This window comes from Gilliamella sp. wkB18 (genome assembly GCF_001690875.1).
Lineage (GTDB): Bacteria > Pseudomonadota > Gammaproteobacteria > Enterobacterales > Orbaceae > Gilliamella > Gilliamella apicola_A.
This window is the reverse complement of the sequence record NZ_LZHM01000067.1, coordinates 1-57,671: the sequence shown is the minus strand read 5'-3', so window position 1 is coordinate 57,671 and position 57,671 is coordinate 1. Positions and strand designations below refer to the sequence as shown.

Genomic DNA, 57,671 nt, shown 5'->3' with positions numbered 1-57,671 from the left:
CTATAAATGGTAATACTCCATAGCCTTCTTTAGTGCTTTGACCATAGAATCTTGCACCTAAACGCATTTGTACTCCATCACCATTAACATTACTTACTTCGCCTTGTGTGCCTAACTTAAAGTTGTGGCTGTCTGACCAGGTATAGCCTAACTGAGCATGTGGTTCAAGTAACCAATTCTTAACTAAACCTTCATGAAGAACCAAACCATAACCAGCTTCCGCTAATACTATAGTTGCCTTGCATTATTAAATACATAATTTTCCCAATATAAATTCAAAATTTATGTATTTAAATCAAAGAAATTTTATAATTAAAATAGTTTAACAAAACTATTTATTCAATATTTTGCACTTGCTCACGTATCTGCTCAATAAGGACTTTTAACTCAATAGCACTAGCTGTGACGTCAGCATTAATTGATTTTGATGCAATCGTGTTTGATTCACGATTAAACTCTTGCATCATAAAATCTAACCTACGACCTACTGCTTCGTTTTTCTTTAATATCGAGTAGGTTTCTTTAACATGCGTCATTAAGCGATCTAACTCTTCTGCAACATCAATACGTTGAGCCATCAAAACAATTTCCTGTTCAAGACGAGAATTGTCCAATTCAATATTGGCTTCATCTAATTTGGCCTTTAACCGTTCCTTTTGCCATTCAAGTATTTGTGGCATCGCTTGACGAATTTTATCCACTTGCTGAGCAATGCCTTCTAGACGCAGGACAATATGGTCACAAAGAGCCTTACCTTCACGTTCACGGACGGTAATAAATTCATCTATTGCTGATTCTAATAGAACTAGAATTTCTTGTGATATTGTGTCTAAATTTTGTTCTTTGGCTGATAAAACTCCTGGCCAACGCAATACATCTATAGGATTTATTTCACCTGATTTATACTCTGTCTGTACCCAATTAGCTGCATTAAGAATTTGTTTTGCTAAATCTTTATTTAAAGATAGTTCTTGATGTTGCAATTCTGAACCTAATTCAAATCTTAAAGTACATTCGATTTTACCACGTGTTAAGCGCTTACGAAGGCGTTCACGGACAAGCGGCTCAAGTGAACGAAACTGTTCCGGCAAACGGGTATAAGTTTCTAAATAGCGTTGGTTGACCGAACGCATCTCCCAAGAAGCATTACCCCAAGGTTGGTTTAGTTCTTTTCTGGCATAAGCGGTCATACTGGAAATCATATTTACTTCCTAAATTTTAAAAAACTTACTGGGCATTGTATCATATATTCTGTATAATGCGCTCTTAGCTTAGGCTAAACATCAACTATTTCTTGTTGATGTCCCCTTAAATAATTAGTTCAAAACGATATTTTTTAATTGTAACATCTGGAGAATTGCATGCGCCCGTCTGGTCGATCTGCGGAACAAATCCGCCCTATCAAAATAACCCGTCATTATACTAAGCATGCAGAAGGTTCTGTATTAGTTGAGTTTGGTGAAACTAAAGTACTTTGTAATGCCACTATTGATGAAGGTGTGCCGCGTTTTTTAAAAGGTCAAAACCAAGGTTGGGTAACCGCTGAATATGGTATGTTGCCTCGTGCAACCCATTCACGAACTCAACGCGAAGCGGCTAAAGGTAAGCAAACCGGTCGCACTATGGAGATTCAACGCCTTATTGCTCGTTCTCTACGTGCAATGGTCGACCTTAAATTATTAGGTGAATATACCATCACGTTAGATTGCGATGTTATTCAAGCAGATGGGGGCACTCGAACTGCGTCAATTACTGGTGCTTGTGTGGCACTAAATGATGCAATCAATAAAATGGTTACAGATGGTAAAATTAAGCAAAATCCAATTAAATCATTAGTTGCAGCTGTTTCTGTCGGTATTGTCGATGGCCAAGCAGTATGTGACTTAGAATACATAGAAGATTCAAACGCTGAAACCGATATGAATGTTGTTATGACTGGCGATGGTCGTATTATTGAAGTGCAAGGAACTGCTGAAGGCGAACCTTTTAGTCATGACGAATTATTAAAACTATTAGAGCTAGCAAAAAATGGCATCAAAACTATTATTGATGCACAAAAACAGGCCTTAAAAGATTAATTGGAGAGGATCGATGAAATCATACAAAAGTGAATTTATTGAATTTGCTTTAAATCGGCAAGCATTAAAATTTGGTGAATTCACATTAAAATCAGGACGTAAAAGCCCTTATTTTTTCAACGCCGGATTGTTTAATACTGGTAAAGATCTGGCTTTATTAGGTCGTTTTTATGCAGCCGCACTAATGGATGCTAATTTAGAATATGATGTCATTTTTGGTCCAGCATATAAAGGTATCCCTATTGTTTCATCAACCGTTGTTGCACTATCTGAACATCATAATGTTGACATTCCTTACTGTTTTAACCGTAAAGAAGCAAAAGATCATGGCGAAGGTGGTAATTTAGTAGGTAGTTCTATCTATCAACAGCGTGTTATGTTGGTCGATGATGTTATTACTGCCGGAACGGCTATTCGTGAATCAATGAACATATTGGCAGATAACCAATCTAAACTCGCTGGCGTACTGATTTGTCTAGACCGTCAAGAAAAAGGTCGAGGTGAACTCTCAGCAATTCAAGAAATTAAACAAGCTTATCATTGCGATGTAATTTCAATTATTACGCTTGATGATTTAATCCAGTACCTCTACAAAGATCCGGCTCGAAAAGATCAAGTAACGCAAGTTGAGGCTTATCGCTCTGAATATGGGATAAAGTAATAGCAATTACTTTTTTATCTTATAAACATTAAAGCATCGAAAGATGCTTTTTATTTTCATATTTTATCTATAAATTTTTTATTTTCAGTAAGATAAATTCCGCAATAAAGTAAAATAACTGCTTTTATTCTTTTAAGATTTAATCATCATATCAAGCCGTTTAAATTTTATTTATATTATTAATCATGATAATTAATTTATATGAAACAAGTAAATTGCTAGAATAATAACTAATAATCAAATGTTTTCAAATTAAATTAAATAGAAATATAAGTAGGTATAAATATGGAAGAATCTTTTAAACCCCGTAGTTTATCGATTAGTGAATTATTTGGTGATACAAAAAACCTTTATAAAATACCAAAGTATCAAAGACCTTATAAATGGGAAAGTGAACAAGTTGAACAGTTATGGGACGATATTTTAGAATCATATGAAAATGATGTACCAAATTACTTTCTTGGCTCTGTTATTACAGCAAATTCTTATGATGAACCTAATTCACCTTATATTGATGTTGTTGATGGACAACAAAGATTAACAACGTTAATGATACTATTTTGCGTTATACGTGATTATTTTCCGAATCTTAATCTACATGATAACTTAAATCCTCTATCTGTAAATATTGATATTATCCGTTCTGCAATAATTTTTAATAGCCGAGCTTCACGTTTAAGATTACACACTCATAGCTCTCATCAATCTGATTTTGAAGCGTATATTTTAAACGAGGGAGCAACAAAAATATTGCCTCCTCCATATAAATATCAAATTAAAAATGATCAAGAACCCAAATTCAAATTTATTAATACCGCACTAATTTTTAAAGAGAAATTAAATTCTTTACCTGAAAGTAAACTTGGAGAGTTAATTAATTACTTATTTTACCAAGTTAAAATTATACGTATCGATTGTACTAGCCGTGATTTCGCTATTAAATTATTTCAAGTGCTCAACAATAGAGGTTTAGATCTAACTTCTGCCGACTTAATAAAAAGTTTTTTATTAGAAAAACTTTATAAAAAATATAAAGATGATTTAACCACTTCAAAATTAAAAGAAGATAATTTTATGTCTGATTGGCGTGAAATGGAGCAGCTCATTAAACAATGTGACGATATAAGTTTAAATGATTTATTTATTATTTACGCACATTATTTATTAGGCTCAAATCAAAAAAAATCATTTACTGAAGAGCTACAAAACTTATTCGAAAATCAAGATCCTAATCAAGTCATAGCCTCATTAAAACAATTTGTTATTAATTATTACGAAAAAATATATTGTTCAAAAGATAAAAATATTTATTCGTTCCAATATTTGAGATGGAGTAATTATTGGAAAGCGATATTAATGACAGCCATTACAACAAATTATAAAGATTTCGATAAATTAGTTTTTGAACTAAGACGTTTTTATTATTTATATTGGATTGCGGGAAAAACATTATCCCAAGTAAAGCAGACTTCTTTTAATGTCATTAAAGCACTGAAAGAAAAAAAACATATCAATTATTTAAAAGCAATCTTTTCAAATAAATTAAATTCCGAAAAGATTTATGAACTAGCAATATCTCAGCTAACTTCTAATGTGGTTGATAAAGAAGCATGGATTAAACCTCTTTTGATTTTAATTGAATATGATCTAACCGATCAATCTAATCCTATCTTATTAAAACTTAATAATGACTTGCACCTTGAACATATATTACCTAAAAAATATAAGACTATTGCTGAATGGAATCATATAACCGAAGAAGTAAAAAACAGATGGTTACATAGTATTGCTAATCTAACACTATTAAGTGGTAAAAAAAATATTGATGCGAGTAATAATCCTTTCAATGTCAAAATGATTGTATATCAGGGTAGTCATACTAATAATACGACTGCTTTTCGCCTTTCCCAAAAAGTATTAGACGATTTTAATCAAAAAACATTTAATCAACAATGGCATGAAGATGCATTAAAAGATCGTTATAATTGGATACTTGCACGATTAGAAAAATTATTAGCTATAGATTTTACATTAGTAAAGCAGATTGACACCCCTAAATTGGCAAAATAATGATCAATCAGCTAATATGATGTGTAGAAATTATTTTCGTTAGTTACAGTAAATAATTAAGCTAGTGTAATAAATTTTCATAAAATAAAATTAACGCCATATCAACAACAAGCGATATGGCGATAATATCATAAAGAAAAAATCATTATTAATTTGACTAAAAACGTATTATGGTCAGTCATCCAACCATCTATAATACAGAAAGACCTCATGAAGTATTAACTAACATGACTCCTAAGCATATCCTTATATGTCTTTCTAAACTGCCTACACGGCAGTGAACTAGAAGCTAATATACTATCAATATAGTATGTAAAAAGGCAAATAGGTATTTAGGTTTTAAAAACCCTTTTTTTTGAGATAAATTTAATTTATTGATTTTATTGAATTTTAAAATATAGCTAAAAAAAGGGTTTTTGTTTTTAGATTTTGTTGCTTTGTTATTTTTTAAGATTTTCCAACTTTAAAGTTCAAAATACCCATTGGCTGAGTTTTTAATAAACGCCCCAGATGGAAAAATAACAACAAATCAGCTATGCTATAGCACCTATAACAGGTAGCTATAAAATGGCTAATATGAAAGTAAAAATCAGTGACTTTCTAATTAGGCTGCACCGATTTTTTATTTAGGAATTTTGAAAAATATGACATCTAATAACGCTAAATCAATTACCGAAACGCAACAACGCGATCAACTACAACGACAAATTTGGAAAATTGCCGACGAAGTCCGTGGTGCTGTCGATGGTTGGGATTTTAAGCAATATGTTTTAGGTTCTTTGTTTTATCGCTTTATTAGCGAAAATTTTGCCAATTATATTGAAGGTGGCGATGAGAGTATTGATTACAGCACATTATCAGACGATGTCATTACAGATGAAATAAAAAAAGACGCAATAAAAACCAAAGGTTATTTTATTTATCCTAGCCAACTATTTTGTAAAATGGTAGCAAAAGCTAATACCAATCCAAGTTTAAATACCGACTTGGCAAATATTTTTAATGCGATTGAAAGCTCAGCCATTGGTTACCCTTCAGAAAGCGATATTAAAGGATTATTTGCCGATTTTGATACCACCAGTAACCGATTAGGTAATACGGTTGCAGATAAAAACAGACGGTTAGCCGCAGTACTTAATGGTGTTGCCGAGCTTGATTTTGGCGATTTCGCAGACAATAAAATCGATCTGTTCGGCGATGCTTATGAGTATTTGATTTCTAATTATGCCTCGAACGCCGGTAAATCAGGTGGTGAATTTTTTACGCCACCGAATGTGTCGAAATTAATCTCACAATTAGCCTTACATAATCAAAAAAAGGTTAATAAAATCTATGACCCGGCGGCTGGTTCGGGTTCTTTATTGTTACAAGCGAAAAAACAGTTTGATGAACATATTATTGAGGATGGATTCTTCGGTCAAGAGATTAATCATACCACCTATAACCTTGCTCGAATGAATATGTTTTTACACAATATCAACTATGATAAATTTGAAATTGCTTTAGGGGACACGCTACTTAATCCAAAATTTGGCGACGAAAAGCTATTTGATGCAATCGTTTCTAATCCACCCTATTCAATTAAATGGATTGGCAGTGATGATCCAACCTTAATCAATGATGACCGATATGCGCCTGCTGGCGTACTAGCACCAAAATCGAAAGCCGATTTTGCCTTTATTATGCATGCACTAAGTTATTTGTCCGAGCGAGGGCGAGCGGCAATTGTTACCTTTCCGGGGATATTTTATCGTAGTGGTGCGGAGCAAAAAATTCGTAAATATTTGGTCGATAATGATTTTGTTGAAACCGTAATCTCGCTCGCACCAAACTTATTTTATGGCACATCGATTGCGGTTAATATTTTAGTGCTTGCCAAAAATAAAACCGTCAAAACAACACAATTTATTGATGCCGGCAAACTCTTTAAAAAAGAGACCAATAATAATGTCCTCACTGATAAGCATATTCAAGAAATTATGCAAGTATTTGCCAGCAAGCAAGATATCGAATATTTTGCTAAATCAGTCGATAAGCAAACCATTGCGGAAAATGATTATAATCTATCGGTCAGTTCGTATGTTGAAGCCAAAGATACCCGTGAAGTGATTGATATCGCCAAGCTTAATGCCGAAATAAAAGATACCGTAGCTAAAATTGATAGTTTACGTTCCCAAATTGATGCAATTGTGGCGGAGATTGAGGGATGAATAAGAGTAATAACATAACTGAGTTGCTAAAAGGTGTTGAGGTTTATTGGAAAGCTTTGAGCTCTGTTGCCCAATATGTTAGAGGGCTAACTTATAACAAAAAAAATGAAAGCAACAATAGCATAGGATATAAAGTACTACGTGCAAATAATATTACACTATCAAACAATACGCTAAATTTCAATGATGTTAAAATTATCAATTTGGATACCAAAGTTAAAGATACACAAAAACTTTATAAAAATGATATTTTAATAAGTGCTGCAAGTGGAAGCCGTGAACACGTTGGAAAAGTTGCTTTCATAACTAATGATATAGATTACTATTTCGGTGGTTTTATGGGCGTGATTAGAAGCTCAAACAAAATCAGCCCTCGTTATTTATTTCACATTTTAACAAGTGAAATTTTTCAAAATTATCTAAATGAAATGTTGAATAGCTCAACTATAAATAATTTAAGTTCAAAAATTATAGAAGGATTCCAAATTCCCATCCCCCCTCTACACATTCAAACCGAAATTGTCCGTATTTTAGACACATTCACAGCCCTCACAGCAGAGCTCACAGCAGAGCTCACAGCAGAGCTTACTACACGGCAAAAACAATACAACTATTATCGGAATAAATTGTTGACCTTTAAAGAAGATGAGGTTGAGTGGAAATTAATAAGTGAATTTGCTTCTTTAAAAAGAGGGATTCGTGTTACTAGAAACCAATTGTCACAAAAAAATGGTTATCATGTTTACCAAAATAGTTTAACTCCTTTAGGTTATTACGAAAAAGCTAATACTCAAGAAAATACAACATTTATAATAAGCGCTGGTGCAGCAGGAGAAATTGGTTATAGTTCGGAAAAATTTTGGGCTGCCGATGACTGTTTTTATTTTGAATGCTCCAGAAATTTATTAAATAGATATTTATTTTATGTATTAAAAAACAAACAGGAATATATTTCATCTCAAGTAAGAAGATCAAGTATTCCTAGACTACCACGAGCGATTATTGAAAAATTAAAAATCCCCATTCCCCCACTCAAGGAACAAGCCCGTATTGTTGAAATCCTAGATAAATTCGATGCGCTCACCAACTCAATCACGGAGGGTTTACCGCGTGAGATTGCCTTACGCCAAAAACAGTACGAGTACTATCGGAATTTATTATTGAACTTTCCTAAGATGGAAGATAAATAACACAAGATAATCAGAATATGAATAATACACTGATAAATATTGCTGAGCAGATTGATAGAAACGCCCAAAGCACCCCAAAAGGGAAAAAGGGAAACAAAGCTCAATTGATTTATGCCTTTAACGGCACCGGTAAAACACGTTTATCGCAAGCGTTTAAAGAATTCATTGTATCGCAGAATAAAGCGGATGAAGAAGACAGTAGTGCCTTAACACGGCATAAGATTCTTTACTATAACGCATTTACTGAAGATTTATTTGTCTGGGATAACGATAAATATCAGCAAGGCGAGCATCAGCTAAGCATACAAACCAATTCATTTACTGACTGGATTTTGAAAGACCAAGGACAAGACCAAAATATTGTTCGTTACTTTCAATCCTATACTCACCAAAGATTACTGCCGCATTTCAATGAGGATTTTTCTGCTATTACTTTTTCGCTGGCAGGAGATAATGAGCAGCGTATGGATAATATTAAAATATCCAAAGGAGAAGAAAGTAATTTAATTTGGAGTATTTTTTTCACCTTGATTAGTTTGGTGATTGCAGAGCGCAATATTGCGGAAGAAAGCGAGCGTTCCACTAATGAATTTGACCATTTACGCTATATTTTTATTGATGATCCCGTCAGTTCGTTGGACGAAAATCATCTTATCCAATTGGCGGTAGATATTGCCCAATTAATCACATCCAGTAAATCTAAAATTAAATTTATTATTACGACCCATAATCCACTGTTTTATAATGTGCTTTATAATGAATTGAAGTTGTCAAACGGTTATATTCTAAGACGATTAGCTGATGGCTATTTTGAACTAGAAGAAAAAAAAGGCGATTCAAACCACAGTTTTTCCTATCATCTGTATTTAAAACAGTTGCTGCAACAAGCGATTAAGGAAAATAAAATTGAAAAATATCATTTTACCCTATTACGTAACTTATATGAAAAAACCGCTGGTTTTTTAGGCTATCAGCAATGGTCAGAATTATTGCCTGACAATAAACAGGCTTATTTAACACGAATTATTAATTTTACAAGTCATTCAAAATTATCCAATGAAATGCCCCCTGAACCTTCCGAGCCTGAAAAGCAGATTGTTGCCTTTTTACTGAATCATTTACTCAAAAATTATAATTTTAAATAGCTGGAATAGACTATGACGACTTATACAAAACCAATTGCCGAAACCAATAGCTATATTATTTTAGATAACTACAACAAACTTGAAGAATCAGCAGCTGTTTATCAGACTGAAACGGATTTAGAAAATGAATTTATTCATGATTTAGCTCGACAAGGTTATGAATACTTACCAAATTTAAATACACATGAAAAGTTATTAGCCAATATTCGTGAGCAGTTGCAAACACTAAACAAAATGCAATTTACGGATGATGAATGGCAACGTTTTGTATTAGAGTATTTGGATAAACCCAATGAATCGATGATCGATAAAAGTCGCAAAATCCACCACGATCATATTTACGATTTTGTTTTTGATGATGGTCATATCCAAAATATCAAACTGTTAGATAAAAAAGATGTCGCTAATAATAAATTACAAGTTATCCATCAATTTCAGCAAACAGGTAATTATGCAAATCGTTATGATGTGACTATTTTAGTGAATGGCTTGCCGCTTGTTCAAGTTGAACTAAAAAAGCGTGGTATTGCTATTCGTGAAGCCTTTAATCAAGTGCATCGCTATAGTAAAGAGAGCTTTAATCAAGACAATTCACTATTTAAATATCTACAACTGTTTGTTATATCAAATGGTACCGATACGCGTTATTTTGCTAACACGACTAAACGTGACAAAAATAGCTTTGATTTTACAATGAATTGGGCGAATGTTAAAAACGAGCCGATAAAAGATCTAAAAGACTTTACCGCAACCTTTTTTGCCAGCCGCACGCTATTAAATGTGTTACTGACTTATTCGGTGCTTGATGTAAATGACACATTGTTAATTATGCGCCCTTACCAAATCGCCGCCACCGAGCGTATATTATGGCAAATCATTAGCGCTTATCATGCCAAAAAGTGGAGTAGCTTACAAAGTGGTGGCTTTATTTGGCACACAACAGGTTCCGGCAAAACACTAACCAGCTTTAAAACAGCACGGTTAGCGACAGAATTAGAATTTATTGATAAAGTTTTTTTTGTGGTGGATCGTAAAGATCTGGATTATCAAACCATGAAAGAGTATCAAAAGTTTTCAAAAGATAGTGTGAATGGTTCAAATAGTACCGCTGGGCTTAAGCGCAATATTGAGAAAACCGATAATAAAATTATTGTTACTACCATTCAAAAACTCAATAACTTGATCAAAAGCGACGATAGCTTAGCGATCTATGATAAACATGTGGTATTTATTTTTGATGAAGCGCACCGCTCCCAGTTTGGCGAAGCTCAAAAAAACTTAAAGCGTAAATTTAAAAAGTACTACCAATTTGGTTTCACCGGTACGCCGATTATGCATACTAACGCAATCGGAACGCAAACCACAGAGGATGTTTTTGGTCGTGAACTGCACGCTTATGTATTAACCGATGCAATTCGTGACGAAAAGGTGCTAAAATTTAAAGTTGACTATAATGATGTGCGCCCTAATTTTAAATCGATAGAGCAAGAACAAAATCTCGAAAAACTTAGCGCTGCTGAAAACAAAAAAGCATTGCTCCACCCAAACCGTATTGAGCAAATCACACAATATATTCTGAATAATTTTAAACAAAAAACCCATCGATTAATGGGTAAAAGTAAAGGATTCAATGCCATGTTTGCTGTGAGTAGTGTCGATGCAGCTAAGCTCTATTATGAATCATTCAAAAAATTACAAAAAGGTGCAAATCAGCCATTAAAAATAGCTACGATATTTTCTTATTCTGCTAATGAAGAACAAGATGCACAAGGTAATTTTGCTGATGAAAGTTTTGAAATAGATGCCTTAAATCAAAGTGCTAAAGAGTTTTTAGCTTCTGCGATATCAGATTATAATCAGATGTTTAAAACTAACTTTGATGTCAGTAGCGATCAATTTCAAAACTATTATCGCAATTTGTCTTTAAAAGTAAAAAATCAAGAAGTCGATCTATTAATTGTCGTTGGTATGTTCCTTACTGGCTTTGATGCCCCAACACTTAATACCCTATTTGTTGACAAAAACCTGAGGTATCATGGGTTAATTCAAGCCTTTTCACGCACCAATCGTATCTATAATGCTACCAAAACCTTTGGTAATATTGTGGCGTTTCGTGATTTAGAACAAGCAACCATTGATGCAATAAAAACATTTGGTAAAAGTAATACTCGTGAAGTAGTGTTAGAAAAAAGCTTTAAAGAATACATGGAAGGGTTTACTGATAAAAATTCAGGTAATTTCCACAATGGCTATCTAGCCATCGTTGCCGAGTTACAAGAAAAGTTCCCACGCCCTGATGAAATTGTCAAAGAAAAAGATAAAAAAGAGTTTGTTAAATTATTTGGTGAGTACTTACGTGCTGACAATATATTACAAAATTATGATGAATTTGTTGCATTAAAGGATTTCCAACAATTAGATATGAAAGATGCGCAGGCGGTTTTAGCGTTTAAAAACAAGCATTATGTGACCGATGAAGATCTGCAAAAAATGCAAGCAGTTAAACTACCGACTGACCGCGCAATTCAAAATTACCGTTCAACTTATAATGATATTCGTGATTGGCTACGCAGAGAAAAACAAGCCAATCAACAAGATCAACAAAGCATTGACTGGGATGATGTGGTTTTCGAAATTGATCTACTAAAATCACAAGAGATCAATCTGGATTATATTCTTGAGTTAATTTATGAACAAAATAAACAAGAAAAAACCAAACAAGACATTGTCGAAAATGCTAAGCAATTAATTCGATCAAGCTTAGAAAATCGTGCTAAAGAAGAGCTAGTTGTTGAGTTTATAAAACAAACTGATCTTGATGCTATTCCAGATAAAGCCTCGATTATTGATGCGTTTTTCTTGTATGCACAGCAAGAATTACAGGTAGAGCTTAATTCCTTAATTGAAGAGGAAAATTTAAATGAAGCGGCTACAAAACGCTATATCGCCTCGTCACTAAAACGAGCATATGCAACCGAAAATGGCACAGAGCTAAACGAAATTTTACCGAAGATGAGCCCACTCAATCCACAATATTTAATCAAAAAACGCCGCGTTTTTGAAAAAATAGCAACAATGGTTGAAAAATTTAAAGGTGTTGGTGGCAGCGATAACATCTAATTATTAACGATAAAGGGCATGGAATTATGCATTTACTTTACCCTGCCCTATAAATAATCAAGCAATATGGTTTGCTATAATCTGCCATGTCTTAATTTAATATATGTTTTAATTTAATAGATGAAGTTCTTATCCATTCTATTTTTTGTAAAAAAATGATCAATATCACATTAGCCCGCATTCAAACTCACTATAAAAATAAAAGCACAATATAATAAGGTGCATTAGTGTTTTCTGTTTTAAATAGAGGAAAGTGATTATGCAATACACTAAACTGGGTAATAGTGATTTAACTGTCTCGAGAATTTGTTTAGGTTGTATGGGATTTGGCGATCCTACAACAGGCATTCACAACTGAACACTAAATGAATCAGAAAGCAGTAAAATTATTGGATATGCTCTTGAGCAAGGTATTAATTTTTTCGACACTGCAATTGCTTACCAAAATGGCTCAAGCGAAAAATATGTTGGCAAAGCATTACGCTATATGAGTAAACGTGATGAGGTAGTCATAGCAACAAAATTTTTATCTCGCACAGCTGAGCAAATAGCTAATGGCATAACTGGGCAACAAGCTATCAACCAATCACTCAACCAAAGCCTAAAAAATTTGGGGGTGGATTACGTCGATCTTTATATTTATCACTATTGGGATTACAACATACCTATATTAGAAGTCCTTGAAACTCTTCATCAAAATATTCAGGCAGGCAAAATCCGTGCAATTGGCATTTCGAACTGTTATGCATGGCAACTGGCAAAAGCAAACACCATAGCAAAATATGAAGGCTTAACACCGTTTGTTTCAATTCAAAGTCACTATAACTTAATTATGCGTGAAGATGAGCGAGAATTATTTGGATTATGCCAAGAAGATAATATTGCCATAACACCTTATAGTGCACTTGCAAGCGGTCGCCTTGCTCGCCCATATAATACCCATACTTTACGTGCTAATAATGACAGCTATGCTAAAAAGAAATATGATAAAACCGCAGAACAAGACAATTTAATCATCGTTCGAATTGCAGAAATTGCTGAACAACGCCAAGTATCGATGACCGAAGTTTCATTAGCCTGGCTATTGACTAAAGTCACAGCACCCGTTGTTGGTGTAACCAAAAAACAACAAGTTCAAGATGCCGTAAAAGCCCCCCAATTGCAATTAAGCAATGACGAACTTAACTACTTAGAAGAGCTATCCCTGCCACACCAATTTGTTGGTATCATGGCTGACAACAAACCACCGATAAAAAAAGTTAATTAATTTAGATAGAGTGGCGCTATCGAAAATAATAATTAGTGCCTATTTACCGATAATTTTATAACAGTGTAGCGCTGTGTTTTGAGTATGGTAAGTGGCTTATTTTGAGTGATTTTGTATGCAAAATCTTGCATTTTCATAATGGTAAATAATTTTCGAGAAATCAAAAAGCTCACCAGATGAGGTATAAAATATTTCTTCAACGCTTTGATATTTAATTATTTATATTTCTTTTTATTCGCCCAATAATTTATATATTATTTTATATAGTTTCTATTAAGTTAAATAGTATAAAAATAAGATCTAGATCACAAACAATATAATTGTTAATTAACAATTTTGAAATTGTCTATAAGATGAACTTACTAAATTGCTTTTAAGGAGTTTATGGATGTCATCAAAAATTAGAGATTATAACAAGTTAGCTGTTGATATTTTAAATGAGTTAGGTGGTGAGAAAAATATTGTTACCGTCGCTCGTTGTGCAACACGTCTTCGTCTTGTGACCCAAATTACACCAGAGCATGCAAAAGAAAACATAGCTAAATTACCAGGTGTTATTACCGTTGTTGAGAAAGGTGGTCAAATCCAAGTTGTAATAGGTACAAACGTCGATAAAGTCTACAATGCTTTTATTCAGCTGGTTAATACCGATAACAAAATCAAAACAAGTAATGATAACAACATCTTAAATCAAATTATTGCAACAATGTCAGCTGTATTCGCTCCCTTTGTCTATATTTTAGCCGCATCAGGTATTTTGCAAGGCATCTTGATTTTAATTAAATTGGCATCCCCTGAATTAGAAAAAACTGGAACCTTTGGAGTATTCAATTTCATCTCTTGGGCACCTTTTTTCTTTTTACCTATCTTTATTGCTATTACTGCTTCTCAGCATTTTCGTTGTAACTTATATATCGCTGTTGCTTGTTGTGCAGCGCTGTTATCACCAACATGGACTGAGTTTGCAAAACTAATAAGCGAAGGGCAAAAAATTGATCTATTTGGTATTGCGCTATCGCAAACCACTTATGCTTCAACCGTTTTACCACCACTATTTTTAGTTTGGTTACTCTCTTATTTAGAACGATTTTTAGAGCCTAGACTGCACAGCATTATAAAACCCGTTTTATTGCCATTATTTAGTCTTGTCATTATGGTACCTTTAACATTACTTGTTGTTGGTCCATTAACCGCAAATGGTGCGCAATATATCGCTAACGGTTATAATTGGTTTGTCAGTCTAGCACCTTCAATAGCTGGTGGGATTATTGGAGCCGTTTGGCAAGTCTTTGTTATTTTTGGTGTGCATTGGGGGATCACACCTGTTATCGTCGAAAACTTTAAGCAGTATGGTCAAGATTCTTTCCAAGCTTTCCAAACCATTGCCGTTATTGGTCAAGTTGGTGCAGCATTAGGTTTTTATTTAAAAACCAAAACGCAAGAGATGAAAGGTATTTCGTTATCGGCTTTTATCACTGGCTTATTCGGTATAACCGAACCTGCTATTTATGGTGTTAACTTACGCTTTAAAAAACCATTTATTTATGGTTGTATTTCTGCATCTTGTGGTGGTATTGTGGCAGGATTTTTTGCTCCTCACTATGTTGCTTACGCTGGTTTACCAGGTCCATTAACTATCGTTAATGCAATTAGCCCAAATAATCCTGGTTCATTTATTGGCGTGTTGATTGGTGCGCTTATTGCTCTTTTAGGACCTGTATTGTTAATCCAACTATTTGGTACTGGTGAAACAGTGCAAGATGCTGCTGTTGTTGAAAATGATAACCCTAAAATTCTTCTTGATGAGGTTAATATTACTAGCCCGATGACAGGCCATGCTTTACCACTGAGTGAAGTGCCCGATCCTGCTTTTTCACAAAAACTCATGGGTGAAGGGATTGCCATTGAGCCTACTGATAATCACGTTTATGCACCTTTCGATGCCGAGGTAACTGCGGTATTTGAAAATTCCAAACATGCTATTGGGTTAACATTAGATAATGGCGTTGAATTATTAATTCATGTGGGGATTGATACGGTTAATTTGACTAATAACGAGTTTGCATATCATGTTGAATTACACCAAAAAGTGAAAAAAGGTGATCAACTAATCAGCTTCAATCCTGAGGCAATAAAACAAGCAGGCTACCCACTAATCACCCCAATTATTATTGTTAATACCGATCAATACCAATTCATTTCATTAACGGATAAAACAGAAGTGACAGTTGATGATATCATATTTAACATTAAGCAATAACAAGGAATCAAAAATGACTAAAAAACCATTTTTATGGGGCGGTGCTTTAGCCGCTCACCAATTTGAAGGTGGCTGGAACGAAGGCGGCAAAGGACCAAGCGTAGTTGATGTCATGACAGCAGGTGCGCATGGCGTAGCAAGACAAATCACTCAAGATATTGAACCTGATAAGTTTTACCCAAACCATACGGCCATTGATTTTTATCATCATTATAAAGATGATATCAAACTCTTTGCTGAATTAGGTCTTAAATGTTTACGCACGTCAATTGCTTGGACACGCATTTTTCCAAAAGGTGATGAGCTTGAACCAAATGAAGAAGGCCTGCGCTTTTATGATAATGTTTTTGATGAGCTCATTGCTCATGGCATAGAGCCTGTTATCACGCTATCACATTTTGAAATGCCATTACATATAGCTCGCCATTATGGTGGTTTTAGAAACCGTAAAACAGTAGAATTTTTTGAACGTTTTGCGACAGCATGTTTTGAGCGTTATAAAAATAAAGTTAAATACTGGATGACATTTAACGAAATCAATAATCAAATGGATACTAGTAATCCTATCTTCTTTTGGACTAACTCGGGCGTGCAAGTTAAACCTGGCGAAAATCCGCAAGAAGTTCTATACCAAGTCGCTCATTATGAACTTTTAGCAAGTGCCAAAGCAGTCATTGCCGGTAAAAAAATCAATCCTGATTTTCAAATTGGTTGTATGGTATCGCATGTGCCAATTTATCCATATTCTTGTAATCCTGAAGATATGATGGCTTCAGAAATTGCTATGCATCAACGCTTCTTCTTCCCTGATGTTCACGTTCGCGGTTACTATCCAGCTTATGCATTAAAAGAATTTGAGCGTGAAGGCTATAAACTCGATATTACTGAAGAAGATTTAGGTTATTTGAAAAAAGGTACGGTTGATTACATTGGCTTTAGCTATTATATGTCAACCGTTGTGAAAGCGGATGCCAAAAATGATAATCGTGACAACATAGTTAACGGTGCACTACCTAATGCAGTTGAAAATCCTTATATAAAAAGCAGTGATTGGGGTTGGCCAATTGATCCTGAAGGTTTACGTTATACACTTAATCGTCTGTATGATCGATATCAATTACCGCTATTTATTGTCGAAAATGGCTTTGGTGCAATTGATGAACTCGAAAACGGTAATCAAATACACGATAAACCACGTATTGAATACTTAGGTGCCCATATCAAAGCTATGCAAACCGCTATAGATTATGATGGTGTTGATGTAATGGGTTACACTGCTTGGGGGATTATTGATGTTGTATCATTCACTACTGGCGAAATGAAAAAACGTTATGGCGTAATTTATGTTGATCGTGACAATGAAGGAAATGGTAGTATGAAACGTTATAGAAAAGACTCATTTGAATGGTATAAAAAAGTCATTAGCACCAATGGTGAAAGTTTAAAATAAGTAGATTATATAGCTGTAATAATGTTCATTAGAGGGTGCTATCAGATTCAATAGCACCTTCCTTAAATTTAAATATAATAAAATAACTATTGATAAAAGGTAATTAATAAATATTTTTCATGTAGTTATATAAAACTAAAAGTTAAATATCAATTGCTTATCTAGCTGAGGATCGATTAAAGTAACATGAAAGCCAATTAACCGCACGCCCCTTTCATTACGCCTTTCATGCCAAACTTTGTAAGCCTGATCGATTAAATCTTGCTTATCAAGCTTAGCCCAAATATGTTCTTGCGTAGTAAGCTGAAAATCATCAAACTTAAATTTGACACCTTGCCTAGCTATAGACAAATCCGCACGCACTTTACTTAACCGTTTTTCAAGCTCTTCAAATAATGGTTCGAACTGCAATAAACACTCTTCCCAACGATGAATGTCATTCGTTAAGGTCCGCTCTACCCCAACTGATTTACGTTGCCTATCATTACAGACTTCACGTTCATCAATACCTTGACATCTCTCGTACAATACACGACCAAACTTACCAAATTGATTGAGTAATTTAGTTAAATCATACTTAACAACATCTCTACATGTAAATAACCCTAATTCTGCTAATTTTTTTTCAGTAACTTTACCTACACCAGGAATTTTTTTTAGTGGCAATTGTTCAATAAATGTATCAACTTCTTCTGGTGGAATAACATATTGGCCATTAGGTTTATTCATATCGGACGCAATTTTTGCCAAAAATTTAAGTGGTGCTGCGCCTGCCGATGCGGTTAATTCCAATTCATTAAAAATAGTTTGACGAATATCTTGAGCAATAAGCGTTGCTGAACCATAGCAAAGTTTACATTTTGTCACATCCAGATAAGCTTCATCAAGAGACAACGCTTCAATTGCATTGGTATAACGTTTAAATATTTGGTGGATTTGATTCGAAACTTCTTTGTAAACAGCATGCCGCCCCGGTATTACTTTAAGATTAGGACATAGCTTTAGCGCTTGTGACATTGACATCGCACTATGAACTCCATATTGACGAGCTAAATAATTGGCGGTAGCAACCACACCACGCTTACGAGGATCCCCACCTACCGCAATAGGCATATTACGATACTGGGGATTATCTCTCATTTCAACAGCAGCATAGAAACAATCCATATCAACATGAATAATTTTTCGCATAACCTGTTTTCATTGCACTTAAAAAAAACAACTGTATATATATACAATATCATATTTCAAATATGTGTGTAAACTGGGTATTAGCTACTTCTCTAATTTATCAAAATCGATTAAACCTTTTTTATCATATGGATCACCTATCCAGCGTATGGATTCATAGAAATTAGGATTAACTAAACTTTTTTGAGGTATGAATAAGTTATAACTTAATCCGGCTAAATCAGACCATGTATGAATCAAATCTTGAGTACTAAATTTCCGATTAACATAGTCTTGATAATTATTTGGGTGGGTTGCAATCCATTGTGGCGATTCCCAAAGCATAAAAGGAACTGTATACATCGTTCTAGTGGGTGATTTTTCATTACGACCTAAAACGTCATGTGGCGGTGTTTCATAAACATCTTCACCATGATCAGAAAAATACAATATAAAGCCATTTTCTTTACTATTCTTAAATAAATTAAATAATGTAGTTGTAACGTAATCATTGTAACTTACCGCATTATCATAACTATTGTAAACAGGTACTTTACTTTCATCAATATTAAACGGTATGCTTGTTTTACCTTTAAAACGGTTATGCTCACCATTTTTAGGATAACGGAATTCATACTTCATATGAGTACCAAGAAGATGTATAACAATAAATTTCTTTTCAGTTGGATCAGCTAATACTTCTTTAAATGGCTCAAATACAGACTGATCATATTGTCTTGAACTTTGATTACGGTCGTTATTCATATAATACTGTTTGTCGGTTTGTTTAGAAAACATAGTCAACATTGTATTACGTTCAGTTATAGTTTGTTGATTAGTAATCCAAAAGGTTTTGTATCCTGCTTGTTTCATTAGATGAATCAATGAAGGAGTCTTAAGATATAAATCAGGGTGCTGCTCATCAGCAAAGGTTAGGGCTTGTTGTAAAATTTCAATCGTATAAGGTCTTGATGAAACTACATCATTAAATACAACTAAATTAGGATTTTCTTTTTTAAATTGTTCTATTTTTGGGGTAGTATTTCTCCCATAACCATAAAGCCCCATTCTATTGCGAGTTGTTGATTCACCTATGACCAAAACTAACGTCCTTGGAGTATTACCATTTTTATCTTTCAGATTTTCCAATGGCGGTAATGATTCTAAATGCTCTAAAATATGCTCCATATTATTCAACTGCGAGCGATAAGCCCAATAACTGCAAATCAGTTGCCATGGAACTGTTGTTTCCATACGTGTTAATAAATGAGCACCAGCTTTTTCAAAAGATGAATTTTTGACAACTACACTAATGACTAACGGCATTAACGCATAAATAGCAATAAATGAAGATATTAGCCATTTTGTCGTATTTTTAACATAAATCGGCTCTACTTTTTTCCATAGATATATACCGATGGATACATAAATAATTAATACTAAAATTAATTGGACATTTAAATATTGCTGAATAAATTCATGTGACTCATTGAAGTTTGATTCAGCCATAACAAATAAAACACTCTGTGAAAACTCTTGCCTATAAATAGTAAAATAACCAACGGGAATCAGTGATAATCCACCAACAACTAATCCATAAACAGTTGCAATTTTTTTCGTATATTTAGGAAAAATGAAAACAGGAATAAGCCAAATTAAACTATAGATAATTGAATCGCGCAGCCCTATCGCATTAGAATGCCCAGAAAAGAAAATATATAATTGTAATGCACAAGAAAAATAAGTAAAAAATAAAATAACAAAAATAAGAGTCGACCAACTAAATATCAAGTTTTCCTTTTGATTTTTCATAAATTATGATTAGTAATAATTATTTGTAGGTCGCTCTAGTATACTATCTATAGATTAATAAAACCTTAAAAAGAACTGATTAAATGATAAAATATTTTTTCAAAATATCTCTAATCATTAAATGATCACTTTTTATATTAAAGAATAATCTCGATGAATGTTAAATTTTATGAATTAGTAAACATTTAACCCTAATATTTTCGCTGTGAGGCTATTTTCTGGTTGATTTAACTGTTTAGGTGGACCATTAAAAATAGTATTCCCTTTATTTACTACTAAACAACGTGAAAAGTAATTCAAAGTGTCATCAAGATAATGTGACACCATCATTAATGTTAATCCAAACTCATCACAAATTTTATCGACCAATGCTAGCATTTCAAAACGTAAAGCTTGATCAAGAGCAGAAAAAGGTTCATCTAATAATAAAATAGGACGATGTTGAATTAGGCAACGGGCAAGCGCAACACGTTGATATTGTCCACCAGAAAGTTTATCAGGATAACGATCCCCTAAATTATCTAAACCAACATTCGCTAAAATATCATTAACTTGCTTTTTTTCAGATGTGCTTAATTTTAATGATGGCTTTATACCTAAACCAACATTTTGTTTAACCGTTAAGTGGCTAAATAAATTATTATGTTGAAATAGCATCGAAACAGGTCTTTTATTGGGTAAAATTTTGGTAAAATCTTGATGATTTAATATTACTTTACCTGAATTAGGTAATAAGAATCCTGCAATTAAATTTAATAAAGTCGTTTTGCCTGAGCCACTTGGTCCAACCACTACAACTCGCTCTTTTGTAGTAATTTTTACATCAAAATCTATTTTAAAATCATCATAATGATAATTAACTTGATTAAGTTCGATCATAATCCATCACAATTAATAAACTAAACGATAAAGTTAATAATACTGCAGCTGTAACCATACTTTCATGATAATGATAATGGGAGATTTGTTCATATAAATAGTAAGGTAGAGTAGTTACTGACTGCCCTCCAAATAATGCAATAATACCAAAATCACCTAATGACAAAATACCTGAAAAGGCGAAACTCATAATAATGATTTTTTTTAATGCCTTATATTCGACGATATAAAAATGCCTAAAACCATTAATATTAAGAGATTGGCTCAATTGCCAATAACGCAATGTGACCTCATACATAGGTATTGCAAGGTTTTTTAATACAAAAGGCAATGCCATTAAGGCATTACATAACATCATTAATATACAAATAAATACACGGTTATCTGCATATTTAAATAGCAATAAAAACAATCCTGAAGATAATACCATACTAGGAATAGCTAAAATTAATGATCCAACAAGCATTAACTGATTACTCCATTTAATCTGATGATTAATGATCAATCTGCTATTAGTCCATAAAATTAATAAAGCAAGCACTATAGCGATCATAGCAGCACCTAAGGCAATTAAAAGCGAAAATAAGGTAGCTTGTTTAAAAGCCGTATTTAATAGTGATAAGTCAAAAAAACGGCTTCCTTCAATAACTATATTTATTAATGGTAAAAAAATAAATAATCCACCAACTAAAATGATGACAGCACTAAAAAACTTTAAATAATTAGAAACCGATAAATGATAATTTTGCTTATTAAAATCAATAGTTACATTTTGATTATCTTTATTTTTATGAAGTATTTTCTGGGTCAGCCATAAAAAACTGATACAGCATATTAGCTGTATACCGGCAAATAAAACAGCTTGTAGCAGTTCAAACTCTCGAATAGATTGATAAATTGCCACTTCAATAGTGGTATATTTAGGCCCTCCACCCAGCGCAAGCACTATAGCAAAACTAGAGAAACACAGCATAAAAATTAATGCAGCCATAGGAAATAATTGACATCGCAATAAAGGCCATTCAATCAATTTAAAATAGGTAATACTTGAAAAATTCAATTGCGCAGCCAATCGCTTATGTTCAACAGGAACAAGGCTTAATGTTTGATAAAACAAACGACAAGCATACGGAAAATTAAGAAATACATGAGCTAGCAAAATTCCTTTTAACCCATAAATTGACCACCCAGAAAATGATATACCAAAATATTTTAAAATAGAGGCTAATAACCCCTGTTGACCATAAATTGACAAAAGACCAGTTACAACTACTAACGAAGGCAATATAAAAGTGATAGGCATTAAACGCAATAATAGGTGCTTACAAAAGAAATCAACCATTGATAATGCTTTTGCCATTAATAGAGCTAATAGGATTGACAATATAGTAGATAATACCGCTTGAAATACCGTTATCCCAATTACATGCAATAAATAACTATCGAAATAAATATTAAAATCATTCGACTCAATAGCCGCTTGACAAAGTGCAAATAATGCCGCACCTAATACAATTAAAATTATACTTGCCGAACTAATACCAGGCAGCAATGTTTTAAATTTCAACATTCTTTTTAATTGCTTACTAGTTGCTAATAGCTGATTGCCATTCACGTATCCACATTTTTTGATTTTGTTCAACTCGTTTTGAATCAAACTCAAGAACTTTATTCACTGATTGGATTTGTTGAAAAGCTTCAGGTAGCTGTGTATTTATTATCGGATACATAACATTTTTTTCGGCAAATTGGCGCTGAACTTCTGGTGTTAATAAATATTGTAAAAAACGACGTGCAAGTTCCGTTTTCTGAGTATATTTGACGATCCCGGCAACTTCAACTTGACGATAATGTCCTTCATCAAAAATAGCAGCTTCATAATGATCATCATTATCATTTATAATATGTGCAACTGGTGAAGTACTATAGCTTAGCACAAAATCTGCTTCCCCTTTTAAAAACAGGCCATAAGCCTCACTCCAACCTTTCGTTACCGTTACTGTATTTTTAGCAATTTTTTCCCAAACAGTAACTGCCTTATCACCATATATATATTTCACCCAAAATAGTAATCCTAATCCAGGCGTACTAGTCCTTGGATCTTGATAAATGATTTTCCAATTGGCTTTATTATATACTAGGTCATGAAAACTATGTGGAGGATTGTTAATTTTTTCTTTGTTATAAATGAAAGCAAAATAACCAAAATCATAAGGGATAAAATCAATATCCCACCAATCTGTATTAATATTATCAGGTCTTTTAATTTGATGAGGAATAACAATATTAGCAAGCTTTGCTTGTTCTAACAAATTATTATCTAAACCTAAAACTACATCAGCTTTGGTATTATTTCCTTCAAGACGAATACGATTTAAAATTGATACACCGTCACCCAATGTGACAATATTTAGTTGGCATTCGCACTGCGTTTCGAAACCTTTTTTTATAGCTTCACCTGGTCCCCATTCTGACATAAATGAACCGTAGCTATAAATGGTTAAAATCGGCTTTGCAAATACAGGATTAACAAGAAAAAATGCCCCAAATAGCATAAAAAACAAAAGATTCTTACAAAGCATTTTGCCTCCAGAAGCCAAATAAAAGACAAAAGGTTTGAGCAGACATAATAACTCAAATCCCTCCGCTGGTATAATCCAGTTCAGGTTCGGCGGGTTATGTCGATATAAAGGACATTCTCAGCCATTTAGGCACCCCGTTGAGAACATCGATTAGTTTAGTGTTTCCAAGAAGAATTGTAAATAGTTGATGCAAATATAAAAAAGTTAGTATAAAGGAAAACTTATCAACGAAGAATAAATAAAAATATTACTTACAAAAATCATATAACAGCAGAAAATATATAAATGATAATTAATCGCTATAAACCTGAGCCCTATCAAGTTCAGAAGCACATATAATGATAATGTAGGTAAATAGCTTCTATCCATATGCTTATAACCCCCAAGGATTTTATCTTAAATTTAAAACAATTAATGATCAGTGCAGATATCCTTATTACTTTACCAATACTAAACTCTAACAATAAAAATTATTTGTTCAATTCATTGAACAAACCGAAAATCTATATGAATTTCCCCTTTTCTCAAAAGGTAACTATTAACCTTCTAGATCCTAAAACTATACCAGGAAGTGAATTACTCGATCACATAATACAACGTCATTACCGACAATAATTATTAATACTTCCACTACATTTCAAGAAAACAAATTGAAAGAATTTGTAAATTCCACAAAATCACTTTTAGTGAAAAAACATGAAAAATATTGGCAAACCCTAGTTAAACGAAAGAAAAGCGCTTAATCCGATAAGTGACAATTCATTACTTTGTCGGTATTATATTTAGCATTTTATGATGATTAATTAGGTTTAGTGTGAATATTCAACAATTACTAACACAACGTGTTTTGCAAGCTATGATCATGGCAGGTGCAGACAAGAACAGCGACGCATTAATTAAACAATCTACTAAAGTTCAATTTGGCGATTATCAAGCTAATGGCATTATGTCTGTTGCTAAAAAAATGGGAATCCCTCCTCGCGAACTTGCTCAGACGGTTTTACAGCATCTTGATGTTGATGATATCGCCGAAAAAATTGAAATTGCAGGTCCAGGTTTTATTAATATCTTTTTAAAAAATAGTTGGATTGCAGAGCAAAATGAAACTGCACTAAACTGTGACAAACTTAATATCACTTTACCAACAAAACCTCAAACAATTGTAGTTGATTATTCAGCACCTAATGTTGCTAAAGAAATGCACGTGGGACATTTACGATCAACCATTATTGGTGATGCAACGGTAAGAGTATTGAGCTTTTTAGGTCACAATGTCATTCGTGCTAATCATGTTGGTGATTGGGGAACGCAATTTGGTATGTTAATTGCGTATCTTGAAAAGATGCAAAATGAACATGCCAATGATATGGATCTTTCAGATTTAGAGTCATTCTATCGCGCCGCTAAAAAACATTATGACGAAGACGAAGTATTTGCCGAAAAAGCTCGTAATTATGTAGTGAAATTACAAGGTGGCGATGAATATTGTCGTGATATGTGGCGCAAGCTAGTTGATATTACCATGACGCAAAATATTGCCACTTATAAACGTTTAAATGTTACGTTATCGCTTGAAGACACCATGGGTGAGAGCATTTATAACAGCATGCTACCTAATATTGTTGCCGATTTAAAACAGAAAGGGCTTGCGGTTGAAAGTGAAGGGGCGATTGTTGTTTTTCTTGATGAGTATAAAAACAAAGAAGGCGAACCGATGGGTGTTATCATCCAAAAACGTGATGGTGGCTACCTTTATGCAACAACCGATATTGCTTGTGCTAAATACCGTTACGAAACGTTACATGCCGATCGTATTCTTTATTATACTGATTCCCGCCAACATCAACATTTAGAGCAAGTTTGGGCTATTGTTCACAAAGCTAAGTATGTACCAGAATCATTAAAGCTTGAACACCATATGTTTGGTATGATGTTAGGTAAAGATGGTAAGCCGTTTAAAACCCGTTCTGGCGATACTGTTAAATTAAATGATTTACTAGATGAAGCGTGTGAACGCGCAACAACTTTAATTCGTAACAAAAATCCAGATCTTTCTGAAAGTGAGCTTGCAAAAATTGTCGATGCGGTGGCTATTGGTGCAGTTAAATATGCTGATCTTTCTAAAAATCGGACTACTGATTATGTTTTTGATTGGGATAATATGTTGTCATTTGAAGGCAATACTGCTCCTTATTTGCAATATGCTTATACTCGTGTGTTATCAATTTTTAAAAAGTCCAATATCTCCGAAGATAGCTTAACGGCTAATATTAGTTTAGAATCTGATAAAGAGCGTGCTTTAGCAACTCGTTTAATTCAATTTGATGAAACTATTTCAATCGTGGCAAATGAAGGTACACCGCATGTGCTTTGTGCTTATCTTTATGAAATTGCGACGCTATTTTCAAGTTTTTATGAAAACTGCCCTATTTTGGCGGCAGAAAATGAGAGCTTGAAACAAAGTCGCTTAAAATTAGCTTCGTTGACGGCTAAAACACTTAAAATTGGTCTTGATATGTTGGGCATCAAAACAGTTGACAAAATGTAGTTGAATAATTCACCAATGCTACTGCATTGGTGAATTGTAGTACGAACGACTTAATTTGTTCAAAGATTAACATGAATTTGTTGATAAATCGTCATTAAAACAAATTAATACCGTTAATACTTATATTCATAACAATTATAAGCATTTAGTTATAACCGCATTCCCCCGTTATTTGAATCACTCACTTTTTAACGTGCTATTTCCCAAACAATAATCAGTGTTAAAATAAATCGATAATTTCTTATTTAAATATCCTACGTTATTATTCATATCTATTATTTAATTAGGCATTCAAATATCAAGGAAATTTAAAATGTCTCGATTTTTTTACAATTTATTATTCATATTAAACAGTAAGTTAACTATAAAAAACTTTCTTATACCAATGATAATGATCATAAAATACTATTCCTATCATAATTAGTCTAAAAAATAATACTTTAACTATATCATTTATTTATATATTTTATAGATTATAGCTCTTGCTATTAAAAATATTTTGGTTAGAATTTCTTCAATTTTTGATCGCCTAGGTATAAGCACAATGAATGATTACAGCTTTACAAGTTTAATCAATAAAATTATTAATGTTACATTTAATCCTCCTTTTTGGAGGATTTTTTTTACCTATTGCGCTCGATTTTAGCAACTTCATTTAGAATGATTGAATTATAGAGGCAGATTATGATTGAACATAAAAACATGCTATTAACGACAAAAGACCAAAGTTTAAAAGCCTATTTAATGCATAAAATTAAGCAAAACGGCGGTTGGATTAATGCACATATGCATGCGGATCGTGCTTTTACTATTTCGGTTGATAGTTTTGATGTCTATCAAAAACAGACTTTAATTGAAAAATGGGATACGCTCGATAAAGTCAAAGCAACGATGAGCGAAAATGATTACTATCGTCATTTTAGTATGGCAGTTGAACGTATGATTGAGCAAGGCGTAAGTGCTATGGGATCGTTTGTTGATATTGATCCAATCACCGAAGAACGTGCAATCAGAGGAGCACTCCGTGCACGTGAAACCTATAAAAATGACATAACCATAAAACTAATTAATCAAACACTTAAAGGTGTTATCGATAAAGAAGCTCGTTATTGGTTCGATAAAGGCGCCGATTTAGTTGATATTATTGGCGGTTTACCACGTCGAGATGAACGTGATCATGGTGAAGGAATGGGGCTTAAGCACCTTGATGTATTAATGCAAACGGGTAAATCATTAGGCAAAATGGTTCATGTTCATGTTGATCAATTTAATTCTCAAGATGAAATCGAAACCGAGCAACTAACTGATAAAACTCTAGAACATGGTATGCAAGGACATGTAGTAGCTATTCATAGTATTTCAATCACAGCCCACAGTTTAGAATATCGTCAAAGGCTTTATAAAAAAATGAAAGAAGCTAAAATGATGGTTATTGCTTGTCCTTTTGCATGGATAGATAGCCCTCGCCGTGAAGAACAAGGCCCTACTCGTAACTCATTAACCCCTGTTGATGAACTGGCTGCTGCTGGTATTCCTGTTGCTATTGGCACGGATAATGTTAGTGATTATATGTTACCATTTTCAACGGGTAATATGTGGGAAGAACTTAAATTGCTAGTAACAGGATGCCGTTATACCGATCTTGATAATGTCGTTAAGGTTGCTACTAAAAATGGCCGTTTGGTACTTGGTATAGATTAATTGTAAATAAAAGAGTTACCCCTAAATGTTATAGACATTATAAGGTTAAACTAATACACATAACAAAAAACCCCAACTGAGCAGTATCGGCTGCATTTGTTGGGATTTTAAATAAGTATAATCAACTAATTTACTTTGGTTCTTATATCACTATAGTAGAGAACAGCATACTATTAAGAACCAGCACGATAATTAGGTGGCTCTTTAGTAATAAGCACATCATGAACATGGCTTTCTTTCATTCCTGCGCCAGTAATGCGATAAAACTTAGATTTAGTACGTAATTCTTCAATCGTTAAACAACCGGTTAACCCCATACATGAACGTAAACCACCCATTTGTTGATGAATAATCTCTTTTAATAATCCTTTATAAGCAATACGCCCTTCAATTCCTTCTGGCACTAATTTATCCGCAGCATTATCAGATTGGAAATAACGATCAGAAGAGCCTTTTGCCATAGCACCTAATGAGCCCATACCACGATAAGACTTATAAGCACGACCTTGGAATAATTCAATTTCACCTGGTGCTTCTTCGGTTCCTGCAAACATTGAGCCAACCATTACACAGGAAGCCCCTGCAGCAATTGCTTTTGCAATATCACCTGAAAAACGAACTCCACCATCAGCAATAACTGGAATATTATATCTTTGAGCTATTTCAACGGCATCCATAATCGCACTAATTTGTGGCACCCCTACACCTGTCACAATACGCGTTGTACAGATAGAGCCAGGACCAATACCAACTTTAACCGCGTTAACTCCAGCATCAATAAGCGCTTTTGCACCTTCTGCAGTCGCTACATTGCCACCGATAATTTGTAAATCAGGATAAGCTTGTCTTGCCTGGCGAATACGCTGTAATACTCCTTCTGAATGCCCGTGTGATGAATCAATCAACAAAACATCTATCCCGGCCTCAATTAAAGCAGCAATACGTTCTTCATTACCTGCACCCGCACCAACTGCAGCACCAACACGCAACCTTCCTTTTTCATCTTTACAAGCATTTGGTTTTTGTTCGGCTTTATTATAATCTTTAACGGTTATCATTCCTTTTAAATGGAATTTTGAATCGACTACCAATACTTTTTCGACACGGTGTTCGTGCATTTTTTGTAGTACAATGTCTCGTTTTTCACCTTCTTTAACGGTTACTAACCTCTCTTTAGGCGTCATCACCGCAGTAACTGGTAGTGATAAATCTGTAGCGAATCGAACATCTCGAGCAGTAATAATTCCGACTAATTCTTGTGTTTGAGTAACCACAGGAAAACCGGCAAAACCATACTCCTTAGCTAAATCAATAACTTGTTTTATTGTGGCAGTAGGTAATACAGATACAGGATCTTGAACTATCCCACTTTCGTACTTTTTAACACGCCTTACATGATTTGCTTGATGTTCAATCGACATATTTTTATGAATAAAACCAATACCTCCTTCTTGCGCAAGCGCAATAGCAAGATCTGATTCAGTTACCGTATCCATTGCGGCAGACAGCATTGGAATATTTAATTTGATTGTTTGAGTAAGTTGGGTACTAATATCAGCGGTATTGGGCAAAACAGTAGAGTGAGCTGGAACTAATAAAACATCATCAAACGTGAGGGCTTCTTTAACTATACGAGACATGACAATATTCACCATTGAGTTAAATTGTTGATAAAATATTGCCGATGCATTCTACTTGCTTTTCTAGTAAAAGGCTAGAAGCATTTTATTTTAGGTTGATAGTTTTTTATTTTGTTAGAAAAATAGAATTTGGTTTTATAATATTTTACATAAATGATTTACCGATAAACTGTCTACTTTTCAACCTAAATAAATTTATACCTTCGTATTTTTTATAACCCAAATTAGTCAAAAATACATTGTAATCTATGATCACAATGTCAAATACACCTCATTTTGGTTAAGTACTTTTTATTGCGCTATAGATACAACCTGTATTAGATTACTAATTTAAAAAAAGTGTTAACTATAATATTAATGATAGAGAAAATTTTAAAGACATAAACATAAGTGGCATCACTTATTCGCTCATCGCATCATTAGAAGTAAAATCACATTTTTAAAATCAATCCATTTTTTGAGCCATAAGAATATAATTTACATCAATATTGGCACCTAATTTAAACTGGTTTTTTAATAAATGGTATTCCATACCAATCACATCGCCAGTACTAAGCCCGGCTTGCTCTACCCAAGTCATAAGCTCAGAAGGTCTAATAAATCGGTTAAAATCATGTGTACCTTTAGGTACAAGCCGAGCAATATATTCTGCGCCATAAATTAACAGTAGCTTGGCTTTGTGATTGCGATTAATTGTTGATAAAAACAATTTACCATTAGGCTTAAGTAATTTAGCACATGCCCGAATAATCGAAAGAGGGTCTGGTACATGTTCTAATAGTTCCATACAGGTAATTACATCATAGTGCTCTGGGTATTGCTTGGCGTGTTCTTCAACAGTCTGCTTTTTATAATCAATTGATAGACCACCCAACTTAGCATGTGATCTTGCAACGTCTAATGACACATCAGCCAAATCGATAGCTGTAACTTTAGCTCCTAACTTAGCTAAACTTTCCGATAAAATCCCCCCACCACAACCAACATCTAAAACCAATTGATTCTCAATAGAAGCACATTGTTGTTTAACATAATCAACGCGTAATGGGTTAATAATGTGTAATGGCTTACATTTGCCATTAGGATCCCACCATTCAGAAGCTAATTGAGAAAACTTATCTATCTCATTAATATCGACATTTTGTGACATGGACTCTCTTTTTATTTATAAATATTCTTAATAAAGAAACATTTTATGCTATACCTATTATTAATAAAAGGACTAAATAACATATTTGCAGAACTAATAATTCAAGTAATAATATAATGGCAAAGCCAATTTGTTTATCAAATCTTGTTATAATTTTATCTTTAAATTAATTATTTATATTAATAATTTTAATGATTTCTTGTTTCACCCATTATTTCATGGCATGATTTACGACGCTGAAAGATTTTAATAAAGTCATGGTTAGGCGTTTGCCTAAATTAAAATGAAACAATAATTGAAGAAATCAAAGGAAAATTCATGAGTACAGGAACTATGAAAAAAAGTCATTCACAGTGGAGCTCCCGCATGGGATTCATGCTTGCAGCAGCCGGCTCTGCTGTTGGATTAGGTAACATTTGGAAATTTCCCTATATGGCTGGTGAAATGGGTGGCTCTGCATTTGTGCTCACTTATTTACTTTTCATGTTTATGATAGGACTACCCATTTTAGTGTTAGAATGGTTAATCGGTCGTCGTGGACAAAAAAACCCAATTCACACAATGGAAGATGTCGCTGTTTCAGAAGGTCGTTCTAAGTCATGGCGTTGGGTTGGCATTATCGGCGTACTTGGTTCATTTCTAATCTTATCTTTTTATAGTGTAATTGGTGGTTGGGCAACTGATTACATTGTTTTAGCTGCAAAAGGTTCATTTGAAGGAGTTACTGGCGAAAAAACAGACCAAATATTCACTGATTTTCTTAGTAATGTGAATAGTCTATTAACATGGCACACTGTATTTATGTTTGCAACTGCATTTATTGTTGCATTGGGTGTTGGCGCTGGCTTAGAACGCGGGTGTAAAATCATGATGCCTGGACTAGGAATCTTACTACTTGTTTTAGTTGGTTACGCAGCTTATGCAAGTGGTCCATATTTTTGGGTAGCATGTAAATTCTTATTTTCACCAAATTGGTTAGCCTTAAATAGCACAGCTATTTTAGCCGCATTAGGTCATGCATTTTTTAGTTTATCCTTAGGCATGGGAATCATGATGGCATACGGCTCGTATCTCGGACAAGACGTCAACTTATTATCAACGGCTCGAACTGTAGTTATATTAGATGTAGTTGTTGCAGTACTTTCTGGGTTAGCTATTTTCCCATTAGTATTTGCTAATGGCTTACAAGCTGGAGCAGGTCCTGGTCTAATTTTTGTTACGCTACCAATTGCTTTTGGTAACATGACTGGCGGTTTAGTTTTAGGCATATTATTCTTTATCTTCTTAACATTTGCGGCGTTAACTTCTTCTATTTCTTTATTAGAGCCAACAGTTGAACTATTAGAAGAAAGAACACCTATGGGTCGTAAAACTGCAACCGTAGTAAGCAGCATTATCATTTGGGCATTAGGAATTGCTTGTATATTGTCGTTTAATCAATGGGCTGATGTGAAATTATTTGATAAAAATATTTTCGACTTACTTGACTATTTAACCAGCAAAATTATGTTACCTGTTACTGGGTTAGGCACTATCATTTTTGGCGCGTGGATGATGAATCAAAAACATATTCGCAATGAGCTCAACTTAAGTTCTTCATGGTTTGGAATATGGTCCATACTTACACGCTTTGTTATTCCAGTTGCAGTGGTTACTATTCTTATTTACGGATTTTTATAACACTTAAAAAGTTAATTAATGTTCAATTTAAAAGCTCTGAATTTTTCAGGGCTTTTTTAAACAAAAAACGACCAAATAGCTAATTAAATTTTTTAACCTCTATTGAAAACTGTCTTTTTATTCCCATATAGCAATACAACAATAAATCAAACTATTAAATTCATGTTATTCAATTAATATTATGTTCTATTTCATTATCATTTGTTTTTGAAACATGATTTATGAGTTACATTCCTTATCAGTAAAGCATAATTAATTGAGTTTTATATAAATTTAGAGGGACTAGTCAATGAGTAAGCAAGGTACTGAAACTCGCGGATTTCAATCTGAAGTTAAACAAATTCTACATTTAATGATCCATTCTTTATATTCTAATAAAGAGATTTTTTTAAGAGAACTTATTTCAAACGCATCTGATGCGGCCGACAAACTTCGTTTTAAAGCACTTGAAAACCCAGATCTATATGCTGGCGATAGTGAACTAGGTGTACGTATTTCAACCAACAAAGAAGCTGGCACCTTAACCATTACTGACAATGGTATTGGGATGACCCGAGATGAAGTGATTGAAAACTTGGGTACTATTGCTAAATCAGGCACCAAAGCTTTTTTAGAGTCTATTGGTAGTGATCAAGCCAAAGATAGCCAATTAATTGGTCAGTTTGGTGTAGGTTTTTATTCAGCCTTCATAGTTGCTGATAAAGTCACAGTTAGAACTCGTGCTGCCACAGCAAAAGCTGACCAAGCAGTTATGTGGGAATCAGCGGGTGAAGGTGAATACACCATATCTGACGATAATAAAGAAACTCGCGGCACCGAAATCACTTTACACTTAAAAGAAGAAGAAAAAGAATTTTTAGAAGATTGGCGTTTGCGTTCTATTATCAGCAAATATTCTGATCACATTTCACTTCCTGTTGAAGTACAAACCACTGACGAAGAAAGCAAAGAAGTCAAATGGGAAAAAATCAACAAAGCACAAGCACTTTGGACACGCAGTAAATCAGAAGTCACTGACGAAGAATATAAAGAGTTTTATAAACATTTATCACACGACTTTGCCGATCCATTAAGTTGGAGTCATAATCGCGTTGAAGGTAAACAAGAGTACACCAGCTTACTTTATATCCCATCTAAAGCACCATGGGATATGTGGAATCGCGATAATAAACACGGATTAAAACTTTATGTACAACGTGTTTTTATTATGGACGATGCTGAACAGTTTATGCCAAACTATTTACGTTTTGTAAAAGGCTTGATTGATTCAAATGATCTGCCATTAAATGTATCGCGTGAAATTTTACAAGATAATAAAATTACTCAAAACTTACGTAATGCATGTACTAAACGTGTGTTACAGATGCTTGAAAAACTTGCTAAAGATGATAAAGAACAATATCAACAATTCTGGAATGAGTTTGGTTTAGTATTAAAAGAAGGCACTGGTGAAGACTTTGCAAACCGTGAAGCCATTGCTAAATTAATTCGTTTTGCGTCAACTCACACCGATAGCGATGCACAAACAGTATCTCTAGAAGATTACATTAGCCGTATGCAAGAAGGTCAAGAAAAGATCTACTACATTACCGCAGACAGCTATGGGGCTGCTAAAAATAGCCCTCACCTAGAGCTATTCCGTAAAAAAGGAATTGAAGTATTATTATTATCTGATCGCATCGATGAATGGATGATGAGCAATTTAACGGAATTTGATGGCAAACAGTTCCAATCTATCAGTAAATCAGACGAATCGATCGAAAAACTTGCCGATCAAGATAGTGAAGAACAAAAACAAGTTGAAAAAGAACTCGAACCATTTATTGAGCGAGTAAAAACCGCATTAGGCGATAAAGTGAAAGAAGTGAAATTAACTCACCGTTTAACTGATACACCGGCAATTGTTACTACTGCTGCTGACGAAATGAGCACACAAATGGCGAAATTATTTGCTGCAGCAGGTCAAAAAGCACCAGAAATCAAATACACATTTGAAATCAATCCAGATCATAAACTGGTCAAACGTATTGCCGATACGCAAGATGAAAGCGCATTTAACGATTGGATAGAACTATTGTTAGATCAGGCTTTACTTGCTGAAAAAGGATCATTAAGCGATCCAAGCAAATTTATTCAAACCATGAATAAATTACTAGCTCAATAACAAGGTAATAGGCACTAATCATAGCCCCGAAATATTAACGTTATCGGGGCTTTTTTATATTAGTAAAAAAATCACTATATTTTTTCAAATAGCGTGATATTTATCACATTTTTTTATTTTTATTCCTCTTATTTTTTATAGTAGTTTACAATAAGTAAACATATGAAATTGGATTTAAAAAGTATAAAGTCGATTTAATCAATTCAAGCCTTATAGCCATTAAAGAATAAAAACTGAAGTTACTAAACGTTATGGGTTTATCTATATCGATCTAAATCAATATGGAACAGTCACGATTAAATCGTTATAAAAAAAGCTTCTACTGGTATGAATCCTTGATTGCATTCAAAAAAGAAATACAAAAACAATTTAAACCAATACTATTCGTTATAAAACAAGAGGAATAATTATGTCTAATTCTATAAAATTAGTAAGTTTTCTATTTATCATGCTATTTACCATATGCAATGCATTCGCAGAAGATACTTATCTTTATGTCGTTCGTCATGGTCAAACTATGTTCAATATTGCTCATAGAGCTCAAGGTTGGTCCGATACACCACTAACTAAATCTGGCATCAATGATGCCGAGCAACTAGGCCGTGGTTTAAAAGATGTTAAATTTGTGTCAGTTTATTCAAGTGATTTAGGTAGAGCAAGGCAAACAGCTCGCATCGTTTTAGAATCAAAAGGTGATCCAGTTCAAATGAACGAAATGGAAGGCTTGCGCGAAGCTTATTTCGGTCAATTTGAAGGTGATCTTGATTCTAATATGTGGACACCTGCGGCACAATATCTAGGCTATCAATCAGATAAAGAGCTAATGACTGATTTTTCGCAAGGGAAAATTAGCCTTGATAAGATGCTCAATGCTATAGCAGCAGTTGACAAATTAGGGGAAGCGGAAAATTACAAAACCATAAAAACACGTATGCAAAACTCATTAAAAACCATTGCTGAAGCGGCAAAAGCACAAGGTGGTGGAAATGTACTTATTGTATCTCACGGGCTTGCAATAATGGCTATGGTAAAAGATCTACAAGATAAACCAATTACTAGCGGATTAGGTAATGCTAGTGTGACAAAAATTCGCTATACCAACAACGGAAAATTCATTATTGAAAGTTTTGGGGATATGAGTTATATGGAAAAAGGTAAAAAAATTAATTAATCAAAAACTAAAAGTATTATTTGGTTTACAACAGTAAGCCAAATTTTACCTGATATAAAAACATTAGCATTTACATAAAATTCTAGCATTTCTTGTTATAAAAGAGCATAATTTCAAAAAATGTTCAGTCGTAAATTTAAAAGATAATATGTTTTATTCAACTAGTTACTCTTCACCTTTAGGTTTAATCACACTCGCCGGTCAAAATAACAAGCTGATTGCCGTATGGATTGAAGGTCAAAAGTATTTTGGTGATACGGTAAATGAACAACTAGAAGACAAACCAAATTTAGCTATTTTTAATGAAACTAAAAAATGGTTTGATAACTATTTTTCAGGCAAAAATCCTGCTATTAAACAACTCCCATTAGCACCTATCGGTACCCCCTTTCGCTATCAAGTTTGGGATATCTTATGCAAAATTCCTTACGGTGAAGTTACGACCTATGGTGATATAGCTAAAAAAATTGCCAAACAAAATAAGGTTAAGACCATGTCTAGCCAAGCTGTGGGCGGTGCGGTCGGTCGCAATCCTATATCAATAATTATTCCTTGCCACCGTGTAATTGGTGCAAATGGCAACTTAACAGGCTATGCTGGAGGCATTGATAAAAAAATTAAGCTACTACAAATTGAAGGCATTGATACTCAAAAATTTTATCGCCCAACTAAAGGAACAGCACTTTAAAACAAAAATATAATTCAGCAAACTATAAAGAGAAACAGTAAATATCTACTTTAGAATATTTTAGCTTTAATTGAATAATAAATATTAAATGATCGCCAGATCGGATTAATTAATATTTTTAGCATTTATACCGTTAAAATTAAAAAGTTTCTTAATTTTCAAATTGAAACAAATATTTTGATTAAAATTTTTTATTTAGATACAATAAAATTTAAATATCCTATTGAATTTAAATTAAAAATTGGTGATTTTTGGTAGAATAGCATAAATTGAATTGAGCTTGTTTTTTATTTATTAAAAATCAATAAGTTAAAAATCTTTAAAAATTCAAAAAATCTGGTAGAATTTATCGCCTACTATAACTGTAAATAAAACATATAGCTACGATTAGAGTGTTCCCTGTATACACAGGGATAAACCGCGAAAACGCCCCAAGAGGCGTATGACAATCTCGTGTTCCCTGTATACACAGGGATAAACCGTAAAAAAATATCTGACCGACAGCTGTTAAATAGTGTTCCCTGTATACACAGGGATAAACCGAATATAATTATTACAAGTACCAACTTAATATTGTGTTCCCTGTATACACAGGGATAAACCTTTAAACACTCCACTACTTTACTCGATGCTTCTGTGTTCCCTGTATACACAGGGATAAACCAGCTCGAGCAGCAAGCCCAACACGTTCGAGTGCGTGTTCCCTGTATACACAGGGATAAACCTCCATCTTTCATGATGTAGTGTGTCATTTGCTGGTGTTCCCTGTATACACAGGGATAAACCGGTATCCGTCATTTACCGGGTGATATCATTGGTGTGTTCCCTGTATACACAGGGATAAACCGCGTGATGTTGAATTGAAGGATGATTCTAATGAGTGTTCCCTGTATACACAGGGATAAACCGCTGGGAATGATTCCGGCAATAAAACGGAATATGTGTTCCCTGTATACACAGGGATAAACCGGCTTTGCACAGCTTTCCAATACCATTGTCAGCAAATGGTTAAGGTGCTAGCTTCTTTGTTGATTGGTTATGAGTTATATTAATTAAATATCACACAATGCGCTGACAACTAAAGTTAACCTGTCAAATACGAACATTTGATAATGTTCATGCCTTGTTTAGGAAAATCACAAATGATTCGAAAAACTGGACGAGCATAGAAGAGGCAATTTCCATGCGACCACTTTGTTTCTAGCATCTGCATCGAGATTGTAAAGAAGGTTCGCCAAACTCTCTGCTCAGACATTACCAAAAAATTAATTGTATTTCGCAAAAGATAAAAACGCCTCAAATCCTAACTGTACTGAAAAATTTAAAGCTTACAGCACCAAATGGTTGCCATTTTAAAACAACGCTAACTAATGCCGTTTAGAGTTTATTTCTGTATATAGAGAACACGTTAATATGGTTATGAATAAAAAAGGATGCTCCTTGATCAATAAATTAATTATTTTCTATGATTTTTACTCAGATTTTTATAAAGATGCCTAATAGCCATAATGGGATGATGAATGATCATCCTAGGTCCAGAAAAACGCATAACTTGTTTTATGTTTTGTTTGTAATCCTTTCTATAGCAGTGTTTTGGACAACGCTCACAAGTCGTTTTTTCCTCACCAAAACGGCACAATGTTAAACGTTGCATTGCATATTGTAAGAGTTCATTACATTCATCACATAACTGGTTGTACAGTGTATGATGTTTTTTATGACAATATAGATAGATCATCACACTAATAGTATGCTTTTCTCGTTGTATGTTAGGACCTGTATTATTTGCAACCATAATTTGATATACGTAAAAAAATAAAGTGTTAAAATTTAACTTATCTATATGATCACAAGGAACTATTAAAATGGCAAGAATTATTAATAAAGATACAATTGTTTGTATGTCTCTTTCTGCTAGGCCAAGCAATTTTGGTACACGCTTTCACAATTATTTATATGAAAAACTTGATTTAAATTATCTTTATAAAGCTTTCACAACCAACAATTTAAAAAATGCCATTTACGGTATTAAAGCATTAGCTATTCGCGGTTGCGCTATTTCAATGCCTTACAAAGAAGCATGCATCGAATTTATAGATGAATTAGATAATTCCGTAAAATCCATTCAATCAGTGAATACTATTGTTAATACTGATCATTATTTAAAAGCTTATAATACCGATTATATTGCAGTGGCAAAACTTATTACAGAAAATAAAATTGATAATACTACACCATTTGTACTAAAAGGTAGTGGTGGAATGGCTAATGCAGTCATTGGCGCTTTTTATGATGCTGGTTTTAAACATGGCATTATTGCAGCACGCAATCAACAAAAAGGTAATGTTTTAGCGAAACGATACGGGTATAAATGGGTAAAAGATGAACAAGAAGTATTGCCAGAACAAGCAAAATTAATCATTAATGTAACCCCAATTGGCATGCTTGGCGGTGCAGAAGCTAATGATTTAGCTTTCTCTGAAACAATGATAAATAATGCCAATATTGTTTTTGATGTAGTTGCCCTGCCCGTTGAAACACCTATGATTAAATACGCAAAAAATTTAAATAAAACGATTATATCAGGTGCAGATGTTGCTGTTATACAGGCATTAGAGCAGTTTATATTATATACAGGTGTTACTCCAAGCAAGGAATTAGTTAAGCAAGCCGGTGATTTTGCCAGATTGGTGGAATAATATTATATTCCACCGGCTTTATTCGGTGGAATATTTAAAGCGTTTTTATAACATAGCTTGATGTAATTTGTGATAGACAGCCAATAGTTTTTGGTGCATTGCAAATTGTTCTAAGTTCTGATTTGATGATTTATCTGTCGTTGCGAAATCAACCAAACCAAAAAACGTTTTCTCGCTTGTTGCATATTGCCACATCTCATCAACGCATACTTTACCATACATTTTATAAAAAGCACTTTGATAATCACTAAACTGCTTTTTATTACGTTCAAGTATAAAATTTACTAATGTTTGTAAGCAACGATAGGCATGATTGCGCTCTTTGGTAAAAATAGATTCATTCATTTCCACTGTCCAATCAATCCATTGTTTTGCCTGTTCTAAATCCTTACCTGCCAAGGCCAACATTGCTTTCAACTCACCGACTCGCAATGTTAACCATGCATTATCTTTACCAGTTGCAATACCGAGTAGTTCACGGATTCTAGCAGAATCATCTAATCCCTCTTCATCTAATTGCTCAATAATGGTAAGGTATTGTTTAGCTGAATGCTTTTTACTTGGTAGGGATAAAATCAAATCACGCAAGTGAATTGCCATATTATTATTAGCAAGGAATAAATCTTCAGGTGGATAAATTTCGGACATACCAACTGCTAAAATTCGACAAGCATAAACCCCAAGATGCTCATAATCCATAATGAGGACTTCCGTTTTGTGACGAGTAAAAATAGCCATTAAGTTATTAAATTCTTGTTCTGTTGTGCCCGAAAAATCCCAATCAACAAAATCATAATTGGACTCTTCTTTAAATAAATCCCAAGAAATTAATCCACTTGAATCAATAAAATGCGTTTCTAAATTGCTCAGTTCAGCAACCTCATCATTATTAAAGCTTGGCGGTGAAAAGACATCAAGATCTTTTAAACTGCGCCCTTGTAATAATTCAGTAACTGTTCTTTCAAGAGCTACACCAAAATTAGGGTGAGCACCAAACGAAGCATAGCAAGTACTATTTTCAGGATTAAATAACACGACACAAATGACAGGAAATTCACCGCCCAATGAAGCATCAAAACAGTAAAGTGGAAATCCTTCGTTTTCAAGTGTTGTTATAGCTGCCAAAACAGCAGGATAACGATTAATCACATCTATTGGAATAGTCGGTAAACTAATCGCTTGCGAAATTATTTTATTTTTTACATAACGTTCAAAAATTTCAGATAGAGCCTGAACGCGTGCTTCATTACGTGTATTACCTGCTGACATACCGTTTGATGCATATAAATTAGCAATGAGATTAACGGGAATATAAACTGTTTTTTGATCAGATTGTGATACAAATGGTAAAGCACAGATACCGCGTTCGATATTACTTGACTGCAAGTCTACTAAATCCGTAGCGCCTAACTCTTTATCGGGATCATAAAACTTGAGGAGTTTTTTTGATAACAAGCCTTTTGGTAATGAGTTATCATCTGGAATAGCAAACCACTTTTCAGTGGGATAATGCACAAATTCTGCATTAGCTACCTGCTTACCTAGATAAAAATCAGAAAAAAAGTAATTGGTAGACAATCGTTCAAAATATTCCCCTAATGCCGAAGCCAAAGCAGCTTTTTTCGTTGCACCTTTGCCATTAGCAAAACAGAGTGGACATGCTTTATTTTGTATGTGAACTGACCAAACATTAGGAACTGGGTTTAGCCAAGAGGCTTCCTTAACTTCTAAATTAAATTTAGTTAATTGTTGATGAAAATAATCGATCGAATCTTCAAGAGCGGCATCTTTGCCAAGAATAAAAGTTTTCATAATTTTTTAATAATTAATTATATTGATTTCTTCTAGAAAATGTTTTCTAATATAAATGGATTATTTTAAATAATCATTCTAAACTTAATTTTAATAATATACATCAAAAATATTGAGGAAGAGATGAATAATTTTAAACCATTAGATTTACTTTTTTTTAGACGTTTAATAATGCCAAGTGTGTTAACTTTCCTATATTGGTTATTGTTAGCTTTTATTGTAATCATGAATATTATTAACATGTGTTACGTGTCTTTTTTAGGTGGATTATTTGGCTTAATTGGTGGTGTTATAGCTACACGCCTTATTTTTGAATTAATGTGCGTATTTTTTAGCATTAATAGAAACTTAGAAAAACTAGTTGATTTACAATCAAACAATAGCAATAGCCCTACTAATATTGAAGATAAAAACAGTTAATCTTCTATAAGCTGATTGACTGATATATCCAACGTTTAATTGTTGGATATATCTAATGCCCATCTTGGATTAATTTCAATAGCCAACTCATTATTAACTTTTAACTTCAAGTGAATCATCCCCGCATAAGCTATCATTGCACCATTATCAGTGCAAAATGCGAGCCTAGGATAATAAGCTTGCCCATTTCTTTGTTGCATTAGACTAGAAAGTTTGTCACGTAATGAATCATTAGCGCTAACACCACCTGCAATAACTAAACGCTTATATCCTGTTTGTTCAAGAGCTCGGCGCACTTTTATTACCAAGGTATCCACAAGTGCATCTTCAAAAGCTCTAGCGATATCAGCTTTAGTTTGTGGATCAATAAGATTATCAGTTTTATTTTGATGAATAGTATTTGCAGCAGCCGTTTTAAGACCAGAAAAACTAAAATCAAGCCCAGGTCGATCGGTCATTGGTCTTGGAAAATGAAACCGAGAAGGATTCCCTTGTTTAGCTAATTGAGATAATTTTGCACCACCTGGGTAATCAAGTCCAAGTAGCTTAGCTGTTTTATCAAACGCTTCACCTGCAGCATCATCAATTGATTCACCTAATAATTTATATTGTCCAATACCAGTTACACTAAATAATTGAGTATGTCCTCCAGAGACCAATAACGCCACAAATGGAAACTTAGGAGGATTATCTTCAAGCATTGGCGCAAGCAAATGCCCTTCCATATGGTTAACCGCAATAGCAGGAACATTCCAAGCATAAGCGAGTGAACGCCCAATTGATGCACCTACCATTAAAGCACCAATTAACCCTGGTCCCGCAGTATAAGCAACACCATCAATATCCGCTGAGGTTAAATTAGCCTCTTTTAATGCAGCTTGAATTAGTGGTACTGTTTTACGAATATGATCGCGTGATGCAAGCTCAGGAACCACTCCCCCATAATCAGCATGTAATTTAATTTGTGAATATAGTTGATTAGCCATTAAACCGTGCTCATCATCATAAATCGCAACGCCTGTTTCGTCGCAAGAGGTTTCTATGCCAAGAATCTTCATTAATGCTTACCTGAAAAATCTGATGTGTTTTCGTCGCTCCAAAGATCTTGTTCTGATATATCTTTATCAGCTATACGATATTCTTCTGTTGCCCAATCACCCAAATCGATAAGTTGACAGCGTTTACTACAAAAAGGACGGTATGGACTCTTTTCTGACCACTCGACTTCTTTTTGGCAAGTTGGACATTTAACAAATGCTTTTGTTAGACTATTCATTACTATTCTTTTCAAGTTCTCTTTAAAATTATTAGCAACATGCTAGCTCAAATTCAATGGTATCTATATTAACATTTTCACAAGTTTCAAGCGGTAAAAAACGTATACTATAACGAGACATATGCCCAGAAACTTTCGGATAAACTCTTTTATCTAAAGAAACGCGGATACGGATCAAATTTACATCGCCGTTTGTTTCTTGGAAAAAGTTATTACTATAATTAAATTTCTTAAATTCACCTAATTGCCTTATTAATTGCATACAAGATGTCAAGGATTCATCCAATAAGGACAAATTTTCTAACCAATTCTTAACTTGTGCATCTCGTTTTTCTTGAGAGAGTTTAAGCCACAGATAAAAAGAAGGTATATCAAAACTACAACATCCCCCAGGAATCATTAATCGTTGTCTAATTGCCATAATAAAACGGTCATCCTTTAAAGGCTGACCTAATCTAGATATTGTATTAAATCTAATTAAAAAAGACTCTAGCTTGCTCAGTAATCCATTTAATAACTCTTGATCTACCCCATCAATATTTATCCATGCGTTAAGTTTTTGTTTTTGAGATTCAATCTCTTTTATCAAATCGCCTTTTACATCATTGCGTTCAATTATTTCAAGTAATTCTGATAATGCATGAAAAAAAAGCAATGCATTGTTTTGATTAAAATGACAATGCATATTAATCTGCTGTAACAAAAATTCAATACGTAACCAAATACGCATTTTTTCATTCAAAGGATGTTCAAAAATAATATCATTCATGCTTATTCATTCTTCATTTCCAAATGTTTTTAAATATTGCTGATGTAATTTATTGACTTGTAACGTTAATGAAGATAAATCACCATCATTTTTAATAATATCATCAGCATAAGATAATCTTTTACTAGAAGTAACTTGTGAAAGTATCATTTTTTCTGCTAATAATTCATCAACGTGATCTCTTTTAACCAAGCGAGCTAATTGTAGTGACTTTGGTGTGTCAATAATCAACACACGATCAGCAAATTCGTTTAAATTATTCTCAATTAATAACGGTACAACCCAAATGACATAAATTGCATATTGTTTGGCTAATAATAGCTGAGTTTCTTTATGGATAATTGGATGTAATAAGCTATTTAGCCAAAGCCTTTCATGATCATTATTGAATATAATTTCTCTTAACTGACTGCGATCCAAATCACCGTTTGGTAACAAAATTTCTTGGCTAAAATGCTTAACGATTTGTGAGAATGCATCTGTTCCAACTTGAACAACTTGACGAGCGATAATATCAGCATCAATAATTGGCACACCTAAATTAGCAAATAGATTGGCAATGGTACTTTTACCACTAGCAATCCCTCCACTAAGTGCAACAACATAAGACATGATACAAATTCCAACCTAGTAATACTATTAATAGTATATCATACAGTAAAGGTTCATTACATAACCTAAATCATCTCAACGTTATATAAAGAATTAGTAGTTTTTTATTACTACCCTTATATTTTGTAGATAACGTAATATCAATCATTTTCTAATAAAGAATAAGTATACCACCTATTAAATATTAAATACCCCATTAACTATGTCAATGTAAGTTTTTAGCATTAAATTCATAAGTTAAAAACAATTAATGACATTAATCAATTGATGATCTTTGCACAAGGTAACAAAATTTATCTTAAGCTATATACATTAATTATTTATAGACTAAAAATAAATTAAATAAACAGTTGGCTTTATCAAATTGGCTGTATATAATTACATATATCTGTATATAAACACAGGAAAAAATATGAGACCATTAACAGAGCGACAACAACAGATTTATGACTTAATAAAAGAAAATGTTCAAACAACTGGTATGCCACCAACTCGAGCAGAAATTGCTAAAAGTTTAGGATTCCGTTCGGCTAATGCAGCTGAAGAACATCTAAAAGCACTAGCTAAAAAAGGAGCAATTGAATTGATAACTGGATCATCCCGGGGTATTCGACTATTGCTTGAAAATCAAGAAGATCCAAACGAATTAGTTGGTTTACCGCTTATAGGGCAAGTAGCTGCTGGTTCGCCAATTTTAGCTCAAGAACATATTGAAAGCCATTATCAAATTGATCCTTCTCTTTTTAAACCTCATGCAGATTTTCTACTACGCGTTCATGGCATGTCCATGAAAGATATTGGCATATTAGATGGTGATTTGCTCGCAGTACACAAAACACAAGATGTTAAAAACGGGCAAGTTGTTGTTGCTCGCATTGATGATGAGGTCACAGTAAAAAGACTATCTCGTCAAGGCAAAAATGTTCATCTTCTTGCCGAAAACGAAGCGTTTTCACCAATTGAAATCGATTTAGAACAACAAAATTTTGCTATTGAAGGGCTTGCTGTTGGTATTATTCGTAATGGGGCATGGATGTAACTATAAAGTTAGTATAAAATAGCGACTAATTATTGTCTAGGAGGAACGATATGTGGCTATTTTGGTTATACGAATTTTTAGGATTTATCGGTGTAATTTTACTCATTGCTGTTTATTGCCATTTTTGTAAGCAGAGTTTTTGGGCTTTTGTTTGGCAATATTTAAAATGGGTAGGCTTAGCGATTCTTGTTGTATGGTTAATTATTGCGATACTTTGTCGACAAGATTTATATAGTGCTACTCACTGCTACTTCCGAGGTGTCAGTATGCATGCAAACACTAAATACTCAATTTATTTAGGTGAATGTCAAGTAGAAACACGAAATGGCAGCTATGTACCAATCGACCGTTCTAGGGCGCTGCCGGGATCAAGCGATCATGAAAACACAATTGATAACGGTGCAGAAGAATTAGACTATTAATCAATTTGATTAGATAAATTATTCATTAAATCAATGAGGTAATTGCATACAATTACCTCATTTTACATTGCATAAATAACTTACTGAGTTGTAGTTTACTAAACTTGTATTAAGAATACTCAATCATATCAATCATAATAAATCAAATGTACTGACATCTTACCAATAAAAACATTTAATATTGAAAAGTTACCGCTCAAAAGCATTTATCCCAACATTAAATTTTATTTATTTATTTCGCCTAATAATAATTTCTGCAAGGCTGATGCATTTTTAAACTCAGTAAAATCATTTATTGCTTGAGGCTGTTTTGCTGAATTAGTAACTGAACCAAGTACTTGCGTTGCCAATACTAAACCTTTTTGTTCCATTACCGAACGATTATAAAAATCAACTAAATCTTGCTGAGTGATTTTTTTAATCTGTGCTATTTTTTTATCTTTAGAATCAAACATAAAACGCGAAAACCGATAATCAGACATATAAAAATTGAGTTCATCATCTAATGTTTGCGGCGGCATAGTCAACGAATCAAGTACTGCTTTTTTGAACTGTTCAACATCTTCTTTTGATAATGCTTGCAATTTACTTAAAATAATTGGATAAAACGCTTGATAACGTTTTAACAAATATACAGGATCATACTGATTACTTTGAAGAATAAAACTCAAACCAATTGAATCGCCAACAAAGGCAGGAACAGCAAATACAGCATAGCCGAGTTGCTCATTGGTGCGTAATTGGTCATAAAACCAAGGTGAAATAATTTTAGACAGAGTATAACTTAACACACTACTGCTTATGCGATCATAATTAATTGGAATATAAGCCATCATCAAAGCATTATCAGTGCTTTTAGCTTGCTGAGTAATTTGAGCTTCTAGCGTTTTTTTAATTTTAATATTTTCAATCGGTGTAAATCTAGCATCACGCACCAATGTTTTTTGGATTGAATGATAAAGATCCAATGAATCTTCATTAGACAAATTACCCAGACTTAACATATATGGCACAGAATGAGTTAACAAATTATCACGATAAGCTACAAGATCATTAACACTAATCTCTGAAGTAATTTGCCGCCGCTTATCACGTTCAAAATAATGAGGCAAATCAGACAAAGCATTAACAGCATTAACGGCTAACCAATAACTTTTAGCATGATCCGATTTATCTAATTGTTCAAGATACCAAGATTTAGCTAAAGCCAAATTATGCTCATCAATGGTAACATCCCGAAAACTATTAAGGATAGTAGTAACCATTTTCGGAAGATGTTGACTAAAACCACTAGCCCTAATCATCAAACCATTATCATAATTTGTTGATAATGACATACCGGCAACTGCAGCTTGAAATTGTAATTGATCTAAGCTACGGCTAATTATATAGTCAAGTAAATCAAACGACACCTTAGATTTTACATCAACAAAAGCTAGATTATTACGTAACGAAACCACAATTGCTGCTTTAGGTTCTTTAGAAAAATATTGACTAACAAAATGTATAAAATTCCCCCGATTGCTAAATTCTGCGGGTTGAATTTGATTACTATTTTTGTTTGAAATAGAAAAATCATCAGGAATATAAGGATTTAACTCTGGCAAACTAAACACATAATTTTTACCTAAAGCTACCCAATTTGATTTCTGTTGTTCAGTGATATTATCCATTTTATAGGGAGCTTCAACAAAATACGCAGTTTTATTGGTTGTTTGATCTGATGAAATCACCCAAAGCCTAACATTATCTGGTGTTAAACTTTTTAAGCGCTTATTAATCTCTGCTTTATCAAAATGGTTAGCAATATAATCAGAATTCAATATATTCTCAACAGGGTACATCAGCATCTGATCTGACAACCATTCTACATAAGACATATCGCGTTCAACATTTTGATACTTAAATTCTAATGCGAGAACTTTTTTAAGCTCTTCATAATAAATTTCAGAAATCCCTTCTTTTTGTATTAATTGTAAATAATTAAAAATGGCACCAATAACTCTATCTTTTTGTGCAAGCCCCTCATCGGTTAACGTAACATTAATACTAAAAATACCACTATTACCATAGCGAATCGGATCACTTCCTGCTTGAATACTTTCAATCAATCCTTGTTTTTGCAGTTGATCAGCCAAAGTATTTTGACTACGATTACTAATTAAATAGGCAATGTATTCATCACTTTTGTCAGCAAATTTAGCTAAGTTATCATCAATTGGGAATTGCAACATCAACAACTTTTTGGGTTGAGCCGGAACCATAACAATTTTCTTACTTAAATTATCAGAAGTTATTGCTGGTTTATCAATTTTAGGCACATTAATATTTTTATTAGGGATTTTACCAAAAGTACTTTCAGCTAATTTTGCCAATTTATTGATAGACTGATTACTATAAACCACCCCAACCATAATATTGGCTGAATAATAATTGTCATGAAATCGAACTAATGCATCTTGCAACTTACTGCTAACTTTATCACTTAACGTTTCTAAATTACCACCTGAAAATTGCGAAGCTGGATGATTTTGATTAATTGTTTCAGAATCAACTTGCCCAATTCTAAAACCATCACTTGATCTAGCCATAGTCATTTCAGCGTTAACGGCATTGCGTTCTTTATCGGCAAAATTAGGATCTAACTTAGGATCGGCAATAGCATCGGCTAAATAATCAAGTGCTGTATCTAACGCACTATTTTCAACTTCAAAATAAAAAGCCGTTCTATGTGCTGCAGTACTGGCATTATAACTACCTGAATGTCGGCTTAAAAACTGTGAAAAACTCGCTGGTTCTGGATAATTTTTTGACCCTATCAACACCATATGTTCTGCATAATGCGCCAGCCCTTGCTGATCTTTAGGATCTTGTAAAGACCCAACAGGTAAAGCAAGTGATGCCAAAGATTTAACCGCTTTAGGATCTGACACTAATAAAACTCGCATATCATTAGCCAGCTTAATCACTTCATATTGGCGCTCATCTCGCTCGCTTTGCTGTATTTTTTCTAATAATACTGGTTGAACAAGTTTATTTTCAATAGCAAAAGAAAAATTGGAAATAATGAATCCTAGTACAATAAAAAAAATCAATTTAATTTTTATGTTATTCATATAATTTTCCCACTAAAAAATACTATTATATTCTAAATTCAATAATTAAGAACAAAACATAAATCTGAAATCGATAGAATGAAGGATCATATGTAATTCAAGTCAGCCTTAATGATCACTATTTTATCTACAGTTCCACTTTATTACTGCTCTAATTAGCAATAGTAAAGTAGTTAAAACCAAACAATCAGTTAAAAATACTTCTAACTTTAATACTCAATGAAATTTAATAACTAATTTGCACACTAAAAAAACAAAACATCAATTTCATAGATAAATAGACAAATTACTAAAAAAAATAAACAAACAACCAATGAATATCCTGAACTAGAATTTATTTAAAAGCATTGAAATTTACAGCCCTAAATATGAAGATTAATAAAAAAGAAGAACTAAAATATTAGTTCTTCTTTTTTATTCTTTTTATAAAATTAATAGCCTAAAATCACAATTAATGTTCACGTGTTTTCCTAAATTCAACATCAGGGTATCTTTCCTGAGTTAAATTTAAATTAACCATACTTGGTGCTATATAGGATAAATTATCTCCACCATCTAAAGCTAAATTCTGTTCACATTTTCGTTTAAATTCTTCAAATTTTTTCACATCATTGCACTCTACCCAACGAGCAGTAGTAACATTGACAGGCTCATAAATGGCTTCAACATTATATTCCGATTTTAAACGAGCAACGACCACATCAAACTGAAGTACCCCAACTGCTCCAACAATTAAATCATTATTCATTAAAGGACGAAATACTTGCACAGCGCCCTCTTCAGACAACTGAACTAAACCTTTCAACAACTGCTTTTGTTTAAGTGGATCTTTAAGACGAATTCGACGAAATAGCTCTGGTGCAAAGTTAGGAATGCCTGTAAATTTCAAATCTTCACCTTGTGTAAAGGTATCGCCTATTTGAATCGTGCCATGATTATGTAAACCAATGATATCACCCGCATAGGCTTCTTCAACATGTTCACGATCACCAGCCATAAACGTTAAAGCGTCAGAAATATTAACATCTTTGGCTATACGAACATGCCTTAACTTCATGCCTTTTTCATACTTACCCGACACAACACGCATAAACGCCACACGGTCACGATGTTTAGGATCCATATTAGCTTGAATTTTAAAGACAAAACCACTGAACTTTTCTTCTGATGATTCGACTTCGCGCTTATCAGTTTGACGTGGTTGAGGTGTTGGAGCCCAAGCCGTTAAACCATCGAGCATATGATCAACACCAAAATTACCCAAAGCTGTACCAAAAAAGACTGGTGTTAAATCGCCCGACAAGAAAGCCTCTAAATCAAATTCATTTGATGCACCTTGTACTAGTTCTAATTCTTCACGTAATTGATTAGCTAAATCATCACCAACCGCTAAATCCAAATCAGGATTAGTTAACCCTTTAATAATTCGAACCTCTTGGATTGTATGACCTTTCCCTGATTGATAAAGGTAAGTTTCATCTTTAGCTAAATGGTAAACACCTTTAAATAACTTACCACAACCAATTGGCCAAGTAATAGGTGCACACATAATATTTAGCTCGTTTTCAACCTCATCAAGCAGTTCCATAGGATCGCGAATATCACGGTCTAGCTTATTCATAAAAGTTAAAATTGGTGTATTGCGCAACCGTGTAACTTCCATTAACTTGCGTGTACGATCTTCAACACCCTTTGCCGCATCAATTACCATCAAACAACTATCAACCGCTGTTAGCGTACGATAAGTATCTTCAGAAAAATCCTCATGCCCTGGGGTATCTAATAAATTAACTAAGCAGCCATTATAAGGAAACTGCATAACAGAGGTAGTAATTGAAATACCACGTTGTTTTTCCATTTCCATCCAGTCAGATTTAGCATGTTGTGCATTGGCACCACGTCCTTTTACAGTTCCAGCGGTTTGAATTGCATGACCAAATAATAATACCTTTTCAGTAATGGTTGTTTTACCTGCATCGGGGTGAGAAATAATTGCAAAAGTGCGACGTGCATTAACTTCATCTAAATAAGCTTGTTCTGTCATAAAATTAACTGTTTTAACTTACACAAAATAATTGTATATTTTAACAGGTATTGTTATATATTACCATTGATGTTATTGGTTATTGCATTTGCCTTACCCATCTATCTATGCATAATATTTACATTTACTACGAATCAGTAAATCGCTTTCTTCTTGCCAAGAAGTGTTAAATTAAAATGGAAGCTTCTATGAATATTCGTGATTTAAAATTGTACTTACACTTATGCGAAACGTGCCATTTTGGCATAACAGCAAATGCCATGCATGTTAGTCCATCAACGCTATCTAGACAAATTCAACGCCTTGAAGAACATTTCGGCCATCCACTATTTATCCGTGATAATAGACAAGTACAAATTACACAAGTAGGCGAAAAAGTAAAACAATTTGCTCAACAGGTAATTAATCAACACCAACAGCTAAGGCAAGAACTAGATCAATCTAATCAACAACTAATGGGCGAACTTACCCTTTTTTGTTCGGTCACAGCTGCGTATAGCCATTTGCCGGATATACTTGATCATTTTAGGATAAATTATCCTCTTGTTGAAATTAAGTTATCAACGGGCGATGCGGCCGATGCAGTTGAAAAAATAAAGTCAAATGAAGCTGATTTGGCTATTGCAGGAAAACCAAAACAACTCCCTTCTGGCATCGAATTTTTAAAGTTCGGTGAAATTGAAATGGTGCTACTAATACCCAAGCTTAATAGCTCATTTAATGACAAATTACATCAAAAAAAGCCAGATTGGCATAATATTCCTTTTATTTTACCTGAGCACGGACCAAGCCGACACCGCATTGACTTATGGTTTAAACAACAAAAAATTATCAATCCTAAAATTTATGCCACAGTTGCTGGACATGAAGCTATTGTTTCCATGGTGGCACTTGGATGCGGTGTAGCATTATTACCAAAAGTGGTAATAGAAAATAGCCCAGAAAGGATTAGAGAACGCACGACCCAATGGCCAACAAATTTAATGGAGCCCTTTGATATAGGCATTTGTGTACAAAAAAGACGTTTATCAGAAAAAATCATTGCAGCTTTTTGGGCAATCAGCAATTTAAATTTATCACATATTCCAAAAGGTAAAAGGTAAATAACAATCTTATTTTGGTAAATTTATTTTATGGATTAAGGCTTATCAGCATCATAACAAGACAACTTAAAACTAATAGCCACTCTATTTCTGGGTTTGATTTCAAATCGTTAATAATTTTACTTGTTCGCATACTTCAGGGTACAGCCTAAAAAAAAGCTCTTCTAACCGTTTATAATTTAACTCAATATCAAAAATTGTTTCTTTTAACAAATATAATTTTGGTCGCCGATTAGCCATCCCATTTAACACTTTGCCAATAAAATGAAGCGAAACATAATTTTCAAGCCAAGCGCCCTGCCACATTGCTCGCATAAAATCTTGATAGTCTAAAGGAAAATTAGAAATAAAAGGCTGTATCTGCAACTGAGTTGAGCGATTAAATTCAGCTACGCTCAACCCAACTCCATAAGTTGACCAATGCTTAGATAAAAAATGATCCCAAACAATATCCAATGTAATAGGTGCAACTCGTTGATGCGTTTTTCGAAATAGCAATTTAGCTTGCCTAACTTCGGGCAGAGTATCGGTCATCTTGTCGATTTTACGGTGCAACATAACGCCATTGGCAATCTCATTTGGATAAGTCAAATAAGGATCGCCTTTAACAAAATCAGCTAATGTATTGCCAATTAATGAACTATTGGCTAATGTTGCTAAGTGCAAATGTGCAAGAATATTCATAAAATGAATTCAACTATTATTCACGATGCTTAAACTCACCTTCAGCAAATCCCTCACGCCAATAACTAATAACATGTATAGCATTAGGAGGTAAATCCACATATTTATCTTTCAAAGCCTGACGCAATTGTTGAGCCAATGAACTTTCCATTCCTCCCCAGAATAATAGATTATTATGATTCACAATTTCGGAATCATTAATCACCTTATCGACTAATTGATTGGGTTTATTGTAATCACGAATAAACCAATTAATCTTAACTTTTTCATGAATTGACAATGGTATAATATCGGTTTGATGATTAACTTCGATAAAAGCATAGGCAATATAATTATGAGGTAAATGTTCAAGTGTATAACAAATGGTAGGAACTGCTGAAATATCGCCCATTAACACAAACGTTTCATTATTAAAGTTTAATTTACCAACTATACTGACAATACCAATCTGATTGCCTACTTTAGCTTCTTGAGCCCAGCGTGTTGCTAAACCTTCAGAGTGAATGGCAAAATCGATTGATAATTGATTAGTTACTTCATCAAAATAGCGAATACTATAACTACGTACAAGTTGGCGTATTTTATCGTTGACCACAATCTTATTATTTTCATCCAATTGTGGAAACATAATTGTACCAGTTGAAGGATCAGCAAAAAGTAACTTCAAGTGAGGGCATATCCACAAAGGATCAATCGTTAACCGTTTATCACAGCCAAACTGTACTCGAATAAAACTATCCGATATCCGCTTTACTTTTAACACCGTCAGTAAAGCATTAACGATCACTCTTCTTGGGCGTTCTAACATAAAATGAACCCTTATATTTCTTTTTCAAAACAAAAATAATCATACAACAAATATTTAATAAATTATGCTATCTTTTCAATTTATAAACCTGATATTCTTACACCAAACACACTTATTACCATCAAAAATTATATCAACTTAATGATTGTTAAGAGAACTTAAAGAAGCACGACTTAACTCATGCAAAATTCTCATTATCAAAAAAACACCGAACCAAACAATCTCAATCTAACTTAGGATGCTGATCGACTAAATCCTGACGCTGTTCTTGCAGAGTTTCGATCTGCTCATCTATGTCTTCGACTTTCTTCTCAATAGAATCAAAATGATCGGACAAAATTTCTTTTGCTTCTGAGCGATCAGACGCCGCTGGTGTTGCGCCTCTCAGTGGCTTATTAGCGGTTTCTTTCATTTTTAAGCCAGTGAATAATCCAATTAATGCCACTATCATTAAGTAATAAGCGGGCATATAAAGATTATTACTTTCTTCCACTAACCAAGCAGCAACAGTTGGTGTAGCTCCAGCTATAAGCACAGAAATATTAAACGAAATAGCCAGTGCGCTATATCTAATACGGGTTGGAAAAATAGCCGGTAAAATAGATGCCATAACTCCCGTAAAACAGTTAAGTAAAACCGCTAATATCAATAACCCTAAAAAAATTAACCCAATAACATCACTATTAATCATCATAAAAGTAGGATAAGAAAGAATAAATAACCCCAAACTTCCGCCGATTATAAATGGTCTACGCCCTATTTTATCGCTGATTAAACCAATCATAGGTTGCACAAACAACATACCAATCATAATAGCAATAATAATTAACACACCATGATCTGTAGGATAATTTAAATTATGCGATAAATAACTCGGCATATAGGTAAGTAACATATAATAAGTCACATTAGTAACTAGCACCAATCCGACACAAACAGATAAACTTTTCCAGTATTGAGTGATAATCTCTTTAAAGGTGATTTTTGATAGATTTTCGACTTTATCTTTATTATTTTCATCTATTGAATCAGTAAATTGTTGGAAAGCAGGCGTTTCCTCCAAGGCATGACGCAAATATATACCAATCAAACCCAGTGGCAATGCAAATAAGAAAGGAATTCGCCACCCCCAATTTTGGAATTTAGCCTCACCAAGAATAGTTGATAACAACACAACTAAGCCTGCCCCTACTAAAAAGCCAGCAATAGAACCAAAATCTAACCAACTGCCCATAAAGCCCCTTTTACGATCTGGTGAATATTCAGCAACAAAAATAGCCGCTCCTGAATACTCTCCACCGATTGAAAACCCTTGCGCCAATTTAGCAATGAGCAATAAAAGTGGTGCTACAATGCCAATTGAGGCATAAGAAGGAATAAGCCCAATACAAAAGGTACTTAACGACATGATAACAATGGTAACAGAAAGGACTTTTTGGCGACCAAATTTATCACCTAAAATCCCAAACACTAACCCACCCAAAGGGCGAACTAAAAAAGGGACCGAAAAAGTTGCTAAAGCGGCCACAACTTGAATACTTGGTGATGCATCAGGAAAAAACACTTGCCCTAAAACATAAGCTAAAAAACCATAAACCCCAAAATCGAACCATTCCATAGCGTTCCCGAGTGCTGCTGCGGTTATCGCTTTTTTTAACTTACTATCATCAATAATGGTAATATCATTTATACTTAAGGGTTTATTTTTAGAGTCTATTGTTTTATTCATAAAATACCGCCTTTTTTTATGCAAATAAAAGAAAAGGAATAATGCAACAAAATAAATCGGTTACTTATTAATACAGAATAAATACGTTTTAAATTACATATTAACTATGTGTTTCAATTAATTAAATTTGACGAAAAATCAAGCAAAGATAAAAAATAGAGGATAATAAAAAAGCAAAAACTGTTGTTATGTCGGTAAGTTAAATTTTAAATGAATATCGACAAAACAATTCCTTTTCGTGGAAATTAAGTAGATAAGTATAGCAATATTCCGCTTTTTTGTAAAATTGAAGCGAATGTGAAAGATTCTAGGGTAATTTATCCCTGTGTATACAGGAAACACCACTCCAACACGTCTACGCTGATAGTTATAATCGGTTTATCCCTGTGTATACAGGGAACACACACGCCGTTCAAATAGCAACGCTGCTTATCTCGGTTTATCCCTGTGTATACAGGGAACACATTTGTTCGTACTATTGGCGTACTTGCTAATACGGTTTATCCCTGTGTATACAGGGAACACGGCCTTGGGTAACTGTCGAACGCTATGCTGAGCGGTTTATCCCTGTGTATACAGGGAACACGGATTAACACATATTTCTTTTATTGTATTATCCGGTTTATCCCTGTGTATACAGGGAACACTCTAATTGTAGCTATCTGTTTTATTTACAGTTATAGCGACTGATAAATTCTACCAGATTTTTTAAATTTTTAAAGATTTTTAAATTTTTAAAGATTTTTAACTTATTGATTTTTAAAAAGTCATAAGTAGGCTTGTTTTAATTTCTACCGTTCTACCAATAAAAAAATTTTTTTATTTTAAATTCAATAAGATGCAGCATTTGATTGAGCCTAAATAAAAAACATCACCTTTTGTTTTCGTATTGGTACAAGATTTATCATAACTGTTTTAGATTAATTCCCTTTTTTATTGGTGGTTTACTCCTGATTACGAAAAGATATTCCCTCTATCTTAATGCTAAAACCCTAACCCCACTTAATTGATAAAATTTTAAGTGGGCTTAAAAGCAGCAACCTAAAAAAACATGACTCACTAAGCTTATCTTAAATTTCAATAAATTAACTTCAATTAAATATTGCAAATTGTGTAAAAATCGTGTAATTTTATGCCTGATTTTAGTTATCATTATTGATTATTAAAATTACCGATAAAAATAGATAAATATGACAAAACTAAATAAGTAGCAAGGTAGTATAGTTAAGGATGTCACGATTGTTAGTAGATCAAATGCCCGCATTATGCAGCATGATATTCATTCATTTGCATTGGTTTATTCACAATAAATTTGATTATTGTCCCTTACGGTTTGGTTTTCTAATAAAAACAAAGCAATCACGCTATCAATGTAACAATCCTCAACGCCAGATTTATGGCTATCTATTCATGCCCCTTAAAACAACTAATCATTAATCCATTTAATGGGGTAAAACGCACTTATTAAATTGAATGAGAACAATAATAAGGGAAAAAAATGGTAAAACATTTAGATAAAATCGTCGAACAAGCAGGACAAGCAGGGAAAGACTTGCTTAGCCAATTAACAAATAAAGTTAACCATAACCGTTATACACTAACCATTGATGAACTCAGCGCTCCTATATCGGTGTTAAACGTCAAAGGCGAAGAGGCCTTAAACCAGCTGTGGCATTACACCATTACTTTTACCAGTGCCAATAAAACCCTATCTACCGATGCTTTTTTAAACCAACCGGCTACTTTCTCATTTAATTCTGTTGTAAGCGATGCGCTCAGTTCTGCAATCCGTGCCTTGGGTGATTTTACCAATGATAAAAGCACCCGCAAGGTTTATGGCATTATCACCGAGTTTAGCCAATTATCGGTGAATAAAGAAGAAGCGCATTATCAAGTGGTCTTATCACCACGACTAGCTAGACTAACGTTAAACCACAACTGTGCCATATTCCAGAACCAAAGCGTAGTAAGCGTGGTTGAACAAATACTTAGAAGCCACGGACTTAATGGCATAGACTACCGCCTTGAACTTAAAGAGCACTACCCAGCCAGGGAATTTATTACCCAATGGCAAGAAAGCGATTTTGAATTTATCCAACGCTTAATGGCGGATGTGGGTATCTGGTTTCGCTTTGAAAGCCATGCCGAGCACGACTGCGACGTAATGGTGATAAGCGATTACGAACAAGGTTATGACCAAGTTGCTCATATTAATTACAAATTACCCAGCGGCACCTTGGACGGTGGCACTGAAAGCGTTTGGGATATTAGCATGCACAGCCAAACGGTGGCATCATCGGTTAAAGTGAAAGATTACAACTACCGTGATGCCAAAGCCAACTTACTTGGCGAGGTCAATAGCCAACCCGATGACCACACCACTAACGGCACCGACTACCGTTATGGCGAGCACTATCAATATGCAGGTAGTGCCAGCGTCAGTTCAGGTAGTCAAAAAAATAGCCCCAACAAAATTTATAAAAATATTCAAAGCGAGCAAAA

41 protein-coding genes, 1 pseudogene, 2 CRISPR repeat arrays and 1 riboswitch (1 of these 45 running past the window's edge) are annotated in these 57,671 nt (G+C 33.7%); of the genes and pseudogenes, 22 read left to right on the top strand and 20 right to left on the bottom strand.

Features of this window, described 5'->3' with window-relative positions:
• Both A9G48_RS06980 and A9G48_RS06975 read right to left on the bottom strand, forming a co-directional pair.
• Window positions 1–205: part of an autotransporter outer membrane beta-barrel domain-containing protein coding region (locus A9G48_RS06980; protein WP_141672974.1), annotated on the bottom strand (this coding region is incomplete at its 3' end). 61 nt of the annotated region lie to the left of the window's left edge; the window shows 205 of its 266 annotated nt.
• 130 nt (window positions 206–335) lie between these two features.
• Window positions 336–1,202 carry a YicC/YloC family endoribonuclease gene (locus A9G48_RS06975; RefSeq protein ID WP_034946434.1) on the bottom strand — a complete coding sequence of 289 codons (867 nt, stop codon included), beginning with the start codon at window positions 1,200–1,202 and terminating at the stop codon, window positions 336–338.
• Between the two features lie 159 nt (window positions 1,203–1,361).
• On the opposite strand from A9G48_RS06975, the gene rph reads away from it, so the two are divergent.
• The 10 genes and pseudogenes from rph to A9G48_RS06925 all read left to right on the top strand — a co-directional run bounded on the left by rph (window position 1,362) and on the right by A9G48_RS06925 (window position 17,451).
• A complete protein-coding gene (gene rph / locus A9G48_RS06970; RefSeq protein WP_034946435.1) occupies window positions 1,362–2,078 on the top strand; it encodes a ribonuclease PH in 717 nt (238 codons plus the stop codon).
• A gap of 13 nt (window positions 2,079–2,091) precedes the next feature.
• Window positions 2,092–2,739, top strand: coding sequence for an orotate phosphoribosyltransferase (gene pyrE, locus A9G48_RS06965; RefSeq protein WP_034946438.1), 648 nt, complete (start codon window positions 2,092–2,094; stop codon window positions 2,737–2,739).
• A 285-nt stretch (window positions 2,740–3,024) separates the two neighbouring features.
• Window positions 3,025–4,809 carry a DUF262 domain-containing protein gene (locus A9G48_RS06960; RefSeq protein ID WP_034946440.1) on the top strand — a complete coding sequence of 595 codons (1,785 nt, stop codon included), beginning with the start codon at window positions 3,025–3,027 and terminating at the stop codon, window positions 4,807–4,809.
• Between the two features lie 668 nt (window positions 4,810–5,477).
• Window positions 5,478–7,019: a type I restriction-modification system subunit M gene (locus tag A9G48_RS06955; protein ID WP_065576000.1), complete on the top strand. Its 1,542-nt coding sequence runs from the start codon at window positions 5,478–5,480 to the stop codon at window positions 7,017–7,019.
• Window positions 7,016–8,209 carry a restriction endonuclease subunit S gene (locus A9G48_RS06950; RefSeq protein WP_065575997.1) on the top strand — a complete coding sequence of 398 codons (1,194 nt, stop codon included), beginning with the start codon at window positions 7,016–7,018 and terminating at the stop codon, window positions 8,207–8,209. The genes A9G48_RS06955 and A9G48_RS06950 overlap by 4 nt, the downstream gene beginning before the upstream one ends.
• Window positions 8,210–8,226: 17 nt before the next feature.
• Complete coding sequence (locus A9G48_RS06945; RefSeq protein WP_065575996.1) at window positions 8,227–9,354, top strand: AAA family ATPase; 1,128 nt, start codon at window positions 8,227–8,229, stop codon at window positions 9,352–9,354.
• A 12-nt stretch (window positions 9,355–9,366) separates the two neighbouring features.
• The gene (locus A9G48_RS06940; protein WP_065575995.1) at window positions 9,367–12,474 is read left to right on the top strand and encodes a type I restriction endonuclease subunit R; all 3,108 of its coding nucleotides are present in this window, start codon (window positions 9,367–9,369) and stop codon (window positions 12,472–12,474) included.
• A 259-nt stretch (window positions 12,475–12,733) separates the two neighbouring features.
• Window positions 12,734–13,741, top strand: a pseudogene (locus A9G48_RS06935) (aldo/keto reductase).
• A 388-nt stretch (window positions 13,742–14,129) separates the two neighbouring features.
• A complete protein-coding gene (locus A9G48_RS06930) occupies window positions 14,130–16,001 on the top strand; it encodes a glucose PTS transporter subunit IIA (protein ID WP_034946448.1) in 1,872 nt (623 codons plus the stop codon).
• A gap of 13 nt (window positions 16,002–16,014) precedes the next feature.
• Window positions 16,015–17,451 carry a 6-phospho-beta-glucosidase gene (locus tag A9G48_RS06925; RefSeq protein WP_034947005.1) on the top strand — a complete coding sequence of 479 codons (1,437 nt, stop codon included), beginning with the start codon at window positions 16,015–16,017 and terminating at the stop codon, window positions 17,449–17,451.
• Between the two features lie 135 nt (window positions 17,452–17,586).
• Here A9G48_RS06925 and dinB read toward each other — a convergent pair whose 3' ends face one another.
• The 5 genes from dinB to thiB form a co-directional block, all read right to left on the bottom strand.
• The gene (gene dinB / locus A9G48_RS06920; RefSeq protein ID WP_065575994.1) at window positions 17,587–18,642 is read right to left on the bottom strand and encodes a DNA polymerase IV; all 1,056 of its coding nucleotides are present in this window, start codon (window positions 18,640–18,642) and stop codon (window positions 17,587–17,589) included.
• Window positions 18,643–18,726: 84 nt separating this feature from the next.
• Window positions 18,727–20,433 carry a phosphoethanolamine transferase CptA gene (cptA, locus tag A9G48_RS06915; RefSeq protein ID WP_034946454.1) on the bottom strand — a complete coding sequence of 569 codons (1,707 nt, stop codon included), beginning with the start codon at window positions 20,431–20,433 and terminating at the stop codon, window positions 18,727–18,729.
• Window positions 20,434–20,607: 174 nt separating this feature from the next.
• Window positions 20,608–21,312, bottom strand: a complete 705-nt coding sequence (gene thiQ, locus A9G48_RS06910; protein WP_034946457.1) for a thiamine ABC transporter ATP-binding protein ThiQ — start codon at window positions 21,310–21,312, stop codon at window positions 20,608–20,610.
• On the bottom strand, window positions 21,299–22,882 hold the full coding sequence (gene thiP / locus A9G48_RS06905; protein WP_065575999.1) for a thiamine/thiamine pyrophosphate ABC transporter permease: 1,584 nt from the start codon (window positions 22,880–22,882) through the stop codon (window positions 21,299–21,301). Before thiP ends, thiQ begins: the two co-directional genes overlap by 14 nt.
• A 16-nt stretch (window positions 22,883–22,898) precedes the next feature.
• Window positions 22,899–23,894 carry a thiamine ABC transporter substrate binding subunit gene (gene thiB / locus A9G48_RS06900; RefSeq protein ID WP_034946460.1) on the bottom strand — a complete coding sequence of 332 codons (996 nt, stop codon included), beginning with the start codon at window positions 23,892–23,894 and terminating at the stop codon, window positions 22,899–22,901.
• 39 nt (window positions 23,895–23,933) lie between these two features.
• Window positions 23,934–24,041: riboswitch (TPP riboswitch) on the bottom strand.
• Between the two features lie 667 nt (window positions 24,042–24,708).
• On the opposite strand from thiB, the gene argS reads away from it, so the two are divergent.
• Together argS and A9G48_RS06890 are read left to right on the top strand one after the other, a co-directional pair.
• Window positions 24,709–26,442, top strand: coding sequence for an arginine--tRNA ligase (gene argS, locus A9G48_RS06895; protein ID WP_065575993.1), 1,734 nt, complete (start codon window positions 24,709–24,711; stop codon window positions 26,440–26,442).
• Window positions 26,443–27,126: 684 nt separating this feature from the next.
• Window positions 27,127–28,143, top strand: coding sequence for an amidohydrolase family protein (locus A9G48_RS06890; protein ID WP_202807451.1), 1,017 nt, complete (start codon window positions 27,127–27,129; stop codon window positions 28,141–28,143).
• Between the two features lie 173 nt (window positions 28,144–28,316).
• On the opposite strand, the gene guaB is transcribed toward A9G48_RS06890, so the two are convergent.
• Window positions 28,317–29,783, bottom strand: a complete 1,467-nt coding sequence (gene guaB, locus A9G48_RS06885) for an IMP dehydrogenase (protein WP_034946466.1) — start codon at window positions 29,781–29,783, stop codon at window positions 28,317–28,319.
• A gap of 445 nt (window positions 29,784–30,228) precedes the next feature.
• The gene (ubiG, locus tag A9G48_RS06880) at window positions 30,229–30,933 is read right to left on the bottom strand and encodes a bifunctional 2-polyprenyl-6-hydroxyphenol methylase/3-demethylubiquinol 3-O-methyltransferase UbiG (RefSeq protein ID WP_034946470.1); all 705 of its coding nucleotides are present in this window, start codon (window positions 30,931–30,933) and stop codon (window positions 30,229–30,231) included.
• A 318-nt stretch (window positions 30,934–31,251) separates the two neighbouring features.
• Here ubiG and A9G48_RS06875 point away from each other — a divergent pair, with 318 nt between their 5' ends.
• The 4 genes from A9G48_RS06875 to A9G48_RS06860 all read left to right on the top strand — a co-directional run bounded on the left by A9G48_RS06875 (window position 31,252) and on the right by A9G48_RS06860 (window position 36,636).
• Window positions 31,252–32,613 carry a sodium-dependent transporter gene (locus A9G48_RS06875; protein WP_202807452.1) on the top strand — a complete coding sequence of 454 codons (1,362 nt, stop codon included), beginning with the start codon at window positions 31,252–31,254 and terminating at the stop codon, window positions 32,611–32,613.
• Window positions 32,614–32,902: 289 nt separating this feature from the next.
• Window positions 32,903–34,777: a molecular chaperone HtpG gene (gene htpG, locus A9G48_RS06870; RefSeq protein WP_034946473.1), complete on the top strand. Its 1,875-nt coding sequence runs from the start codon at window positions 32,903–32,905 to the stop codon at window positions 34,775–34,777.
• 409 nt (window positions 34,778–35,186) lie between these two features.
• Complete coding sequence (locus A9G48_RS06865) at window positions 35,187–35,948, top strand: histidine phosphatase family protein (protein WP_051825283.1); 762 nt, start codon at window positions 35,187–35,189, stop codon at window positions 35,946–35,948.
• A gap of 148 nt (window positions 35,949–36,096) precedes the next feature.
• On the top strand, window positions 36,097–36,636 hold the full coding sequence (locus tag A9G48_RS06860) for a methylated-DNA--[protein]-cysteine S-methyltransferase (protein ID WP_034946476.1): 540 nt from the start codon (window positions 36,097–36,099) through the stop codon (window positions 36,634–36,636).
• A 392-nt stretch (window positions 36,637–37,028) separates the two neighbouring features.
• Window positions 37,029–37,606: direct repeats of the CRISPR family, unit length 29 nt; unit sequence GTGTTCCCTGTATACACAGGGATAAACCG.
• Window positions 37,607–38,092: 486 nt separating this feature from the next.
• Here the strand turns inward: A9G48_RS06860 and A9G48_RS11210 are convergent.
• A complete protein-coding gene (locus tag A9G48_RS11210) occupies window positions 38,093–38,431 on the bottom strand; it encodes a nitrous oxide-stimulated promoter family protein (RefSeq protein ID WP_080715902.1) in 339 nt (112 codons plus the stop codon).
• Between the two features lie 70 nt (window positions 38,432–38,501).
• Between A9G48_RS11210 and A9G48_RS06855 the strand changes: the two genes are divergently transcribed.
• Window positions 38,502–39,335, top strand: a complete 834-nt coding sequence (locus A9G48_RS06855; RefSeq protein WP_034946480.1) for a shikimate 5-dehydrogenase — start codon at window positions 38,502–38,504, stop codon at window positions 39,333–39,335.
• 45 nt (window positions 39,336–39,380) lie between these two features.
• On the opposite strand, the gene ycaO is transcribed toward A9G48_RS06855, so the two are convergent.
• Window positions 39,381–41,150, bottom strand: a complete 1,770-nt coding sequence (gene ycaO / locus A9G48_RS06850) for a 30S ribosomal protein S12 methylthiotransferase accessory factor YcaO (protein WP_065574149.1) — start codon at window positions 41,148–41,150, stop codon at window positions 39,381–39,383.
• 120 nt (window positions 41,151–41,270) lie between these two features.
• Here ycaO and A9G48_RS06845 point away from each other — a divergent pair, with 120 nt between their 5' ends.
• Window positions 41,271–41,567, top strand: a complete 297-nt coding sequence (locus A9G48_RS06845; protein WP_065569601.1) for a DUF4282 domain-containing protein — start codon at window positions 41,271–41,273, stop codon at window positions 41,565–41,567.
• 35 nt (window positions 41,568–41,602) lie between these two features.
• On the opposite strand, the gene tsaD is transcribed toward A9G48_RS06845, so the two are convergent.
• From tsaD to coaE, 4 genes are read right to left on the bottom strand one after another with little or no spacing between them, the layout of a single operon-like run.
• Window positions 41,603–42,625 (bottom strand): tRNA (adenosine(37)-N6)-threonylcarbamoyltransferase complex transferase subunit TsaD, encoded by a 1,023-nt coding sequence (tsaD, locus tag A9G48_RS06840; RefSeq protein ID WP_034946486.1) that lies wholly within the window; start codon window positions 42,623–42,625, stop codon window positions 41,603–41,605.
• Window positions 42,625–42,843, bottom strand: a complete 219-nt coding sequence (yacG, locus tag A9G48_RS06835; protein WP_034946489.1) for a DNA gyrase inhibitor YacG — start codon at window positions 42,841–42,843, stop codon at window positions 42,625–42,627. Before yacG ends, tsaD begins: the two co-directional genes overlap by 1 nt.
• A 31-nt stretch (window positions 42,844–42,874) precedes the next feature.
• The gene (locus A9G48_RS06830) at window positions 42,875–43,612 is read right to left on the bottom strand and encodes a cell division protein ZapD (protein ID WP_034946491.1); all 738 of its coding nucleotides are present in this window, start codon (window positions 43,610–43,612) and stop codon (window positions 42,875–42,877) included.
• 6 nt (window positions 43,613–43,618) lie between these two features.
• A complete protein-coding gene (gene coaE / locus A9G48_RS06825; protein WP_034946493.1) occupies window positions 43,619–44,224 on the bottom strand; it encodes a dephospho-CoA kinase in 606 nt (201 codons plus the stop codon).
• Between the two features lie 412 nt (window positions 44,225–44,636).
• On the opposite strand from coaE, the gene lexA reads away from it, so the two are divergent.
• Window positions 44,637–45,263, top strand: coding sequence for a transcriptional repressor LexA (lexA, locus tag A9G48_RS06820; protein WP_034946494.1), 627 nt, complete (start codon window positions 44,637–44,639; stop codon window positions 45,261–45,263).
• A 50-nt stretch (window positions 45,264–45,313) separates the two neighbouring features.
• Window positions 45,314–45,685 carry a hypothetical protein gene (locus tag A9G48_RS06815; protein WP_034946496.1) on the top strand — a complete coding sequence of 124 codons (372 nt, stop codon included), beginning with the start codon at window positions 45,314–45,316 and terminating at the stop codon, window positions 45,683–45,685.
• Window positions 45,686–45,909: 224 nt separating this feature from the next.
• Here A9G48_RS06815 and ptrA read toward each other — a convergent pair whose 3' ends face one another.
• Both ptrA and prfC read right to left on the bottom strand, forming a co-directional pair.
• Complete coding sequence (gene ptrA, locus A9G48_RS06810) at window positions 45,910–48,801, bottom strand: pitrilysin (protein WP_065575992.1); 2,892 nt, start codon at window positions 48,799–48,801, stop codon at window positions 45,910–45,912.
• A gap of 451 nt (window positions 48,802–49,252) precedes the next feature.
• Window positions 49,253–50,845 (bottom strand): peptide chain release factor 3, encoded by a 1,593-nt coding sequence (prfC, locus tag A9G48_RS06805; RefSeq protein WP_065575991.1) that lies wholly within the window; start codon window positions 50,843–50,845, stop codon window positions 49,253–49,255.
• Between the two features lie 188 nt (window positions 50,846–51,033).
• Between prfC and ilvY the strand changes: the two genes are divergently transcribed.
• Window positions 51,034–51,948: an HTH-type transcriptional activator IlvY gene (ilvY, locus tag A9G48_RS06800; protein ID WP_051825287.1), complete on the top strand. Its 915-nt coding sequence runs from the start codon at window positions 51,034–51,036 to the stop codon at window positions 51,946–51,948.
• A gap of 102 nt (window positions 51,949–52,050) precedes the next feature.
• Here the strand turns inward: ilvY and A9G48_RS06795 are convergent, their stop codons facing one another.
• The 3 genes from A9G48_RS06795 to proP form a co-directional block, all read right to left on the bottom strand.
• Window positions 52,051–52,632, bottom strand: coding sequence for an acyl carrier protein phosphodiesterase (locus A9G48_RS06795; RefSeq protein WP_065575990.1), 582 nt, complete (start codon window positions 52,630–52,632; stop codon window positions 52,051–52,053).
• 16 nt (window positions 52,633–52,648) lie between these two features.
• On the bottom strand, window positions 52,649–53,440 hold the full coding sequence (locus A9G48_RS06790; protein WP_065575989.1) for a siderophore-interacting protein: 792 nt from the start codon (window positions 53,438–53,440) through the stop codon (window positions 52,649–52,651).
• A gap of 223 nt (window positions 53,441–53,663) precedes the next feature.
• Window positions 53,664–55,169: a glycine betaine/L-proline transporter ProP gene (gene proP, locus A9G48_RS06785; RefSeq protein WP_034946509.1), complete on the bottom strand. Its 1,506-nt coding sequence runs from the start codon at window positions 55,167–55,169 to the stop codon at window positions 53,664–53,666.
• 313 nt (window positions 55,170–55,482) lie between these two features.
• Window positions 55,483–55,816: direct repeats of the CRISPR family, unit length 29 nt; unit sequence CGGTTTATCCCTGTGTATACAGGGAACAC.
• An 851-nt stretch (window positions 55,817–56,667) separates the two neighbouring features.
• Here proP and A9G48_RS06780 point away from each other — a divergent pair.
• The coding region (locus A9G48_RS06780; protein ID WP_141672973.1) for a type VI secretion system Vgr family protein at window positions 56,668–57,671 on the top strand (1,004 nt) is incomplete at its 3' end.

Bases quoted from the DNA above. Each gene is read 5' to 3' on its own strand.
- A9G48_RS06975 (WP_034946434.1), bottom strand. From the start codon at position 1,202: ATGATTTCCAGTATGACCGCTTATGCCAGAAAAGAACTAAACCAACCT.
- rph (WP_034946435.1), top strand. From the start codon at position 1,362: ATGCGCCCGTCTGGTCGATCTGCGGAACAAATCCGCCCTATCAAAATA.
- pyrE (WP_034946438.1), top strand. From the start codon at position 2,092: ATGAAATCATACAAAAGTGAATTTATTGAATTTGCTTTAAATCGGCAA.
- A9G48_RS06960 (WP_034946440.1), top strand. From the start codon at position 3,025: ATGGAAGAATCTTTTAAACCCCGTAGTTTATCGATTAGTGAATTATTT.
- A9G48_RS06950 (WP_065575997.1), top strand. From the start codon at position 7,016: ATGAATAAGAGTAATAACATAACTGAGTTGCTAAAAGGTGTTGAGGTT.
- A9G48_RS06945 (WP_065575996.1), top strand. From the start codon at position 8,227: ATGAATAATACACTGATAAATATTGCTGAGCAGATTGATAGAAACGCC.
- A9G48_RS06940 (WP_065575995.1), top strand. From the start codon at position 9,367: ATGACGACTTATACAAAACCAATTGCCGAAACCAATAGCTATATTATT.
- A9G48_RS06930 (WP_034946448.1), top strand. From the start codon at position 14,130: ATGTCATCAAAAATTAGAGATTATAACAAGTTAGCTGTTGATATTTTA.
- A9G48_RS06925 (WP_034947005.1), top strand. From the start codon at position 16,015: ATGACTAAAAAACCATTTTTATGGGGCGGTGCTTTAGCCGCTCACCAA.
- dinB (WP_065575994.1), bottom strand. From the start codon at position 18,642: ATGCGAAAAATTATTCATGTTGATATGGATTGTTTCTATGCTGCTGTT.
- cptA (WP_034946454.1), bottom strand. From the start codon at position 20,433: ATGAAAAATCAAAAGGAAAACTTGATATTTAGTTGGTCGACTCTTATT.
- thiQ (WP_034946457.1), bottom strand. From the start codon at position 21,312: ATGATCGAACTTAATCAAGTTAATTATCATTATGATGATTTTAAAATA.
- thiP (WP_065575999.1), bottom strand. From the start codon at position 22,882: ATGTTGAAATTTAAAACATTGCTGCCTGGTATTAGTTCGGCAAGTATA.
- thiB (WP_034946460.1), bottom strand. From the start codon at position 23,894: ATGCTTTGTAAGAATCTTTTGTTTTTTATGCTATTTGGGGCATTTTTT.
- A9G48_RS06890 (WP_202807451.1), top strand. From the start codon at position 27,127: ATGATTGAACATAAAAACATGCTATTAACGACAAAAGACCAAAGTTTA.
- guaB (WP_034946466.1), bottom strand. From the start codon at position 29,783: ATGTCTCGTATAGTTAAAGAAGCCCTCACGTTTGATGATGTTTTATTA.
- ubiG (WP_034946470.1), bottom strand. From the start codon at position 30,933: ATGTCACAAAATGTCGATATTAATGAGATAGATAAGTTTTCTCAATTA.
- A9G48_RS06875 (WP_202807452.1), top strand. From the start codon at position 31,252: ATGAGTACAGGAACTATGAAAAAAAGTCATTCACAGTGGAGCTCCCGC.
- htpG (WP_034946473.1), top strand. From the start codon at position 32,903: ATGAGTAAGCAAGGTACTGAAACTCGCGGATTTCAATCTGAAGTTAAA.
- A9G48_RS06865 (WP_051825283.1), top strand. From the start codon at position 35,187: ATGTCTAATTCTATAAAATTAGTAAGTTTTCTATTTATCATGCTATTT.
- A9G48_RS06860 (WP_034946476.1), top strand. From the start codon at position 36,097: ATGTTTTATTCAACTAGTTACTCTTCACCTTTAGGTTTAATCACACTC.
- A9G48_RS11210 (WP_080715902.1), bottom strand. From the start codon at position 38,431: ATGGTTGCAAATAATACAGGTCCTAACATACAACGAGAAAAGCATACT.
- A9G48_RS06855 (WP_034946480.1), top strand. From the start codon at position 38,502: ATGGCAAGAATTATTAATAAAGATACAATTGTTTGTATGTCTCTTTCT.
- A9G48_RS06845 (WP_065569601.1), top strand. From the start codon at position 41,271: ATGAATAATTTTAAACCATTAGATTTACTTTTTTTTAGACGTTTAATA.
- tsaD (WP_034946486.1), bottom strand. From the start codon at position 42,625: ATGAAGATTCTTGGCATAGAAACCTCTTGCGACGAAACAGGCGTTGCG.
- yacG (WP_034946489.1), bottom strand. From the start codon at position 42,843: ATGAATAGTCTAACAAAAGCATTTGTTAAATGTCCAACTTGCCAAAAA.
- A9G48_RS06830 (WP_034946491.1), bottom strand. From the start codon at position 43,612: ATGAATGATATTATTTTTGAACATCCTTTGAATGAAAAAATGCGTATT.
- coaE (WP_034946493.1), bottom strand. From the start codon at position 44,224: ATGTCTTATGTTGTTGCACTTAGTGGAGGGATTGCTAGTGGTAAAAGT.
- lexA (WP_034946494.1), top strand. From the start codon at position 44,637: ATGAGACCATTAACAGAGCGACAACAACAGATTTATGACTTAATAAAA.
- A9G48_RS06815 (WP_034946496.1), top strand. From the start codon at position 45,314: ATGTGGCTATTTTGGTTATACGAATTTTTAGGATTTATCGGTGTAATT.
- ptrA (WP_065575992.1), bottom strand. From the start codon at position 48,801: ATGAATAACATAAAAATTAAATTGATTTTTTTTATTGTACTAGGATTC.
- prfC (WP_065575991.1), bottom strand. From the start codon at position 50,845: ATGACAGAACAAGCTTATTTAGATGAAGTTAATGCACGTCGCACTTTT.
- ilvY (WP_051825287.1), top strand. From the start codon at position 51,034: ATGAATATTCGTGATTTAAAATTGTACTTACACTTATGCGAAACGTGC.
- A9G48_RS06795 (WP_065575990.1), bottom strand. From the start codon at position 52,632: ATGAATATTCTTGCACATTTGCACTTAGCAACATTAGCCAATAGTTCA.
- A9G48_RS06790 (WP_065575989.1), bottom strand. From the start codon at position 53,440: ATGTTAGAACGCCCAAGAAGAGTGATCGTTAATGCTTTACTGACGGTG.
- proP (WP_034946509.1), bottom strand. From the start codon at position 55,169: ATGAATAAAACAATAGACTCTAAAAATAAACCCTTAAGTATAAATGAT.